A 57,671-nucleotide genomic window follows, 5' to 3' on the forward strand; every position below is an offset into this window, starting at 1 on the left:
ACCAACTTATTGCTGATGCTAAGAAAACTGGCGATGAAAAAGCTCGTCAAGAAATGATCGCAAAAGCTGAAAAAATTCTTATTGAAGATGACTCTGTAGCAATTCCGTTGTACTACTACACTACTAAGACATTAATTAAACCTAACTTGAAAAACGTTCATATGGACTACAGTGGTGCAGTTGACTTCAGTCGTGCATACTTGGTTGAAGAATAAAATAAGTTAGAAAAGTTCATTCATTCGGGATATATATGTAGTATCCATATATATCCCGTTTTTTTGCATGTTAACTTCATGTTTTTTTCTAATCTTAGAGACAAACATGAAGTTAATATATGGAGAAAGATAAGGAATGGACAAAAGGCATGGATTGACCTACAATCGATTAGTGTCGAAAAAAATTTAAGGAGGTGCAAACGGGCATGACGCGTTATATTTTAAACAAGCTATTTTATACGTTAGTATCACTTTTTATTTTGATTTCAGCGACCTTCTTCTTAATGAAAGCAATCCCTGGTGATCCTTTTACCTCTGAGAAAAAGGTTCCTAAAGCGATACAGGAACGTTTATATGAGCAGTTTGGTTTGGATAAGCCCGTTTATAAGCAGTATATTAATTATTTAGGTAACATCGTCCAAGGTGACTTTGGTGTATCTATGAAAAAAGTAAACCAAGATGTATCTACAATTATTAATAAAACATTTTCAGCTTCTCTGAAGCTTGGTTTGGCTGCAATTGTTGTTTCAGTAATTATTGGGGTTTCACTAGGACTACTAGCGGCCTTGTATCACCGAAGGCTGATTGATAATATAGCTATGGTTGTTGCCGTATTAGGTATTGCAGTTCCAAGCTTTGTCGTCGCCACCTTATTGCAATATTTCTTTGCGTCTAAGCTACATTGGTTGCCTACCTCAGGCTTTAAAGGCATTGAATACTATATTATGCCTGTAGCTGCATTATCTGCTCAACCGATCGCCTTTATTGCTCGTTTGACAAGATCAAGCATGCTTGAAGTGTTACATGCCGATTATATTAAAACAGCGAAAGCAAAAGGATTAACATGGAGAGCCATTTTATCCCGTCACGTTATACGTAATGGTATCATGCCCGTTATTACTTATTTAGGTCCAATGACAGCAAATATCGTAACAGGTTCCGTTGTTATTGAACAAATCTTTGGTATTGGTGGCATCGGGAAACAATTTGTGCAAGCGATTGGTACACGTGACTACCCAATCATTATGGGCATCACGATTTTTTATGGTGCACTCTTGATGATCGCTAGATTAGTTACAGATGTGGCTTATGCATTTATTGATCCTCGTATCAAACTAAGTGGTGGAAAGGAGGGCTAACCAATGGCAGCAAATGACAATTTAGCTGGTGTAAAACCTGAAGATTTTAAATTGATTGGTTCAAATGAAAAGGAAGCAGAAGTCATTCATCGTGAAAGCTTGTCTGCATGGCAAGATGCGATGATGCGTTTGCGTAAAAATAAACTTGCAATGACTGCATTGATTGTTTTGGTTTTTATTGCATTAGCTGCTATTTTTGCTCCGATGTTTTCTGAGTTTAATTATTATAGCAATGATTATCTTGCTACAAATGAAGCGCCTTCCTTAACACATTGGTTTGGCACAGATGATTTGGGTAGAGATATGTTTGTAAGAACATGGTATGGTGCTCGTATTTCATTAATCGTAGGTTTAGTTGCGGCGGCAATTGACTTATTTATCGGCGTAATCTACGGTGGGATTATGGGGTACTTTGGTGGACGTGTAGATTCCATCATGAATAAATTTTCTGAAATTTTGTATGCAATTCCTTATTTGCTCGTTACGATTTTATTGCTAGTCGTTATGGAGCCAAGCTTACCTACTATTATTATCGCCTTAACAATCACAGGTTGGATTAATATGTCTTGGATTGTACGTGGTGAAATTATGCAGCTTAAAAACCGTGAGTTTGTATTAGCCTCACGTTCTATGGGTGCTGATTGGAGACGGTTATTATTCCGTCACTTATTACCAAATGCAATTGGACCAATTATCGTTACGGTTACATTGTCTGTTCCAAATGCTATTTTTGCGGAAGCATTTTTGAGTTTCCTTGGTCTTGGTGTGCAAGCACCAGTAGCGTCACTAGGTTCAATGATCAATGATGCGCTTACAGCTTGGTTAGTGTATCCATGGCGTTTGTTGTTCCCAGCAGGCTTAATCAGTTTAATTATGTTGTCCTTTAACATTTTTGGTGATGGACTTCGTGATGCACTTGATCCAAAATTAAAAAAATAAGGCATAAAGTATATGGCTATAGATATTGGCAGCATTTTTGTAGTTTTAATTATTAGTTTGCTTAAAACAGAAAATACTAGCAGCGTGATGCTCGCTTTAACCAATATCCGTACAAACAAATATTTTTGCAGGAGGTGGAGCTTTTATGAGTAAAAATCTCATTGAAATAGAAGGTTTGAAAAAATATTTTAATGTTGGTGGCGGAAATATTTTAAAGGCTGTAAATGATATCAGCTTCTCCATTGCGGAAGGGGAAACTTTAGGACTTGTTGGTGAGTCTGGCTGCGGAAAGTCAACCGCTGGACGTACTATTTTACGTCTATATGAACCAACGGCAGGTTCAATTAAGTTTAATGGAACTGACATTTGTACGCTATCTCCTAAAAAAATGAAAGAGATGCGCCGCGATATGCAAATGATTTTCCAAGACCCTTATGCTTCTTTGAATCCCCGTTTTACCGTTACTGATATTATTGGTGAAGCGTTAGATATTCATGGAATGGCTGGAACCCGCCAAGAACGTAAAAAACGGGTTGAGGAGCTTCTAGACTTAGTTGGTTTAAACCCTGATCATGCAACTCGTTATCCACATGAGTTTTCAGGTGGTCAACGTCAACGTATTGGGATTGCTCGTGCGTTAGCTGTTAATCCTAAATTTATTATTTGCGATGAGCCTATTTCTGCGTTGGACGTATCGATTCAAGCTCAGGTCGTAAACTTGCTTAAGGATTTACAAAATCGTTTAGGCTTAACCTATTTGTTTATTGCCCATGATCTATCTATGGTTAAACATATTAGTGATCGTGTTGCAGTTATGTATTTGGGACGTATTGTAGAATTGGCTGAAAGTGACGAGCTTTATGCTAATCCATTACATCCATATACTAAGACGTTACTATCAGCAATTCCAATTCCGGATCCAGAAATTGAAGCTAACAAAAAACGTATTTTGTTTGAGCATCAAAATGAAGGACCTATTCATTCTGCAAGTGGTGATGCACCTCAGAAAAAAGGAGCATTTGATCTTGAGAATACGGAGCTTGTGGAAGTGACTCCAGGACATTGGGTTGCTATGCCTAAGTAAAGTTGCTTTAAGCTTCTTCATGATTTGCATATAAAATGCCGCTCTTTTCTACTAGAAATAGAGTGGTATTTTCGTTTTTTTGATACAATCAAATAAGCTGTGACAGCAAAGAACTAGGGGGATTACAAAATGAATGTTATGCAACAGCCCATTCCAAATGGACAACCACTTGCTGAGGCGCTTATACATAAATATGAGAGTGTAGCTCATTTGTATGAAAGCAATGCATTTGAAGAAGCAAGCTGGACGCGGAGGATGGAATGGCTTGATCGTACAGAGCATTTACGTATAGACAGAAAAAAGATTGTAGGTTGTTTAACTCAATTTAACCAAAAATATAATAATTACGAGGCAGTTCATACCTCGCTTTCACTTTTAGAGCAGTCAGGTACGCTTGCCATCTCAGGTGGTCAGCAAAGTGGTTTGTTTACAGGGCCTTTACTGGTTATTTATAAGGCGATCTCGATTATAAAAGCAGCTCAATATGGTAGTGAGCTATTAAATCGACCTGTTGTCCCTGTTTTTTGGATTGCAGGTGAAGACCATGATTGGGATGAAGTGAACCACACGTATGTGTTATCACCAGATTTACAAATTAATCGCATTAGATTAGCACGTGAAGATCAACATCGTTCTCCTGTGAGCAAGGTTAGCATCTCAGAGGAAATGTGGGAAAGCTCCTTAACTGAACTAGAGACATTATTGGCTGGAAGTGAGTTTAAGGAGCATTTATTGGCTGAACTAGGACAACTTTGTCGCGAATCAGATACATTGACCATTGCTTTTGCAAAGCTGTTAGGTAAATGGTTTGGTAAATATGGACTTATTTTGTTGGACTCCGCAGATGAAGGTTTACGTAAGCTTGAAGCTCCTGTATTTGAAGCCATCATTGAACAAAATGATGAGTTGGAGCAAGCCTATTTAGATACAGCGAAGGAAGTTGCTCAATTAGGCTTAACCGCACAAGCGGATGTAGTCGAAGGTGGAGCAAACTTATTTTATATTCATGGTCAGGACCGCTTGTTGTTGTTCAAACAAGAGGGGAAGTTCGCTGACCGCAAGCAACAAGTTTCCTTTACAAAAGATGAACTGTTAGCAGAGCTTCATCAGCATCCTGAACGTTTCAGTAATAACGTATTAACAAGACCATTGATGCAGGATAGCTTATTGCCAGTGCTGGGTGCAGTCCTTGGCGGTGGTGAAATTGCGTATTGGGGACTTACAGGTAAAGCTTTTCAAGTGTTAGGTCTGCAAATGCCAATTTTGCTACCAAGAATGTCATTTACGGTTATCGAAGGTACTTTGCACAAGCATATGGATAAATACGAGTTGAAGTGGGAAGACATCATTTCACCTGAGAAATTTGCAGATAAGCGGAAGACGTGGTTAAGTGAACAAGATCAATGGAAGATTGAAGATCAATTTGCTAATATTAAATCTTCCTTTACAGGAATGTATGAACCTTTAATTGAACAGTTAGGCCACGTTCAAGCTGGACTCTTAAAGCTTGGGAATGCAAATAAGGATAAAATTGTCGATCAAATTGAATACCTTCAAAATCGTGCGATGGATGCGTTAGCTCGTTCTAATGAAGCTGGCATGCGTCACTTTGATCGGATTGAATACTCTCTATATCCACAGCATAAACCACAAGAGCGAGTGTATAATGTGTTTTATTACCTTAATCGCTATGGGGAAGGCTGGATTGATCAGCTCATGGAAATCCCGTATGATGTTACAGGCAGTCATCGTGTGATTTACGTATAAAATAATACAGGTGCGAACCCCAAGCTCACATAAAAACCTGGGGTCCTCCGCACCAATTTTATTACATTTAATGGAATTTTATAAAAATTACTAATTGATTTTAATTGCTAATACCCATTTTATACCTTCTATTTGTCCTTTTACTGGATTAAAATACTGATATTAGTTAAAAAATCGCTGTCACTCCTTATGTAGGAGTGTGGATTGAAATTTGAATGGCAGCAAGACACCAAACACAGGAAGCAAGTCACTCCTTATGTAGGAGTGTGGATTGAAATCTCATTGTGGCAGTCTTGGCACAGATACTCTAGGGTCACTCCTTATGTAGGAGTGTGGATTGAAATACGACTATCTGCTACTAACTGTCCGTTGTGATTGAGTCACTTCTTACTCAGGAGTGACTACTAAGCCCCCTTAAGACGGATACTTACTCCCACGCCTTAAACACGTCACTCCTTGCAAAGGAGCACGGATCCCAACCGCTGCCTTTCAGTCCTTCTATCTTTATGATTTTAAATCCGGTCACTTTATCCACAGGAGTGACCTATTTGTTTCCATCCTGCCTCCTCCCCAAAATCTCTTACCAATTCTTAAAAAACTTTATGCCAGCTTGCAGTAGCGAAGAGACAGAGGGATTTCGGAGAAATGAAATGTTCGCCTTTAAAGCCCGATTCCTACCATAGCTACAACTCAGGGAATCGGGCTTTAACAGCGATCGTAGGAACCCTCTGGAACGAAGCTACCCCCAACTCCCATCATAAAGTTTTTTCACCATTGCTGAGAATTTTGCCCTATCCACAAGAGAAAATAGGCCACAAGCACTAATTACCCACATGTGGATAAAAAAATATGAGCGCTAAGGAGGATTTATAAAAGTAACGTAGAATATAAACTATCTATAAGTGGTGGAAAGTGGAGCAAAGTGGGAGAAAGAGGCGGGGAGTGAGCAAACAATGTTTATGGGCGAATTTCAGCATAACATTGACGATAAAGGCCGCATGATTATCCCGGCTAAATTTCGTGAGCTTCTTGGTACCTCTTTTGTTGTTACCCGTGGGCTTGATAAATGTTTATTTGTTTATCCACTACCTGAATGGGAAGTGTTAGAGCAAAAGCTTAAAACTCTTCCTTTAATGAAATCTGACGCACGGGCATTTACCCGCTTTTTTTTCTCAGGTGCAACTGAATGCGATTGGGACAAACAGGGAAGGGTAAATTTACCGAGCAATTTAAGAGACTATGCGAACCTTGAAAAAGAATGTGTTGTCTTAGGCGTATCTAACCGTGTTGAAATATGGAGTCGTGACATTTGGGAGCAATACTTCCAGCAGTCTGAGGATACGTTTAATGAAATTGCGGAAAAGTTGGTTGATTTTAATTTTGATTTGTAATTCAAAAACTAAGTATGGAGGGCTGCAGCTTGTTTCATCACATCACGGTGCTTAAGGCAGAGGCTACAGAAGGGCTGCGTATTAAGCCTGACGGTATTTACGTAGATTGTACATTAGGAGGGGGAGGGCACAGCTCAGTTATATTATCTAAGCTAAGTCCCAAAGGTCGATTGATTGCTTTTGATCAAGACGATTGGGCTTTAAATAATGCTAAGCAGCTTTTAGCTTCCTACACAGAACAGCTACATCTTATTAAAAGTAATTTTGAAAATTTAGAAGAAAAGTTATCTGAACTTGATTGGGTTCCTAAACGTAACGGTATTCCTCAGGTTGATGGAATATTGTTTGATTTAGGTGTATCATCACCCCAGTTTGATGAAGGAGAACGTGGATTTAGTTATAATGCAGATGCAGTTTTAGATATGCGAATGGATCAAGGTGCGGAATTAACCGCTAGACACATTATAAATGAATGGTCAGAATCAGAAATAGCTAGAATCTTATTCCAATATGGAGAAGAGAAGTTTTCAAGACGTATCGCCAAGGTAATTGTAAAAAGACGTGAGGAAAGTCCCATTAATACAACAGGCGAGCTTGTTGAATTGATTAAAGAGGGCATCCCTGCCGCTGCCAGAAGAACTGGCGGACACCCTGCAAAACGTAGCTTCCAAGCTTTACGAATTGCTGTGAACGATGAATTAGGTGTGCTTGAAAAAGCTTTACATGCTTCTGTACGTTGTTTAGCTCCAGAAGGTAGAGTATCTGTGATTACATTCCATTCACTAGAGGATCGGATTTGTAAACAAATCTTTGCAAGTTATGTGGAGAAATGTACATGTCCTCCAGATTTCCCTCTATGTGTATGTGGAGCAAGCGGAGAGCTAAAACTAATTAATCGCAAACCACTTATTCCTTCTGATGAAGAAATTGCCCAAAATCCCCGAGCACGATCAGCTAAGCTACGTGTGGCGGAGAAATTGCACTTGGTAGCGGAGGACTCTTAAAATGGCGTATACAAGAGGAAATTTAGCAGTAAAAGAAAAACGGAAGCAATCCTATTCACCTGAACGTTATCGTGAAACGACAAAGGTAGTTACACGTCGTACATCCATACCAGCTCGTGAGAAGTTGCTGTATTTGTTCACAATTTTGCTTGGTGTGGCGGTGATGGTAGGACTATTAATTCAAAATAGTACGTTGTATGGCATAAAAAGAGATATGTACAATATGAAAGCATCCATTACAAAGATGAATGTGGAAATTAGTGAGCATGCCACAACAAAAGAAACACTAGAACAAAAAATACCTGAAGAAGCGGCTAAGCTAGGTTATGTGGAGTCGGTTGAAGAAGGCGTTAATATTGCTGTACCTGATACTGCAGCGGTAACATCTGAGCGTACAACAACAGCGAAAAAATAATATTTTAACGAGGACATTTATATGATAAAAAGAATAAAGCTTCGTACACTATTAATAGGGGGATGTATCACCCTCTTTTTTGTTTTATTGTTAGGTAGAGTGTTTTGGCTACAAATTGTAGAGGGGAATTTCTGGCAGGCACATGCAGAAAGTATTTGGTCCCAGAAAAAGGTGATCCCTGCACAACGAGGCCAAATTACAGACCGTAACGGTGATATTTTGGCAATGAATGCACCTGCTTATACTGTGGCTGTGAATCCTCAGATCATTAAGCAGTTAAAGCTAGAGGATGAAATTATAGAAGGACTTTCTAAATTATTAAATAAAGATGCAGGTGAAATAAAGAGCTTAATTGAAGCAATAAACCCTAATACAGGGAAGCTTTATGCACAACGTGAGTTACGGAATGAAGGCTGGCAAATTGACCAAACTTTAAAAAACAAAGTGCAAGCCTTTAAGGAAGGTTTAGAGAAGAAATACAATAAAAGAGACGTTGGCATTGTGTTTATTGCTGAGCAAAAACGCTATTATCCTAAAAATTCATTAGCTTCACATGTGCTTGGGTATATTAGTCGTGAAGGGAAAGCAATTTCAGGCATTGAGTCTTCTCTAAATGATAAGCTTAAAGGAGTCGACGGGTCGTTAGAATATAAAAGTGACGGTAAAGGTATTGAAATTCCAAAGGCAAGTGAAATCTATACCCCACCTAAGGATGGCGAAAATGTAGCACTAACGATTGACTATACCATTCAATATTATATTGAAGAAGCCGTTAAGGAAGCTTACAACGAACTTAATCCAATCAGTATTTCGGTTATTGCAGCCAATCCCAAAACGATGGAAATTTTAGGGATGGCCAATGCACCAACCTTTAATCCTAATACCTACGGGGAAGCTGAAGAAGAAGGCTTTTATAATCATGCTACAAGGTCACAATACGAGCCAGGTTCAACCTTTAAAATTGTAACCTTAGCAGGGGCAATACAAGAAGGCTTTTTTAACCCTGATGCCACCTATATGGCAGGGAAAATTCGTGTGCCAGGTCGAACAATTCGAGATTCAAGCTATAATAAGTTAGGGAGTATTCCTTTAACCTATAGACAAGGTGTAATTCGGTCAAGTAACGTTGCTTTTATTAAAATGGGTTATGAAATGATGGGTCCTGATCTATTAAAACAATATGTAGATAATTTTGGATTTGGTAAGAAAACAGGTATCGAGTTATCTGGTGAAATTCCAGGGATAGTTGCTCCTAAATATGCGGCGGACTTTGCCGCGATGTCTTATGGTCACGGGCAGTTGCTTGTTACACCATTACAGCAAATTGTAGCGATCTCCGCCGTCGCTAACGGTGGGAAGCTGATGAAGCCCCATATCGTGAAGGAAACTACTAATCCACAAACTGAGCAAGTAACTGTTACTAAACCTGAAGTGATAAGCCAGGTCATTACACCTGAAACCGCCAAACAGACGGGGCTTATGCTGGAAGAGGTTGTTTCCGATCAGAAGAATGGAACAGGGCGTCATGCCTATATTGATGGCTACCGTGTAGCAGGTAAAACAGGGACAGCAATCAAGGTTATTAATGGACAATATGACCATACAAAACAGGTAGTTTCGTTTATCGGATATGCGCCTGTGGATGACCCTAAAATTGCGGTCATCGTCGTGATTGACCAACCACAAAACTCTGATTTGGGCGGGGGAACCGCTGCTGCGCCTGTATTTAAAAAGATTGTAAGTCAATCATTGCAATATATGGGCGTTCCTAAGCGGACGGATAAGCAAGCTACAAAGGTAGAAAACACCTTAAAAGTACCTGACTTATCTGGATTAACTTTAAAGGCAGCAAAGGATAAGCTCGTCGCAAGTGGGATTACTTATGCTACCTTAGGAAAAGGAGATAAGCTTGTTTCTCAGTTTCCAAAGGCAGGCACCACTCTACAAGGGGAACAATATATGTATTTGCTCACTGAAGCTGGCGACAAGATTCAAATTCCTGATGTAAAGGGCAGATCACTACGCGATGCAATGGAAATATTGTCTGCTCTGAATGTAACCGTGAAATCTGAGGGCATAGGTTATGTAGTTTCACAAACAACCACTAATGAAAATGGGAAACGAGTTGTGACACTGCGCTTAGAGGCTCCAGATGCGGACAAGGATGATAAGGCAGCTAAAGATAAAGATAAAGATAAAGATAATGAAAACCAAGATCAGGATAATAAAGATAAAAAACAAGGTACCTCTGGGGCTAAAGATGACAATGCAGCCAAGAGGGAAGACAATGATGAAGTGCAGGGTGAATAGAATTTAAAAGGATAGCTTGTTCTATTGCCTCCTTGTCCTGAATAATCATGATACAAAACTATCATGCTCAGGATACGTATTAAAGGAGGTTTATAGAATGAAAAATTCACAAGTCACCATTAGAAAAAGATTGTTATGGTTATTATTGGGGTTAACGCTGATGTTTGGTGCGCTTGTTATTCGTCTTGCCTATGTGCAATTAGGACAAGGTGCCGAGTTATCTCAAAAGGCCGAGGAGTCATGGCGTCGGAATATCCCATTTTCCGCAAAGCGTGGAGAGATTAGCGATCGGAATGGAGTCACATTAGCTTACAATGTAACAACACCTACGATCATGGCTATTCCTGTTCAAATTAAGGACAAGGCGTCAACAGCACGAAGCTTAGCATCTATCATTGATATGAGTGAAGAAAATATATTAAAGCAAATTTCAAAAAAGCAGTCGATTGTTCGGTTACAGCCCGGTGGACGTAAAATTACGATGGAAAAAAGCCAGCAAATTCGTGATTTAGCTCTTCCGGGCATTGTTGTTGCTGAGGATAACAAAAGATATTATCCATTTGAAGGCTTAGCGGCTCATATTTTAGGCTTTACTGGAAGCTACAATCAAGGTTTAGCAGGACTTGAAAGTAAATATGAGAGTGAGCTTAGTGGAATGAATGGGAATGTATCCTATTTATCTGATGCAGGTGGGCGCTTAATGCCAGGGACATCTGAAAAATATGTACAGCCTAAAGATGGCTTGAATTTGCAATTAACGATCGATAAATCAATTCAAAGTATTATAGAAAGAGAATTAGATGATGCGATGAACCGTCTACATGCGAATTCAGCACTAAGTATTGCAATGAACCCCAAAACAGGTGAAATATTAGGGTTGGCCTCAAGGCCGGGCTTTGAGCCGGGACGTTACCAAGATTTTGACGCATCAACCTACAACCGCAACTTACCGATTTGGATGACGTATGAGCCAGGTTCAACTTTTAAAATTATTACACTTGCCGCCGCTTTGGAGGAAAAAAAGGTTAACTTACAGCATGATCATTTTTTTGATCCGGGTTATGTCAAGGTGGGAGGCGCAACGCTACGTTGCTGGAAAAAGGGTGGGCATGGCAGTCAAACCTTTTTGCAGGTCGTTGAGAACTCGTGTAACCCTGGTTTTGTAGCATTAGGCCAACGCTTAGGTAAGGAAACGTTATTTGATTATATTCAAAATTTTGGTTTTGGTACGAAAACAGGGATTGATTTGGCAGGGGAAAGCACTGGTATTTTATTTAAGTTAAGTCAAGTTGGGCCTGTGGAGCTTGCGACGACAGCGTTTGGTCAAGGGGTATCTGTTACACCGATTCAACAAATTACAGCTGTCTCAGCCGCAATAAATGGGGGGAAGCTCTATCAACCTTATGTCGCTAAGTCATGGACCAATCCAGACACAGGCGAAATTGTAGCAAGTAACGAACCTAAGCTGATTCGTCAGGTTGTATCTGAGGAAACATCTAAGCAAGTGCGTGAGGCACTAGAAAGCGTTGTAGCGAATGGCACGGGTGGTAATGCATTTATAGATGGATATCGTGTTGGCGGTAAAACAGGGACAGCACAGAAGGTCGTAAATGGTCGTTACTCCACCAGTGAGCATATCGTGTCTTTTATTGGGTTTGCACCTGCGGATGATCCGCAAATTGTTGTTTATACTGCTGTAGATAATCCACAAGGGATCCAATTTGGGGGCGTAGTTGCAGCGCCTATTGTAAAAAATATTCTTACGGATGCGCTAGAATATATGAAGGTTCCACCTCGGGAAAAACAAATGAACAAAAAATATAAATATGGAGAAATCCCAATCGTTACTGTTCCTGATTTAATAGGCAAAACTGCACAGGATATTTATGAGGATATGAATATGAATTTTAACTTAGCAAGATCAGGCTCTGGAAAAGTTGTGATTAATCAATCTCCAAAAGCAGGAGCTAGAGTGGAAAAAGGAGCAACGATTCGAATTTATATGGGTGAAGAGACGGAACTAGGGGAGCATGACAACGATCACAACCATTAATGAATATGAAATGACATAACTAGTTTCATGTTCATTTTAATAAAATAATAAATTTATTTTTAGAGTGAATAAAATTCCTGAAATTACATCCTTTTGGTGATAATATAGTAAAGGAGTTTTTTGAAATAACATAGCTATGGAAAGTGCTTAAAATGGATGGAGGGTTTATATGCTGCTCGGTGATTTGAGAAAGTTTGTAGCAATTAGTGAAATAAAAGGGGATGAAAATACCCCATTCTCAGGTATTGCCTTTGATTCGCGTAAGGTTCAGGCTGGAGATCTCTTTTTATGCATGGAGGGCTTTACCGTAGATGGACATAACTATGCAGCTAAAGCTGCTTCACAGGGAGCTGTAGCCCTCATCGTGGAGCGATGGTTGGATGATGTTAATCTACCTCAACTTAAAGTAAAAGACAGCCGTCTTGCGATGGCGATAATAAGTAATGTATTTTTTGATTATCCTAGCCATAAAATGGGAGTAATTGGTGTCACTGGTACTAACGGTAAGACAACAACGACTCATCTAATAGAAGCTATTTTGCAAGATCATCATAAAAATGTTGGATTAATTGGTACGATTAGTCGCAGGTTTAATGGACAAAGCTTCACCTCTTCTGGTACTACACCAGAATGTCTTGATTTGCAGCATTATATGCAAGAGATGGTATCTGCGAATGTAGATTATTGTGTGATGGAGGCCTCATCACATGCATTAGAGCAAGGAAGGTTAAAGGGGATCCATTTCCGTACTGCAGTTTTTACGAATATGACTCAAGATCATCTTGATTATCATAAAACGATGGAAGAGTATACACATGCAAAAGGGCTACTATTTTCTAGACTAGGTAATTCCTATTCTGAAAATTTAGCAGAGCGGAGTTATGCGGTGTTAAATAATGATGATCCTGCAAGTGAATATTTTAAAAAAATTACGTCAGCAGAGGTAATCACCTACGCTGTAGAGCAGGATGCAGATGTGAAGGCCTCTAACATTGCAATTACGGCTAAAGGCACCTCCTTCCATGTGGCTTCACCATGGGGTGAAGCAGATATTAGCTTGCAGATGGTAGGCAAGTTTAATGTTTATAATGCTTTAGCAGCGATGACTGCGGCATTGCTTGAAGGCCTGACCATAGCAGAAATTAAACAAAGCTTAGAGCAGGTTCCAGGGGTAGAGGGCCGTGTTGAAGCCGTTAATGAAGGACAGGATTTTGCTGTACTTGTGGATTACGCGCATACACCTGATGGGCTTGAAAATGTACTTCGTACTGTGAAGGAATTTGCAGTAGGAAAAGTCATTACCGTGTTTGGTTGTGGGGGTGACCGTGATCGTACAAAGCGGCCAATTATGGCGAAAATCGCAGCGGAGTATTCTGATTATGTTGTGGTCACTTCAGATAATCCTCGTACAGAGGATCCAAATTTTATTTTACAAGAGGTTGAAGCTGGGCTTATTGAGATGAATGCTGATAAAGAGCATTACGAATTACTTGTAGATCGGCGTGAAGCAATTAACCATGCTATTGAAATGGCAAGCCATAACGATGTAGTATTGATTGCGGGGAAAGGTCATGAGACCTACCAACTAATTGGCACAGCAGTGCTTGATTTTGATGATCGAGTTGTTGCTCGTGAGGCGATAAGGGGACGCTTGGTGTGATAAAAACAAATTTAAAACAAATTGCTGTGATGTGTAATGGTAAGCTACCATCACAGGTTAATGAGGAAATACAAGTAACGGGAGTTGTGACTGACTCCCGTCACATTACAAAGGGATGTCTGTTTGTTCCGCTTGCTGGTGAGCGGTTTGATGCACATGATTTTGCCGCTGCCGCAATAGAGGCAGGGGCAAGTGCAATTTTGTGGTCAAGAGCAGGGGAAGAGCCACCTGGTCCAGCTATTATTGTTGATGACACTTTAGCCGCTTTACAAGCTATGGCTGCCAGTTACTTGGCTAGTAGTTCAGCAAAAGTAATTGGCATTACAGGTAGTAATGGCAAAACGACAACAAAAGATATGGTATATGCAGTATTATCTACCATCTACAAGGTGCATAAAACCCAAGGCAATTTTAACAATCATATCGGGATGCCTTTAACGATTTTGTCGATGCCTGTGGATAGTGATTTTATTGTGCTTGAGATGGGGATGAGCGATAGAGGTGAAATTAAGCTGCTTTCAGAGCTAGCTAGACCTGAAACCGTAATTATCACTAATATTGGAGAGTCGCATTTATTGCAGCTTGGTTCACGTCTAGAAATTGCAAGAGCTAAGCTTGAAATTATGACGGGTCTACAAAGTGATGGCTTACTTATTTGTAATGGGGATGAGCCCTTAATACAGCAAGTGCTAGAGGAAACAGACACACACAAACCACAACAATTTAATAAAATGACATTTGGGCTAGGCCAACATAATGATGAGTTTCCTTCTGAAATGAACTTTACCCAAGATTCTGTCAGCTTCATGACACATCAAGGTGTTAATAGAACTTACACCCTTCCACTATTAGGTGAGCATAACGTCGTTAATAGCTTAGCGGCCTTGATCGTGGCAAGACACTACAAGGTGCCAGAGGAAAAAATCGTACAAGGTTTACAGCGTCTTGCTTTAACAGGCATGAGAATTGAATTTATTGCTTGTGAAAATGGAATTACGGTTCTAAATGATGCTTATAATGCTAGCCCAACCTCGATGAAAGCTGCCATTCATGTACTTGAAAATATGAAAGGCTATCAAAGAAAAATTGCTGTGCTCGGAGATATGCTTGAATTAGGTGCTTCTGAAGGGAAATATCATGAGGAAATTGGAAATTTACTTGATGCAAGTAAACTTGATTACCTATTTACTTTAGGAGAGTTAGGGAAAAGAATTGCTGAAGGAGCAAAGAAACGCCTAGACGAAAAAAAGATATATGCATATACTGATAAAGCTGAGTTAATTGCGAAGCTTGAGACAATGTTGTCCCCAGATGATGTTGTTCTAGTAAAAGCCTCTAGAGGAATGGCACTAGAAAAAGTAGTAGAACAGATTAAGCAATTCAAACATCAAAATATTTAGATTAGGGAGGTGAAAATCCCATGGATTTTGGACTTATATTTATTTCAATGGGTGTATCATTTATTTTATCCGTCATCTTAGCGCCACTTTGTATTCCAATCTTGCGTCGAATGAAATTTGGTCAGCAGATTAGGGGAGAGGGACCAGAGAGTCATCAGAAAAAAGCAGGCACACCTACAATGGGTGGAATTATTATTATATTAGCCTTTGCTTTATCTTTTCTAAAATTTTCAGTGGTGAATACTGATTTTTATATTTTATTAGTTGCAACACTAGGTTTTGGATTAGTTGGTTTTTTAGATGATTATATTAAAATCGTATTTAAACGTTCCTTGGGATTAACACCAAAGCAAAAACTAATTGGGCAGCTTCTTTTTGCGGGCATAGTTGTGGCATTGCTAATATCTGAACAGCATAGCACTGCAATTGGTATACCAGGGCTTAGCTTTAGCTTTGACTTTGGACCATGGTTTTATTATCCATTTATCGTTGTGATGATGCTAGCTATTACCAATGCCGTAAACTTTACAGATGGTTTGGATGGATTGTTATCAGGTGTCAGTGCAGTTTGCTTTGGGGCCTATGCCATTCTTGCTATTCAAGCTACATCAATCCCTGCCGCTGTATGTGCAGCAGCCATGGTTGGTGCAGTTTTAGGTTTTCTAGTCTTTAATGCACATCCCGCCAAAGTATTTATGGGAGATACAGGATCACTTGGAATTGGTGGAGCGATTTCTGCAATTGCCATTATTACGAAAAGTGAATTACTGTTTTTAATCATTGGTGGTGTTTTTGTAATCGAAATGTTGTCAGTGGTCATTCAAGTTGCTGTATTCAAAAAGACAGGTAAACGTGTCTTTAAGATGAGTCCGATTCATCACCATTTTGAATTATCAGGTTGGTCAGAATGGCGTGTCGTTACGAGCTTTTGGAGTGTAGCGTTAATACTTGCAATCGTTGGACTTTATTTGAGCAAGGGGTTGTAATTTATGAGGCATCCAGAATCGTACAAAGGTAGTCAAATTGTTGTGCTTGGTTTAGCTCGAAGTGGTGTAGGGGTTGCAAAAACGCTACATGGGCTAGGAGCCAAAGTGGTTGTGAATGATCGAAAATCAAGAGAGGAATGTCCTGAGGCTGCTGAGCTTGAGGTTTTGGGCATTCCTGTAATTTGTGGTGGACACCCAGATGATTTAATTCATGAAGGGATTAAGCTTGTCGTTAAAAACCCTGGAATTCCTTATTCTGCGCCACCGATCGTACAAGCACTTAACATGAACATTGATGTCGTAACGGAAGTGGAAATTGCTTATGAGCTGTGTGAAGCACCAATGATTGGGATTACAGGCTCTAATGGCAAAACGACTACAACGACATGGGTCGGTAAAATGCTAGAAGCCGCAGGGATGAAGCCGATTGTTGCAGGTAACATCGGAACGCCACTTTGTGAGGCTGCTGAATATGCGACTACAGATAATTGGATGGTTGTGGAACTAAGCAGCTTTCAACTTAAAGGTACGGTAAACTATGCACCTAAAGTGGGTGCTTTACTTAATTTAGCAGAGACGCATTTGGATTACCATGGTGGTATGGAGGATTATGTTGCTTCTAAACAAAAATTGTTTGCGAATCAGACCTCGCAGGATATCGCTGTCTTGAATGCGGATGATGAGATTTGTCAAACTATACTTCCTCAGCTTAAGAGCAAGACGATATTATTTTCAATGCTTCAGCAATTGGAGCAAAACGGCGTGTATGTAAAGCCTGCCTTTTTGCCTCAAGAAGACGATGATAAATTACGACATATTATTTATGCAGATGAAGCGGGACAGGAACACGAAATTGTTGCCATACACGAGATTGGACTGCCCGGTCGTTACAATGTGGAGAATGCACTAGCCGCAGTGGCGATCTCAATTGCAGCAGGTGTAAATCCAGTCAGCCTTCGCGAGCCTTTAATGTCGTTTCGTGGGGTGGAGCATCGTCTTGAATATGTTGAAACAAAGCACGGCGTTACTTTTTATAACAATTCCAAAGCAACAAATTCTAAAGCGACGATCATGGCTTTAGATGCGCTTAAGGAGCCAATCATTCTTATCGCAGGGGGCCTTGATCGGGGTTCGGATTACCTCGAACTACTTCCTTACTTACAAAGCAAGGTTAAGGCTGTTGTCGCAATAGGCGAAACAAAGGAGAAAATTGCGGAGGTTGCCTCCAAGGCAGGATTAACAGAGATACACCTTGTCGATACTGAGAGTAGTGCTGCAGAAACTTTGCAAAATGCGACTCGGCAAGCTGCCAAGCTGGCAGGGACAGGAGATATCGTTTTATTATCCCCTGCTTGTGCAAGCTGGGATATGTTTAAGTCTTATGAAGAACGTGGACGCATTTTTAAAGAAGCGGTGCATACCCTTTAAGTAGGGGGGTGGATAAGCCCCTACTTTTATCGAAGAGGTGGCTTCCACGATGAGCAAAAGTGAAACTGCTCCTGATTTTTGGTTAATAGCCAGCATCCTCGGATTGCTGGCTATTGGTATTGTAATGGTATACAGTGCGGGATCTGTTCTTGGATTCCATGATTACGGAGACCCCTTTTATTTTGTGAAGAGACAGGGGTTATTTGCCGTGCTTGGCCTAATAGCCATGTTTATTATGATGAATGTAAATTATCGTATTTTACGAAGATATGCCAAGCCGATTTTAATTACTTGTTTTATTATGCTCATTATCGTCTTAATCCCAGGTATTGGTGTAGTACGTGGGGGAGCTAGAAGTTGGTTAGGTATTAGTTCATTTGGGATTCAACCCTCTGAATTTATGAAGCTTGGTATGGTATTATTTTTGTCCTATTGGCTAAGTCAAAAAGAATATAACATTACCTCGTTTACACGTGGTTTATTACCGCCACTTGGTATTATAGGTTTAGCTTTTGGACTAATTATGCTTCAGCCAGATTTAGGTACAGGTACTGTCATGTTAGGAGCTGCACTTCTTATCGTATTTACAGCGGGCGCAAAAATGAAGCATCTATTAGGCTTAGCTGCTGTAGGGGCTGCTGGGTTTATCGGATTAATAATAGCGGCGCCCTACCGATTACAGCGTATTACTGCCTTTTTAGATCCCTGGTCTGATCCGCTTGGGGCAGGTTACCAAATTATTCAATCTCTTTATGCGATTGGTCCTGGTGGACTTGCTGGGCTTGGCTTAGGTATGAGTCGTCAAAAATATAGCTACGTGCCAGAGCCACAAACGGATTTTATTTTTTCGATTTTGTCTGAGGAGTTAGGTTTTATTGGCGGTTTGTTTGTGTTGTTTTTATTTTTAATTATTGTTTGGCGAGGGATTCGTGTCGCAATGACCATAGATGATCCCTTTGGCAGCCTACTTGCAGTTGGTATCGTAGGTATCGTAGGTATTCAAGTCATTATTAATATCGGTGTAGTTATTGGATTAATGCCTGTAACAGGGATTACATTGCCTTTGATAAGCTATGGTGGCTCTTCCTTAACCTTGATGCTAACGGCGTTTGGTATTTTATTAAATTTATCACGGTATGCGAGGTGATTAGGATGCGAGTCGTATTTACTGGTGGTGGAACAGGAGGACATATTTATCCTGCGTTAGCTGTTGCTCAGCAATGCAAGGATGAGTATCCTGAATCACAGTTTTTATATATCGGTGGACAACATGGATTAGAAAGCACCATCGTACCGTCACAAAACATGGAGTTTAAGGCACTAAATATTACTGGGTTTAAGCGTAAGCTGTCGTTTGAAAATGTAAAAACGGTAATGCGTTTTATGAGCGGTGTGCGTCATTCCAAAAAATGGTTGCGTCAATTTAAGCCTAATGTGGTTATCGGTACAGGGGGATATGTATGTGGACCCGTTGTTTATGCTGCGGCAAAGCTTGGCATTCCAACGATCATTCATGAGCAAAATGCAGTTCCAGGCTTAACCAATCGTTTTTTAAGTAAATATGTATCTACAGTAGCAGTGAGCTTTGAAGAAGGATTAAATGCTTTTCCAGAGGCTAAAAAAATTGTATACACAGGCAATCCTAGAGCAACAACCGTTTACCTTGCTGATAAAAGGAAGGGATATGAGTCGCTTGGCTTACCTCAGCATACTAAAATTGTGCTAGTCGTGGGTGGCAGTCGAGGCGCACAAGCCATTAACAATGCAATGATTGCCATGTCAAAGCAACTATATAAGCTTCTAAACGTTCATTTTGTATATGTAACAGGTGAAAAATATTTTGCTGCAACGCGGGAGGCTATTTCTGAGCAATTAGGTAAAATCCCTAGTAGTTTGAGCGTTGTTCCATATGTACACAATATGCCAGAGGTCCTTGCGGCCACTTCTTTAATTGTAAATCGTGCAGGTGCTTCCTTTTTGGCTGAGATTAATGCGCTTGGTATACCATCCATCTTGATTCCTTCCCCCAATGTAACTAACAATCATCAGGAGAAAAATGCCCGAATGTTAGAAAAAAACAATGCGGCCAAAGTTATTGTTGAAGCCGACCTAACAGGTGAAGTCCTGTTTCAGGAGATTCAACACATTATGAGAAATGATGCTGTTCATCGTAAAATGTCTGCCGCTTCAAAAAAGTTAGGCAAACCAGATTCAGCTCATTTAATTGTGGAAGAAATGAAGAAAATAGCTAAATGAAGCACTCAGATGGGCGATTGTCACACTCTTACGCTAAAGGGCATAATATACCACATACATCGTGACAATCGCACGAAGCCTAGGGCTTCTAGGACAGCACTTCGTAGAACCTTAGCGCGTTGGCATCTTTTTTACAACCCCTCATCACCTTTTGCTAACGGCATGGATTTGATGTGTCACGTATAATTTTAAATTTTCGCTAACGGGAAACTCGGAGGTGATACATTGGACAAATTGGTGATTGAGGGCGGTAGACCCCTATCTGGATCAATTCGTATTCATGGAGCAAAAAATGCCGCATTGCCAATTTTGGCAGCCAGTTTGCTATCAGAAGGCAAGGTGCAGCTATCAAATGTCCCTCATTTGTTAGATATTGAGGTGATGTTGGGCATTCTGAACAGACTTGGCTGTAGGGCTGTACAACAGGGAGATAAGGTGACCATTGATAGTGATCGAACAAATTCTGCTCATGTGCCTGAGGATTTAATGAGACAGATGCGGTCATCTATATTTTTAATGGGACCTCTTCTTGCTAAGTTTGGGGAGGTTTGTATTTATCAGCCTGGAGGATGTGCGATCGGCGAACGAAAAATTGACCTGCATCTTAAAGGACTAGAGGCATTAGGTGCAGTCATTGAAGAAAATGATCAACAAATTTGGTGTAGGGCTACAAAATTAATTGGTAATGATATTCATTTAGAATATCCAAGTGTAGGTGCAACGGAAAATATTATGATGGCCGCATCCCTTGCTCAAGGGACCACCGTAATTACAAATGCAGCCCGCGAACCAGAAATACAAGATTTGCAAAATTTCCTCAATGCGATGGGTGCAAGCATTATGGGGGCAGGCACAGATACGATTACGATTCAAGGTGTTGATAAGCTATACTCTTGTCAATATGAGATTATCCCTGATCGAATTGTTGCTGGCACGATACTGATTGCGGCTGCCGCGACACGAGGAACCGTAACGTTATCTCATTGTAATCCTTCACACCTAGTTTCGTTACTTCATGTACTTAGGCGTGCTGGTGTTCAAATTAGGGCTTGCAATGATATAATAACCGTAAGTAGTGCTTCACGACCTAAACCGATTGATTGTATCGTCACACTACCCTATCCTTCGTTCCCTACCGATTTACAGTCACAAGTTATGGTCTTGTTGTCTTTAGCCGATGGTTTTAGTGTGATGAAGGAGACCGTATTTGAGGGCAGATTTAAGCATGTGGATGAGCTTGTGAGAATGGGGGCTGACATTTCTGTAGACTTGAATACAGCATTTATTCGTGGGGTTCCTAGATTGTATGGGGCTACAGTGGAAGCTACAGACTTAAGAGCAGGTGCGGCTTTGGTGATTGCAGGCTTAGCAGCTCAAGGCAGAACAATCGTAGAGCAAATCCATCACATTGATAGAGGTTACGATCAAATTGAGTTGATGTTTGGACATCTTGGTGGGAAAATGCGACGTGAGACAAAGGTTGCCTTAAAGCAATTAGATTTAGCATAATTTTCGAGATGAAAGCTAACCTTGTGAAAAAACTGTTAGCTTTCATCTTAGAAATATAAGCTTTAAAGATCATGATATCGGAGAAAACTATGGAAAAAGCTAATGTACCTGTCCTTAAACAAAACAAACCTAATAAACGTGGCAATCGAAAAGTAAAATGGATTATTGTAACCTTATTTATTTCTATTTTAACGATTCTATTTTTTCGGTCTTCGCTAAGTGAAGTTTCTGAGATCAATTTTGAAGGAAATAAGTATGTAACAACAGAGCAGTTGATGAAGGCCGTCGAGGTACAGAAGGGAGATGCCTTTTTTGGGACAAGCTCAGGCACAATTGAACAAAGACTAGAGAAGGTGCAGTCCATTCAGTCTGTCACTGTACAAAAGTCTTTTCCTGGCGTCATTAACATTCAGGTTCAGGAATATCCTGTTCTTGCCTATACATTGGATGCTAATGGGGGATTGAAAGGACTTTTAACAAACGGTGTCATGATTCCATTTGAGAATGGGACAGTTGTAATTGATAAGCCAATCCTGTCTCAGTGGAAGGAAAACGATCCTAATCTAAAAAAACTCGGCAGTGCTTTATCTCAAATTGATGCAAACCTAGTTTCAGATATTTCTGAAATCGCTCCTGAGCCTACGCTGTCTTATCCAGATCGGATTAAGATGTATACTAGATCACATTTTGTTGTAATTTCTTCCATTTCCCTTTTGCCACAAAAGGCGGAGTATATGAACAGAATCCTTGAATCTCAGGAGCCAGGCATCTTGAAATTGTTAGATGCTGATTCGTACGTGCCATTTTCAACTAATGTTGACACGGAGAAATAAGAAAATCGTACTACTCATCATTCACAAAAAATGATAAAATATGTTTTATGTAACCATCTATCTCTATCAAACTTTTGTCTTGAATAGATATATCGGTTATTCTGTATATAAACAAGATTTCCTCTTATTTGTGGAGTGAAGGTTAGTAGGGAAAAAACTTCTCCAAAAAAGAGGGATAGATTAAAAGATGTTGAATATTGTAGAGAGTGTTTTTTATGAAAATTAACAGGAGGTGCCAACGGCTTGAGCAGCAATGATATCATTGTTAGTTTGGACATCGGTACATCCAAGGTTCGTGCTATTATTGGGGAAATTAATAATGGATCCTTTAATATTATTGGGGTTGGATCTGCTGACTCGGAAGGTATTCGTAAAGGTGCGATTGTAGATATTGACCAGACAGTTCAATCCATTCGAAATGCTGTGGATCATGCTGAACGTATGGTAGATATTCAAATATCGGAAGTATACGTCGGCATATCGGGGAATCACATTGGACTACAGACGAGCCATGGAGTTGTAGCTGTCCAAAATGAAGATCGTGAAATAGGCGAAGACGATATTGAACGAGTTTTAAAGGCAGCAGAAGTAATTGCTCTTCCTCCTGAACGTGAAATCATCGATATTGTAGCAAAACAATATATAGTTGATGGTCTAGAAGGAATTCAAGATCCAAGAGGAATGATAGGTGTTCGTCTTGAGGTTGAGGCAACGATTATTACTGGAGCAAAAACAGCAGTACATAATCTGCTTCGTTGCGTTGAGAAAGCAGGCTTAAAGGTAGCTGATTTAATTGTATTGTCTCTTGGGTCAGGACAGCTTGCTCTTTCCAAGGATGAGAAAACGATGGGCGCTGCATTAGTTGACATTGGTGCAGGTTCTACAACAATCGCAGTGTTCGAAAGCGGCACAATCGTTGCGACATCTACGCTTCCGATAGGGGGAGAATTTATAACCAATGATATTGCTTATGGGCTGCGGACGTTGCCTGATCAAGCAGAAAAGGTAAAGCTGAAATATGGCTGTGCTTCCATTGAAGATTCAGCACCTGATGTTACTTTTAAAGTGACTAGAATTGGTAGTAATGTAGATAAGGAATTTTCACAAGAAGATTTGTCATCTATTATTGAACCAAGGGTACAGGAAATATTCCAGCTTATCTATCAAGAATTAAAAAGACTAGGATATAATGAACTGCCTGGAGGCTATATTTTAACAGGTGGCACCGTGTCTATGCCAGGACTTTTAAAAATTGCACAAGAGGAATTAGCATCTTCTGTAAGAATTGCTGTTCCTGATTATATCGGTGTGCGTGATCCTGGGTTTGCAGGTGGAGTTGGCATCCTATATCAAGTGATTAGAGATGTGACACTTCGCAATGCTGCACCTAAAAAGTCTACCAATCGCAAGGCGGCTCCGCCTACTGAAAGCTCACGCAAATCAGGATTAGTAGATAGATTGAAAAATTTATTTAAGGAATTTATATAAACTTTTTAGGTTAATGAATGGACAAGCCATCCATGCATAATTAAGGGGGAGATGGAACAGTATGTTGGAGTTTGATTTTGAGATGGAGAGCTTGGCTCAAATTAAAGTAATTGGTGTAGGTGGCGGCGGTAGTAACGCTGTGAACCGTATGATTGAAAATGGAGTGCAGAGTGTTGAATTTATTACAGTAAATACAGATGCTCAAGCGCTACATTTAGCTAAATCCGAGCATAAGCTCCAAATTGGAGACAAATTAACTCGTGGTTTGGGTGCAGGTGCAAATCCTGACGTAGGTAAAAAAGCGGCTGAAGAATCTCGTGATTTAATAGCGAGTACCCTTAAAGGCGCAGATATGGTTTTTGTTACGGCTGGAATGGGTGGTGGAACAGGAACAGGTGCAGCGCCAGTTATTGCGGAAATTGCGCGTGAATGTGGTGCTTTAACCGTTGGTGTTGTTACACGTCCCTTTACATTTGAAGGTCGTAAGCGTTCTAATCAAGCAGAGCTTGGTATTGAAGGCCTCAAAGAAAAGGTGGATACCTTAATTGTAATCCCTAACGATCGTTTGTTAGAGATTGTTGATAAGAAAACTCCTATGGTAGAGGCATTCCGTGAGGCGGATAATGTATTACGTCAAGCCGTTCAAGGTATTTCTGATTTAATCCAGGTTCCCGGTTTAATTAACCTTGACTTTGCCGATGTAAAAACAATTATGACAGAGCGTGGCTCAGCCCTAATGGGAATAGGCGAAGCTTCTGGTGAGAATCGTGCCGCAGAAGCAGCACGTAAAGCAATTATGAGTCCGTTACTTGAAACTTCGATTGAAGGTGCACGTGGCGTTATTATGAATATTACAGGTGGGTCTAACCTATCTCTATATGAAGTAAACGAAGCAGCAGAAATTGTCATTGAAGCTTCTGATCCAGAAGTAAATATGATTTTTGGTGCAATTATTGATGAAAACATGAAGGAAGATATCAAAGTCACTGTGATTGCAACTGGCTTTGAACATAAGCCTGCTGTTGCTCCAAGTCGTAAACCAGCTAGTAATCCAGTAGCTACACCTGAGCAACGTCAGCAATCCTCACTAAGACCATTTGGAAACCATAATACAAATAGCGATCAGCTTGATATTCCAACTTTCCTCCGTAATCGCTCACGCAACAATAACGAATAATTCTTTTCATTCTCCTCTCTTAAAATCTCCAGTCCATCATGGACTTGGAGATTTTTTTCTTGTCTTCTTTTTTAGCTTTCCTCGACAAAATTAGTGAATAATGTTCATTCAATTTTAGACAGACTTTACATTCTGTCCTCTATATACTGGTAATAGTCTATTGAAATGAAGAGCTTGATTTATCCTTGTAGGATTTAGGTGATAGGATTGATTGTTTATATTGATCTTATTTTTTTCGTGAATCTATTGATTGACGCTAGTCTTCTGTTAACAACCGCATGGCTAAGGAAGCTTTCATTTAAATGGTGGCGTATTATTTTTTCTGCCTCAATTGGTGCCATGTATGTCTTGATGATGTTTTTACCAGCATTGTCGTTTATGTTTACATTTTTAGTAAAGTTTTTATTTTCGGTTGTGATGTTATGGACCGCCTTCGGATTCCCAAGTCTTCAAGCCTATTCACGTAATTTAGGTGCGTTTTACATCGTGAATTTTGTAGCAGCAGGAGGGATTTTAGGGTTCCATTATATGCTACAGGATGCTGGAGAGGTATGGAATGGAATATGGTACATGGCCTCTGGTGGAATGACATTTACATTAAGCATAAGCATGGTTTTTATTTTAGTTTCTTTTGGTATTGTCCTTTTTTGGTTTAGATCGATGATGAACAATAGAAAAAATGTGGAACGAGTGGCTGCATCTCTAGCGGAGGTTGAAGTCCAAATCGAAGGGATCAAGGTAGCGTGTATAGGTCTAATAGATACAGGGAATCAGCTCACAGATCCTTTATCAAGACTTCCGGTGATGGTGATGGAAGCAAATATGTGGAGTGACTTCCTCCCAGATAGCTGGAAGGGTAAGCTTGGTGGAGAGCATGCGGACAACCTTATTATGGAGTGGATGGAGGTGGAGTCTTTTTCGTGGAGAGACCGGTTACGACTTGTCCCTTATCGTGGCTTCAATCGCGGGACACAATTTATGATTGCGATAAAGCCAGATCAATGTGTAATACAGGTGGGTGAGCAGCAGATTGTTTCTACAAAGGTACTTATTGGTTTGGATGGGGGAACGTTATCCTCTGAGGGAAAATACCAAGCTATTATTCATCCATCATTAACTGAGGTGGAAGTGACTGATCATTAATCATTGGTTATTTAAATTATTTAGAAGTGATTAAAAAGACACAAATGTAAATAGGAGGAAAGCAAAGATGCTAGTAAAGTGGAAGCTGATGCTGCAATTGCAGTACTACCGATTTTTATTTTTGTTTGGTTTGAAAAGTGAAGAGATTTATTATATTGGTGGTAGTGAGGCATTGCCCCCTCCACTAACAAGAGAAGAGGAGGAATACTTGCTTACTAAGCTCTCCTCTGGTGATGCTGCGATACGTTCGATGCTTATTGAACGTAATTTAAGGCTAGTTGTTTATATTGCTCGAAAGTTTGAGAATACAGGGATTAATATTGAGGACTTGGTATCTATTGGTGCTATTGGTTTAATCAAAGCGGTAAATACATTTGATCCTGAGAAAAAAATTAAGTTAGCGACGTATGCATCACGTTGTATTGAAAATGAAATTTTAATGTATTTACGACGCAACAGCAAAATTAGAACAGAGGTTTCCTTTGATGAACCATTAAATATAGATTGGGATGGCAATGAACTGCTTTTGTCCGATGTGCTTGGGACAGAAAATGATACAATATACCGCAACATTGAAGAACAGGTTGACCGTAGATTACTGCATAAAGCATTAGATAAGCTTAGTGATCGCGAGCGATTAATTATGGAGCTCAGATTTGGACTTGTTGATGGAGATGAAAAAACACAAAAGGATGTTGCTGATCTTTTAGGTATTTCTCAATCTTATATTTCAAGGCTAGAGAAGCGTATAATTAAGCGTCTGCGTAAGGAATTTAACAAAATGGTGTAGCTCATTGACCCATTTTCTTTAATGAAATTCATTATGAACAGGAATAAAAATACAGCCCAAGGAGATAATGATCATTAATGTTTCACCTTGGGAGGTAAAGACACGATGACACGTAATAAAGTCGAAATTTGTGGTGTGGATACAGCGAAGTTGCCTGTACTAACCAATGTAGAAATGCGGGAATTGTTTCATTCCCTACAAGAACACAATGTAAGGTCAGCGAGAGAAAAACTGGTAAATGGTAACCTTAGACTGGTACTAAGTGTAATCCAACGTTTCAATAATCGAGGGGAATATGTAGATGATCTGTTCCAGGTTGGCTGCATTGGACTCATGAAGGCGATCGACAATTTTGATTTATCGCAAAATGTGAAGTTTTCAACCTACGCAGTGCCTATGATTATTGGGGAGATTCGCCGATATTTGCGGGATAACAATCCAATCCGTGTTTCGCGAAGCCTTAGAGATATCGCCTATAAGGCACTCCAAATGAGAGACAATCTGACGAACAAAAATTCAAGGGAACCAACAATTTTAGAAATTGCACAAGCGTTAGATATTCCGAAGGAAGATGTCGTGTTTGCACTCGATGCTATTCAAGATCCGGTATCCTTATTTGAACCCATTTACCATGACGGAGGCGACCCGATATATGTGATGGATCAAATTGGGGATGAGAAAAATAAAGATGTGTCCTGGATCGAGGAGATCGCTTTAAAAGAAGCGATGCAACGCTTGGGTGGACGTGAAAAAATGATATTATCTATGCGTTTTTTTGAAGGGAAAACACAAATGGAGGTGGCCGACGAAATAGGGATTTCTCAGGCACAGGTATCAAGGCTAGAGAAATCGGCAATTACGCAAATGCAAAAGCATGTAAAATAGAGAAGGAAAGCTAAAGCGGCTCAACAAAATGGACAGTGCTTGACAAAAATATGCGAAGAGGAGGTTACGATGCAGAGAGTGGCTTCAACCGCTGTTAAGGTCTCATTTTTCTTTTATAATGTATATTTTAAGTGAAGAAAATGTGACCTTAAAGTGATTATGCTTTCGAAGTATCTTTCTTCCAGAAAGATTGTAACACTACCTCTTTTCCACCATCTCCCTGCCCCTTCGCGAAAGTAAGCTTATTGTCAATTACTATATATTTTAAGGTTGAGCCGTGAAAGCTAAATAAGTCCTTAAATGTCTGGAAATAATTTTCGCAGATGTTTGAGGACTTTTTTATTGGCTCAATCTTGAAATCAGTGCTTGACCGCTACCCCAAACTAGCGAAGAGACAGAGAGATTCTGAAGGTTCTTAAAATCTATTTCCATCCATAAATATACTTCAATAAAAAGGGCTCCAATTAGAAATTAGTGGTGGAGAGGAAGCAAAAATAGCGAAGGGGTAGAGGGATGGTGGAGAAGTGAACACGTCCGCCTTTACAGACTGTTTTTCAACCGATAAAAATGTAATACAAGAAAATCAGGCTGTAACAGGGGTCGAAGCCACCCTCTGCACCGTAGCTGCTTTCCTCAGAAGTTAACAACCACTAATTTTTGTTTTAAGCCATTAAAAGGAATATGATAGCTACCAGCCTCCAGTCGTTGTCAAGTACTGATTTATAAATAGAGCCTATTATAAAGGGAATTTGAGCGGATGACCCAATCGTTAATTATTTTCCGTTTTGTCTCATATATATGAGTGAATAACCTATTGCAAAGTAAGCATATAAAGGTGGGGTACTCTAATGACAGATCGTGTGGTGAGGGCAAGTATGAAAATTTCTGATTTTCAAACGAAGGATGTTATCAATGTCGTTGATGGTAAGCGCTTAGGACATATTAGTGACCTAGAACTGGATTTAAGACAAGGTATTATCGAAGCGATTGTTGTACCAATAAATAATAAGTTTATGGGCTTGTTTGGTAGTGGAAGTGACATGATTATTCCTTGGAAAAATATAGTGAAAATTGGTTCGGATGTTGTATTAGTTCGTATGGATGAATTGACCCAAGTACAACCACAGCAATATGATAAAACAGTATATATAGATCGGGATGGACGAGCAACAAAAGGTTAGATAGCGCAGTAGAGTGTGTTTTATGATAAACTGTAACATATATTATTTTCAGAAGATGGCTTAAAGGGGTGGGGAAGTGGAACCATTTGTTAGAAAATATGAAGAGAATACTCCAGCACTTTATTTTCTTAAGAAATGGATGGAAGATGAGCCACATTTACAGGTTGGTTTTACAGGCAGACAAGGTGGATGCTCCCATGCTCCTTATTCTAGCTTGAATTTAGCTTATCATGTCGATGACAACGCAGTAGATGTACTGCAAAATCGAATTACATTAGCAAGGGCAATTGGTTTTGAGCCAAGTACATGGACCTGCGGAGAGCAGGTTCATGGTACACAGATTGCAGTTGTAGAGGCCTCAGATGTGGGAAAAGGTTATAGTGACCGAGAGTCTGCTTTTCAAAATACAGATGGGTTGGTAACCAATGTTCCTAATATTTTATTAACGTCCTTTTATGCGGATTGCGTACCTCTTTATTTTTTTGATAAAGTGAAGGGAGTTATTGGGCTTGCTCATGCGGGGTGGAAAGGAACTGTGGGGCAAATTTCCAAAGTAATGATAACTACAATGACCGAGACCTACGGGTGTGCTCCGCATCATATTTATGCAGCTATAGGTCCTTCTATTGGGGATTGCTGTTATGAAGTTGATGAATATGTGATGTCCAGAGTTAGGGAGACATTAGCAGATATTGGTGGAGACATAGACATCAATGTAATTGCTTCACCGTCGTCTAACGAGGGGAAAAGTATGCTGAACTTGAAAGAACTGAATCGAATGATTATGATAAAAGCAGGAATATTGCCAGAGTTTATCGAATGTACTACATGGTGTACAAGTTGTCATCCTGATCAATTTTTTTCTTACCGTAAGGAAGAAGGTACAACAGGAAGAATGGCTAGCTGGATTGGTATGAAGGAGAGGTGAGTCCGCCCTTGTCACTTCAGGATCGGATGAAAGAAGTTAATAACAGAATTGAAGCCGCTTGCGCGCGTAGTGGTCGTAACCGTAATGAGGTTCATATTATAGCAGTAACAAAATATGTTTCTGTAGAGGCTACACAAGAGGTATTGGATCAAGGATTATTTCATATTGGAGAAAATCGAGCGCAAAATGCTTTGCCTAAAATAGAGGCGCTTGGAGATACAGCAGTATGGCATTATATTGGACATTTACAAAGTAATAAGGTGAAGGATGTAGTAGGTAAATTTTCTTACATTCACTCTGTTGATCGCTTATCCTTAGCGAAGGAGATTAATAAAAAAGCAGAAGCGATAGGTGAAAAGGTGAATGTATTTGTACAAGTGAATGTGTCAGGAGAGGCATCGAAGCAAGGTGTCCAGCCAAGTGAAGCAAAATCTTTGCTGGCAGAAATCAATAAGCTATCCCACCTTAAGGTGATTGGCTTAATGACGATGGCTCCAATTGTGGACAAGCCTGAGCAAGCTAGACCTGTATTTCGAGGGCTGAGATTGTTGCGTGATGAATTAAATCTTGAACACGTCACAGATGAACCTATCACAGAGTTATCGATGGGAATGTCAGATGATTTTGAAATTGCAATTGAAGAAGGCGCAACTTGGGTAAGATTGGGTACTATTTTAGTGGGGAAAGGGGAGACAATGTAATGGGAGTAATGAATCGGTTTATGAGTTTCTTGGGAGTTCAGGAAGAGGAAGAAGTTGTTGAACGCGAAAAGATTAGTGAACCTGATGATACGGAGATTGGACCGCCAAGCTTTGATGCGCGTAAAAATCAACGTAATAATAATGTTGTGAGTATTCATTCACAAAAAAATGTGAAGGTTATTTTATATGAGCCACGTTCTTATGATGAGGCCCAAGAGATTGCTGACCATCTCAGATCACATCGTGCTGTTGTAGTTAATTTACAGCGAGTAAGAAATGATCAGGCGATGCGAATTATCGATTTCCTTAGTGGTACCATCTATGCACTCAGTGGCAGTATTTCAAAAATTGGTGGAAATATATTTTTATGCACACCAGATACTGTTGAAATCCAAGGCTCAATTACAGAGATTTTAGCAGAAGATTCGGATTACAACAAAATGGGGTGAAACTAGCTTGAATATCCAAACAATTTTAGATTTGGTTTATTGGTTGTCTCAAATTTATTTTTATATGATCATGGCCTATGTTTTAATGTCGTGGTTACCTAACGTACGAGAAAGCTTTGTTGGTCAATTACTTGGTAAATTAGTTGAACCTTATTTAACTCCATTTCGTCGCTTTATTCCACCATTGATGGGTGTTATTGATTTTTCACCAATCGTCGCTATCTTTGTGTTGCAATTAGCTGTATATGGATTACAAAGTATAATTATCTTTTTGGTATCGTAATGTCACATCAGGATATTTATCATCATTTTCGTGCTGATGAACGTCATTTTGTGGATCGAGCCTCAGAATGGGTGGAGAATGCGGCTAAATACCATGAGGTGAAGTTAACGGATTTTCTTGATCCAAGACAATGCTTTATTTTGGAGAGCATAGCCCATCGGGAGCAGGATGCAAAAGTGTCTTTTTTTGGTGGATATGCTACAGCTGAACGTAAACGAGCGATTGTGGCACCCGATTATCATGAAGCTGAGGAAAATGATTTTCAGATACAGGTGCTTCATGTTTACTCGGTCGATAACAAGCTAGGGACTTTACAACACAGTGATTACTTAGGATCTGTTCTTGGGTTAGGACTAAAACGCGATAAAATTGGTGATATGCATGTGAGACAAGAAGGCTGTCATGTATTAATTGCTGAAGAGATTGCTTCTTACTTAGCCATGAACTTAATACAAGTGCATCGTGTAGGAGTTGTGACTGACATTGAACCATTGTCAAGGTTGCAAACTGTTGAGCCTAAGCTTGAGCCGCTGGATTTAACGGTGGCTTCTTTACGTTTAGATGGAATTAGTAGTGACGTTTTTCGCCTGAGTCGCAGTAAGATTTTAATCCCGATCAAGGCAGGACGATGTAAGGTGAATTGGAGAATAGAGGAAGATCCTTCTAAAGTATTAGCAGAAGGTGACATTGTTGCCTTAAAGGGTTTTGGAAGATTTAAGGTGTTAGAGGTAGAGGGGATTACAAAAAAAGGAAGAACTCGTATTAAAGTCGGCAAATTTGTTTAATTGTTTTGCAGGAGTTGGGCTGTTATTGTCGAATTAAAGTTTAACATTAATAATTTGATGAAGAAGCAGTTGGAGCAGTCTAAACGAAGCAGTCAAAATCTTAGGAGGTGCAGATTAGTCTATGCCATTAACACCACTTGATATACACAACAAAGAATTTTCCCGACGTCTGCGTGGCTATGATGAGGATCAAGTTAATGAATTCCTAGATCAAGTAATTAAAGATTATGAGGGACTTATTCGTGAGAATAAGGAATATCAGAATCAATTACTTGCCTTGCAGGAGAAGCTTGATCACTTCGCTAATATCGAAGAAACGTTAAGTAAAACGATTATCGTTGCGCAGGAAGCAGCAGATGAAGTGAAAAATAATGCAAAAAAAGAAGCGCAATTGATTGTGAAGGAAGCAGAAAAAAATGCGGATCGGATCATTAACGAATCGTTGACAAAATCCCGCAAGGTTTCATTAGAGGTAGACGAGCTGAAAAAACAAGCTTCGATCTATAGAGCACGCTTCCGCACATTAATTGAGGCACAACTGGATATGCTTAAGTCTGAGCATTGGGATAGCTTAGAACAAGCGGAGTCTGACGTGCGTGTAAGCTTAGAGAATAGTGAAGTGTATTAAACGCCTTTCTCACGTTATCTAGCTTGACATCTGGATCAAATTTACGTTATAAATAATATAATGTAAATGAGCTTTGATAATGTGCTTTTTATGATCTGCAGTTTGACATGAATGATTAATTTGAATTTAATATGAATTTGATGATGGGATCAGTATGATACGATTTTGTTCCTCAGAGAGTTGGTGTTTTGCTGAAAGCCAATGTACAAAAAGTATTCAGAATATCCTCCCGGAGAAGTAGTGCTGAATTTTGAATTTTCTAATTAGTAAGCCCTACCGTTTTGTCGGACGTTATACCGACCCTATATGAATAACGTATAGGACTTGAGGTGTCTTTATTCATGTCATTATGTACATAATAACTGAATGAAGGAACAAGGGTGGTAACGCGAGTTTTAGTCTCGTCCCTTTTATAGGGATGGGGCTTTTTTGTATTTATATTGCTGAAAAGGAAGAGATGAATATGCAAAAAGTAGATGTTAAAGAACCTGCTCGTGCAAGAGAACTCCGCATTTTGAATAAGTGGAGTAAAGAAGATACTTTTAAACGTAGTGTTGAAAAACGTGCTGGCTTTCCAAACTATGTGTTTTATGAAGGGCCCCCTACGGCAAATGGTGTTCCACATATCGGACACGTGCTTGGCCGTGTAATAAAAGATTTTATTGGTCGCTACCAGACAATGAATGGTCATCGTGTAGTTCGTAAGGCAGGCTGGGATACACATGGTCTCCCTGTTGAACTAGGCGTTGAAAAGCAACTTGGTATTTCAGGTAAGCACGAAATTGAAACGTATGGCGTCGAAAAGTTTATACAGAAATGTAAGGACAGCGTATTTGTTTATGAGAAGCAATGGCGTGATCTAACTGAAGCTATCGGATATTGGACGGATATGGATGATCCGTACATCACAATGAAAAATAGCTATATCGAAAGTGTGTGGCACTTACTCGCTAACATCCATGAGAAAGGCTTGTTGTATCGCGGTCATCGTGTAAGCCCTTATTGTCCTAGCTGCCAGACGACATTAAGCTCGCATGAGGTTGCTCAAGGCTATGAGGATGTGAAGGATTTAAGTGCAACTGCCAAATTTAAGCTAAAGGATAGTGGGGACTATGTGCTAGCTTGGACGACAACACCTTGGACGTTACCTGCCCATAGTGCACTTGCTATGAATCCAAAGCTTACTTATGCTCGTGTAAAGCAGGAGGATGGCATTTACATCGTAGCAGAGGGGTTAATCGAAAGTGCGATCAAGGGTGAGCATGAAGTATTAAGCACGCATTCAGGCTCTGAATTTATCGGTCAAGCGTACGAAGCACCATTTAAATATATTTCTCCTAAAAATGGCTTAGTCATTTTGGGTGCTGATTTTGTTACAGAGGCTAGTGGTACAGGGATTGTACACTTGGCGCCTGCACACGGGGAAGATGACTATAAAACTTGTCGTGAAAATGATGTTGAGTTCATTAATGTTGTCGATTTACAAGGACGTTATCGTGATGAGGTTTCTGATCTTGCAGGTCGCTTCGTAAAGGATTGCGATATCGATATTGTGAAGATGTTAGCTGAACAAGGCTTGTTATATGATAAGCATAAATATGAGCATAGCTATCCATTCTGCTGGCGTTGCAAAACCCCGTTGCTTTATTACGCAACAGATAGCTGGTTCATTAAAACAACGGCTGTAAAAGAGCAATTAATTAAAAATAACAATGAGATCGATTGGTATCCTGGTCATATTCGTGAAGGACGTTTTGGGAAATTCCTTGAGGATCTAGTGGATTGGAATATTAGCCGTAATCGTTATTGGGGAACACCACTTAACGTTTGGGTTTGTGATAAAACAGGCAAAGAATATGCGCCAAAAAGTATCGCGGACTTACGTGCACGTGCGATCGGTGACGTTCCAGAGGATATTGAGCTACACAAGCCATTTGTAGATCCAATTAAGTTAAAATCGCCGTTTTGTGAGGATGGCGTCATGACACGTACACCTGAAGTGATTGACGTATGGTTTGATAGTGGTTCAATGCCATTTGCACAGCAGCATTATCCATTTGGCGAAACATCTCAATTTGAAGATCAATACCCAGCCGATATGATTTGTGAAGGGATTGACCAGACAAGAGGTTGGTTTTATAGCTTACTTGCTATTTCAACGTTGTACAATGGTAAAGCACCGTATAAAGCAGTCATGTCACATGGTCATATTTTAGATGAAAATGGACAAAAGATGTCGAAGTCCAAAGGGAATGTAATCAGCCCATGGGAAGTGATTGAGGAGTTTGGTGCAGATGCCTTCCGTTGGCCACTGTTAGCAGATAGTGCACCTTGGAACAGTAAACGTTTCTCCAAAACGATCGTGGCAGAAGCAAAATCTAAGGTTATAGACACACTTGTTAACACACATGCATTTTTGACCTTGTATGCTTCGATTGATGGCTATAAACCAGAGGAGCATGAGTATAAGGGTTCCACGAATAAGCTGGATCGCTGGATTTTATCTAGACTAAATAGCCTCATTGCTGTTGCTAAAAAGGGCCTTGATGCAAACGACTTTATGAATCCTGCCAAAGCGATTGAAGTATTTATCGATGAATTAAGTAATTGGTATATCCGTCGTTCCCGTGATCGCTTCTGGGGAAGTGGCTTAGGTGAAGATAAGCTAGCGGCATATGGCACATTAACTTCTGTATTAGTTACGTTATCGAAGCTAATGGCACCATTTACACCGATGTTATCTGAGGAGATTTATACGAATTTGACTGGTGAGGAAAGTGTTCACTTTGCAGATTACCCTGTTGCAGATGAAGCTTTGATTGACTTAGAGCTTGAGCGTGACATGGAAAGTGCACGTCAAATCGTGGAGCTAGCGCGTAATGTGCGTAATGAGACAGGAATCAAAACACGTCAGCCATTATCTAGCCTAGTGGTATCCATGAGTCGTGACTTTGCGGTGTCAGAATATGAGGATATCATCAAGGACGAAATCAATATCAAAGAAATTCACATTGAAAGAAGTGATAATGGTTTTGTAAACTTCTCCTTGAAGCTAAATCTTAAGGTTGCAGGTAAAAAATACGGTAAAAATGTAGGTTTCCTTCAAAATGCACTAAAAAATCTACAGCCAGAGGCTGCTTCAGATGTAGTTACAAAAGGGGAGTTCCACATTACATCTCCTGAAGATGAGGAGCTGGTAATTACTGCGGATGAGTTGCTCGTTGAAAAGCAAGCAAAAGCAGGTTTTGCTTCCGCTTCAGGTTACGGACTAACCGTTGCGCTTAATAATGAAATTACGCCAGAGCTTGAACAAGAGGGCTGGGTGCGCGAGGTTGTGCGTGCGGTACAAGATACACGTAAGAAATTGGATTTACCAATTGAAAAACGGATTTCTCTGACGCTTGATGTGGATGACGAGCTACAGGCGGCAATTACTGCATTTGAACATGTACTACGCGATAATGTACTTGTGCAGGAGTTAGCTTTTGGTAAACCTTCTGAGCAAGGGGAAATCGTGGATTTAGGTAGCAAAACGATTGGTGTTTACATCCAAAAATAGAAATTCACCTGAGGAATCAGGTGAATGGTAGAGGCAAAAGCAGGTCATACTACCAATAATTAAAAAGCAAGCGAGCTTTAGGTCTTCCTTCAAAAAATGAAGTGAGTACCTTAAGCTCGTTTAGCTTTTAAAATTATAGTAGACAGGGTGCCTGCAATGAAATTTTTAAGACGTTCAAAGAAGCGTTCAACCATTCATTTGAAAAAGGATCCAGTAGGAGATCAGAGACATCAGAGCAAGCTTTCAGACCAAATTTTAGCCTCACATGCTAGTGATCCAAATGAGCTAACTGAGAAAGCAACCTTAACAGGGACAGTGGATGAAAAAATAAATTATTTGTACCGGTTATTAATGCATATTTCTCATATGCTTGAGCAATCAAGAATTATGGAATATACAGAGCTATTGCACCGCCCCTGGCGTTTAATTTGGTTAAATTTATTATCAGGTACATCTAGAGGTGTAGGAATTGCCATTGGCTTTACTTTTTTTGCGGCTACAATTGTGTATGTGCTTCAATTGTTAGGTGCCTTAAATTTGCCCATTATAGGTGACTATATCGCTGATATCGTGACAATTGTTCAACATCAGCTACAATATAAGTAAGGCTTCACATATTAGCTTATTTTGATGCTTTAGAGCTCTGATGCATGGCAAATGTCTATAACTATGGCTAATCTTTTGTGAGGCTTATTTTATGACATCATGTTCTGTTCGAAGATGTTTGGTTTCCTTCATATGCTCTGTATATTGCTGATTACGGAAAAAATAACGATCATTGCCATAAATATCGGTAGCGACGTAGCTCTCAAACGGTTCTACAAATCCATCGAATTCTTCGTTTTCTTCGATGGTCAAATCGTCATAGCTTGTGACGTCAGACTGCTCTGCATATGCAGGTGATGTAGAGGTACCATAGCTTTCAACAATTTGCCAAGCGTCTTCACCATCAAAGCCAGAATATTCATGCTCATCCATGCTTGTTCTGCCAAAGGGAGGATCAAGTAACGTTTCTTCGATTGGTCGATTTAATGATAAATGGGCTTGGGGACTATGTTCTTTACAGTAAGCTGTTTCTGGAATCGCTTCAAGACGTTCGAAATTAATCTGAGCGCCACAGGTTGCACATTTACCATATTGTTGGTGTTTAATCCGTTCAAGGGCATCCTCAATACGCATAAGCCGCAATTCTTCATGCTCATTTAGTGCTATGTCTTTCTCACGTTCAAACATCTCACTGCCAATATCAGCAGGATGATTATCGATCGTTGATAGCTCGTTTAAATTGTCTCGCATGGATTCATTAAGCCCCATATGGTCATTTTCATTTAATTTTTCATACAGTAGCTGCTGCTCCGCTTGAAGCTGTTGCTGTAAATATTTGATTTGGGATGAAGTAAGATGAGTCAAATCCAGACACTCCTTTTATACGATAGGCTATTCACTAACGTTGATTTTATTTTTGATTTGTATGAGCCTTATTTTGCGCAACAATTTATTTTTTAATGATCTTTTTGCAATTGAGGAAACCTACATATTTGTGTAAGATTTGGGTTTCTGCATGGACGGCTTAAATCTGGGTGTGCTACAATAAACAGGGTCTAAGGACGCACATAAAAAATGAGGTGACGTGTCTCGTGATATATTATTTAATCGCATTTATTGTATTCGTAATTGATCAGTTAACGAAGTATGTCATTGCTACGAGATTAGAGCTATGGGATCAAATCTCAGTAATTGGTAATTTCTTTTTAATTACATCCCATCGTAATACAGGAGCTGCTTTTGGTATTTTGGAAAACCAACGCTACTTTTTTATTATTATTACGATTGTCGTTGTAATTGGAATTGTATGGTATATACAAAAAATGAAAAATACAGGGAATAAGCTATTGCCCTTTGCATTGTCACTTGTATTAGGTGGAGCGTTAGGAAACTTCCTAGATCGTGCTTTGACAGGTGAAGTGGTTGACTTCCTACAATTTAATTTTGGCAGCTATACCTTCCCTATTTTTAATATTGCGGATAGTTGTATTGTGATTGGAGTTGCTTTAATTATTATTGATTCGTTTCGCGAAATGTCGCTGGAGAAAAAACAAGCGAAGCAAGTAGAGGAGTTAGCCGATCAGGAGCAAGTGCAAAAAGAAGAGAAGTAAAAGGAGTTATTATGAACGACAATAAAAATAACGCTCAGGTTGAGGCTGAGGCTGATATGATGGAGTGGACAATCGAAGCTGCTTCTGTGAAGCAACGGATTGATAAGTTTGTTACAGAAAATATAGGAAATGATGTATCGCGAACCCAAGTTCAGCTATGGATACAAAATGGAGATATTACTGTTAATGGTGAATCTGTTAAAGGTAACTACAAGCTTGCATTAGGCGATGTTATAGCCTTAATTATGCCTGAGCCTGAATTTGTAGAAATCGTAGCTGAGAATATTCCATTAGATGTTTATTATGAAGATCAAGACGTCATTGTGGTCAATAAGCAACGTGGCATGGTCGTTCACCCAGCCCCAGGTCATAGCTCAGGTACATTAGTAAATGCACTGATGTATCACTGTAAGGACTTGTCGGGCATTAATGGTGAGCTGCGTCCCGGTATTGTACACCGGATTGATAAGGATACTTCTGGTCTAATTATGGCTGCCAAAAATGATAAATCACATGCCTCCTTAGCTGCGCAGTTGAAGGAGCACAGTGTGACTCGTAAATATATCGCTTTAGTGCACGGTAATTTGAGTCATGATCAAGGTACAGTAGATGCACCTATTGGACGAGACGCTCAGGATCGTAAAATGTACACTGTAACTGAGCGGAACAGTAAGCACGCAGTGACTCATTTTCAAGTGATGGAACGTTTTGGTGACTATACTTTGGTTGAATTAAAGCTAGAAACAGGACGTACTCATCAAATTAGAGTACATATGAAGTTTATAGGCCATCCTCTTGTAGGTGATCCGATGTATGGTCGTAGTAAAGGGATCAAAATGGAGGGACAAGCACTTCATGCTGCTGTGTTGGGTTTTATTCATCCTACAACGTCGGAGTACATGGAGTTTAGTGCACCTTTACCACAGGATATGGAGGATGTGCTGTTTAGCCTTAGAAACCGCTAACAGAAAAAAAGTACAAACCAAAAGCCAAATAATCCATTCTATAAAGGCTTTATTTCTAGCATATTTAATGATGTGAGGTTTTTGAACTTATGCTAGTGAAGGGATGGATTAAAATGAGTATTGAGAATTATCAAGCTACGTATATTCAGCAACAGTTTGCAGAGCGTATTGGTGGATCAAATTACGGTAAAGATACCGCTATTTATAAATTTGAGAAAATTAAAAGAGCAAAGCAAGCTGCTCGCAAAGCTTTTCCAGACATTGATTTAATTGATATGGGAATTGGTGAGCCTGATGAGATGGCACATGCAGGTATTGTAGCCAAGCTTGCAGAGGAGGCAGCTAAGCCTGAAAATCGTGGTTATGCTGACAATGGAATTGCTGAATTTAAAGAAGCAGCAGTAAAATATTTGCACGATGTGTTTGCGGTTGAAGGGTTAGATCCAGTTACAGAGGTAGTGCATTCCATTGGCTCAAAGCCAGCATTAGCGATGTTACCTTCTTGTTTTATCAATCCGGGGGACGTTACAATAATGACTGTACCTGGATATCCAATTGTAGGTACACATACGAAATATTTAGGTGGAGAAGTTTACACCGTACAATTAACAAAAGAAAATAACTTCCTGCCAGATTTAAATGCAATCCCAGACGATATTGCAGATCGTGCGAAGTTACTTTATTTAAATTATCCAAACAATCCAACAGGTGCGAGTGCAACAAAGGCGTTTTTTGCTGAGGTTGTCGCTTGGGCTAAAAAACATGAAGTGATCGTAATTCATGATGCGCCTTACGCAGCGTTAACGTATGATGGTGAAAAACCACTTAGCTTTTTGTCCGTTGAGGGGGCAAAGGATGTTGGGGTTGAACTACATTCCTTATCCAAATCCTATAACATGACAGGCTGGAGAATTGGGTTCGTGGCAGGGAATCCGCTTATTGTTAAAGCATTTAGTGATGTGAAGGACAATAATGATTCAGGACAATTTATTGCGATTCAAAAGGCAGCAGCTTATGGGCTAGCTCATCCTGAAATTACAGAGCAAATTGCGGCTAAATATTCTCGCCGTCATCAATTGCTTGTCGATGCGCTTAACGAGCTAGGCTTTGAAGCTACCAAACCAAAAGGATCGTTTTTCCTATATGTGCAGGCTCCTAATGGTGTGGAGGGTGGACCAAGCTTTGCCACTGCCGAAGAATTTTCTCAGTATTTAATTCGTGAAAAACTAATTTCGACAGTGCCTTGGGATGATGCAGGTCATTTCATTCGTTTCTCTGTTACGTTTGAAGCGGCAACGGAGGAAGAGGAAAAGGCTGTAATTTCTGAAATTAAATCAAGATTAGGCAATTTGAAATTTATATTTTAAGAGACGAATAGGCTCCCTTGCAGGAACAGGTAAGATTTTGCCTGATTTCCCGAGGGAGTTTTTTTATTCTTCAATGAAATGAATAATTAACTACTTGACACATTTCATTATATCGTAATAATATAATATACAGATATTAAGATATAAAGTGAATCAATAGTTAATTAGACAGGAATAAGGTGGAGGAGAGTGTATTGTGGATAACAATTTCAAAGCTTATACCGAAACAGCAGAAATTTTGAAGGCTTTAGCACATCCTGTTCGTCTTTGTATTGTGCGAGGGCTAATAAAAAAAGGAAGCTGTAATGTGAGTTATATGCAGGAGTGTTTGGATTTACCACAATCGACGGTGTCTCAGCATCTGCAAAAGCTTAGAACGCTTGGCATTTTAGAAGCTGATCGTAATGGTTTAGAAATTTCATATTCAATTAAGGATGAGCGAGTGAAGGCAGTTATAGATATATTTTTGGCAGAAGTGGAGGAAATGTAATGAAGAAAAAAGTACTTATTGTTGGTGGTGTGGCAGGTGGAGCATCTGCGGCAGCTAGGCTACGTAGATTAGATGAGAATGCCGAAATCGTCATGTTTGAGCGGGGCCCTTATATCTCATTTGCAAATTGTGGGTTACCTTATTATGTGGGCGGCTCTATCGCTGAGAGATCAAAGTTAGTCGTGCAAACGCCAGAAGCGATGAACAGTCGCTTTAATATTGATATCCGCACAGAAAGTGATGTGGTGTCAATTGATGAAGTGAAGAAAAAGGTGGTTGTGCACAGTAAAGAGCGTGGTCAATATGAGGAAAGCTATGATGCCCTTATTTTATCTCCAGGGGCTAAACCAATAGTGCCTCCCTTGCCAGGCATTACAAGCTCTAAAATATATAGTCTTCGTAATATTCCAGATGTAGACAAAATTAAAGCAAAGGTTACTGAGCAAAATACTTCTTCCGCAGTTGTTATTGGTGGTGGATTTATTGGAATAGAGATGGCTGAAAACTTACGTGAGGCTGGCATTGCAGTTACTTTAATCGAAGCTGGACCACAAATACTAGCGCCGTTTGATCAAGAAATGTCCAATATACTTGCTAAAGAGTTAGAGGAGCAGCAAATTCAATTGATCTTCTCGGACCGTGTGGAGGGGTTTGAGGAAACAGAGCGGGGGATAACTGTAAAGCTTGGTAGTGGGAAACAGCTACACGCAGACATGGTATTACTGGCAATTGGTGTTACGCCTGATACTGGCTTTGTGAAAAATACAAGCATTGAATTAGGGCCTAGAGGTCATATTGTTGTGAATGATCATATGAGAACCAATGTACCTGATGTATATGCAGTTGGTGATGCTGTAGAGGTTGTTGATTTTGTAAATGGAAGCAAAACGGCAGTGCCATTAGCTGGACCGGCTAATAAGCAAGGAAGAATCGCTGCGGATAACATAGGTGGAATTGCTACGACTTATAAGGGAACACAAGGCACATCGATCATTAAAGTTTTTGGCTTAACAGGTGCAGCTACGGGTAATAATGAGAAGACATTACAACGTTTAAATATTCCGTACAAGGTTGCTTATGTTCATCCTAATTCTCGTGCTTCTTATTACCCTGGTGCTACGCCTATGACAATGAAGTTATTGTTTAACTCTGACGGAAAAGTGCTTGGTGCTCAAGCGATTGGTTATGATGGTGTAGATAAACGAATAGACAGTATTGCTACAGTCATCCGCTTTGGAGGTACAGTTACAGATCTAACTGAACTAGAGCTTGCATATGCACCACCGTATTCTTCTGCAAAAGATCCTGTGAACATGGTGGGGTATGTCGCTGAAAATATTGTGACTGGATTAAGTGATGTATTTGTAGTTAATGATCTTGCTAACCGAGACAAACATAACAGCATATTGGTGGATGTTAGATCACCAATAGAATATAGCAATGGCTACATTGAGGGAGCAATCAATATTCCTGTTGATGAGCTTCGAGGTAGAGTAGGGGAGCTTGATAAAAACAAGGAAATTTGGGTGTATTGTCAGGTAGGACTAAGAGGATATACCGCTTCACGTATTTTAGGTCAGCTTGGTTACAAGGTGAAAAATCTGAGTGGCGGCTATAAATCTTATGTTATAAATAATTTCAAGCCACAGCAATATAAAGCAAATACACCTAGTACACCAAGCTCATCTAGTAGCTCGACCACACCTAGCACAGAAATAGTTACATTGGATGCTTGTGGACTTAGCTGTCCTGGGCCATTAATGCAGGTCAAGCAGCAGATGGATACGCTAGAGAATGGGCAAATGCTTAAGGTCACTGCATCAGATCCAGGATTTTATGAGGATATTAAAGCATGGGCTACGATGACTTCTAACAGCTTAGTTGAACGTACAAAACGCTCCGATGGAGTGATTGAAGCGACATTAACGAAAGGGAATGATGCCGCTGACTTAGATCCAAGTGGCACAACGAATCAACCTATTATTTCCGATAAAAATGATACAACAATGGTTGTATTTAGTGGTGAGCTTGATAAGGCGATAGCTTCCTTTATAATTGCAAATGGTGCTGCATCTAGCGGGAAAAAAGTAACTATGTTTTTCACCTTCTGGGGTCTGAATATCATTCGTAAGCCTAATAAAATTAAGGTTGAGAAGGGTTTTATGGGGAAAATGTTTGAAAAGGTGATGCCAAGAGGAAGTGGGAAATTACCCTTATCTAATCTAAATATGATGGGGATGGGACCTAAAATGATTCGTTCCCTTATGAAAAGCAATAATGTCTTGTCACTTGAGCAACTGATTCAAGCAGCTCAGAAGCAAGGTGTTGAAATGATTGCGTGCCAGATGTCGATGGACTTAATGGGGATCCATCGTGATGAATTGATTGATGGTATTGATGTTGCGGGTGTTGGCTATTATTTAGGGCAAACAGAAAAAGCTAATCATAATTTGTTTATTTAAACATTACATTATATTTATAATCCCTCCAAACTACAAAAGAGTATTTTGGAGGGATTAATTATTGTCGAACTGCATCATTTAAATATTTTTGTATTTGACTGGAGGGAAAAGCAGTTAATTTATAATATTCTTTTTTAATTTCATGATTTGCTGTATATGTTATTTTTAGATAGACCTCTTTATATATTTTGAGCATATCATTATCAACTTTCTCTTTGTCTAAAATGAAACCTCTACCCAAACTAGTGCCATTATAATTCCCATCAGTTGTTACTTTAATTGGTGCATCATTAAAAGCATTGCTTTGGAACACATTACTCGTGTTTAACTTATTAAACATAACTGGATTTAACGAAAAACTTAATATTATATTTTCCATATTTTGTTTGGAGTTTTTGATGAATATCTCATATGAAATTAGTTCTGTACCATCAGCATCCTTATGATAATCAATCGTCGCAGTTAAATCATATTCTGTAGGAAGCTTAGTGGAAAAATCCAAAAGATTTTTTTTCATACGAGTTTCAATATCATTTTGCTCATTGTTATAGTTTTGTAAATTTGTATTTGTTCCTTTTTGAGCATTGTGTACTTGATCATTATTCTGACACCCAAATAATAATAATAAAATTAGACAAGAAAGGATTTTTATTTTCTTCATTGAAACGACTCCTTCTTTAGCTAGACATGCTACCTTTTTAAATACATTAGAATTAGTACTCTCGAAATAAGTCCAAGTTCTAGTTGAAGGAGAATATACTTGACCTTGTTTAGTTGGGTAAGTATAGGATATCATAGTTCTAGCTGTTGCAATCTCGGTTGTGGATACGCTAGAGATAAGTAAATCTGCCACACTTATGACAATGCCACCAAATGTATCTGTTATCGTTCCATACCAACCATAAGTGCTGTGAAGGGTATACTTACTGTTAGTAATTTATTTGCAAATCCTCCGTAAAATGATAGTAAAAAATAACCCTCGAGGCATGGTAAATGTACTATATATTCCCTTTTATGTAAACCTTATTTTTCCTAATAAATTATAATATACTTTTCAAATAACTATTTCTCTCAATTTATCTAGATTAGAAGGAGTAATTATGACAAAAAACATAATCCATATGGACTTAAGTCAGCCCAATCATTTTGTTTTTGATTTTATGAATGCTAAGGGTATTGTCGAAAAATTGCTTTTTAAAGATCCCCTTAAAATCATTGCGGTTAAATCACACACTCAGATTAAACAGGCTTTAGATGAAATTGAAATCTATACAAAGCAAGGTAAATATGCGGCAGGTTATATTAGCTATGAGGCTGCACCTGCTTTTGACCCCAAAATGAAAGTACATGCACATTCTATGATGCCGTTATTGTATTTTGGTATTTTTGATAAGCCTGTGAGACTACTGACTATGACAGAGGAAGAAAAAAGCAATGCCCCAGCTTTGCAATGGCAAAGTAATACTTCTCAGCTAGAATACGAAGCAAGCATTAATAAAATAAAGGAAGCCATCGCAAAAGGAGATACGTATCAAGTAAATTATACGTTACGCTTACAAGCCAACTATGATGGTTTTACAAATGATATTGACGGTTATCATTATTATGAACAACTTAAGCAAGCTCAACAAGCAAATTATAGTGCCTATTTAAATCTTGGCAGATACAAAATATGTTCCCTTTCACCAGAGCTGTTTTTTGAATTAACTGCGGGAAAAATGATGAAGACGATGCCTATGAAAGGAACGATTGGGCGTGGTTTAACGCTGGAAGATGATCTTTATAAAAAGGACAAGCTGATGCAATCTACAAAAGATCAGGCAGAAAATGTAATGATTGTGGATTTGCTTCGTAATGATCTTTCTAAAATATCTAAGCCCAATTCAGTAAAGGTCCCGAGCAAGTTTGCAATTGAGAAATATCCAACCGTATATCAAATGACCTCTACAGTTACTTCTGAACTGCAAGAGGGAATAGACCTACAACAAATTTTTGCTGCTCTATTTCCTTGTGGTTCTATTACAGGTGCACCAAAGCTAAAAACAATGGAGATCATTACGGAACTGGAAAAGGAGCCACGTGAGGTATATTGTGGAACGATTGGATTTATTACACCAGAGGGTGATGCTACCTTTAACGTCGCAATTCGTACTGTGATTTTAGATGAAGAAAACAAGACAGCGATATATGGTGTAGGTGGTGGCATCACTTGGGGATCAAACACTGGGGATGAATATCAAGAGGCATTTGATAAAGCAGCCGTTTTGTCCCAACCTGTTATTCGTTATGAGCTTATGGAAACGATACGTGTGGAAGGTGGACAGCGATATAATCTACATGCTGAACGATTTAATAGACATATGGAGCGACTAGAAACTTCTGCTCAATATTTTGAGTTTCCTTTCAATAAAAAAGAGATCGTAGAAGCTTTTAGAAATTATATAACGCCATTAGAGGAAAATACTAATGAAATATATCGTTTGAATCTCTTTTTAGATGAACAGGGACAATATCGCTTTAAACACCAACCTTTTGTGGATGAAAATCAGTCACAGGTTAAACAGGTTGCTCTAGCTAAGCGATCACTGTTTTCTTCTAATCGATTTTTGTATCACAAAACCACTTACAGAGAAGTATATAATGAGCATCGAATGGGGATGGCAGAGCATGTATTTGACGTATTGTTATGGAATGAACGTGGTGAGCTTACAGAGTTTACAATTGGAAATGTAGTAGTTAAGCAGGAAGGGATATATTGGACACCTCCAGTAACCTCAGGCCTGTTAGCAGGTACTTTTCGTGCTTCACTGCTCCAGCAAGGAATCATTCAAGAAAAGGTGTTATACGTAGAAGATGTACGGAGTTTTGAAGAAATATGGCTTATTAATAGCTTGAGAGGTTGGGTAAGGGTTTTACTTTGCTGAAATTTCGGCTCTATTTAGAAATTAGTACTTGCCAACATAGGAGTCTGGTAGCTACGCTCCAGAGCGTTCTTGCGATTGTTGTTAAAATCATGTTCCTTTTAATGGTTTAAAACAAAAATTAGTGGTTGTTAACTTCTGAGGAAAGCAGCTACGGTGCAGAGGGTGGCTTCGACCCCTGTTACAGCCTGATTTTCTTGAATTAGATTTTTATCGGTTGAAAAACAGTCTGTAAAGGCGGACGTGTTCACTTCTCCACCATCCCTCTACCCCTTCGCTAGCATGAGTTAGCGGTCAAGAACTAAATTTCAAGATTGAGCCTAAATTACACTAATTTAATATAGGAGAGATTACATTGACCAATAAGCATAACAAGATAAACAATCACCAACATCAACAAGACTGCAACCATGACGATGAGCATGGGCAACAACATCATAGTCACCATGAACATGACGAAGAACACGGACATCATCACCATAGTCATCACGAACATGATCATTCTCATCATGATTGGGAGGAGCCAGGATTTGTTTCCTTGTGGTTAGCTAACATCAGTACACCTCATATTGACGATACCTTAATTGAGTACTTGCAAATTGAGTATGATCAGGATGGGGAGGTTATTAATCCACCCTTTTGCGCTGATTTTAAAATAGAGGAATTTGATGAGGATTTTCGAGAAGCTGGAATTTTAGACGAGCCTAGGCATACCCTTGAGACATTGCTAGATGGTTGCTCATATGCTGAAGAGGTAATCCCTTTATTCAAAAAGGTAATCGATCCGACATTAGATTTGACTCAATTTAATACCGTTATTTTATTGTATAACTATAATTACAAAGGGACAATCAAGCAAGTTAATAAAGCGCATATGAACGTTGTATTTATTGGATCTGTACAGATGAAAGACGAACAATAAATTAGTTTTTTATATTAAACGTTGACAAATACGATTATTCTACACTATAATTTAACTTATCGTTCGGGTTTTAGTTGAAAATAAATGCTTTAAGAGGTGGTTTTGTGACCTTATCAGACTCAAATGCAGATAAAAAGCAAATCTGTAGTATTTACAATGAGATCTCTAAGGAATTGTTTGGTTTTGGTACAACCCTTCTCAAAGCAGGTATCGATCTTGATCAACGCATAATTACAATTTATGCGAAGCATCGCAGATCACCTCGTTCTACTGTTTTGGAGGGTGAGGCTCCAATATTAAAGCATGAAGTTGACTTTCATATGTCAGCCATCTATAAGAAGAGGTTGCGTGAACGGTTTGAAGCTGAAATGGAGTTAAATATTGAGGCAGTATTACGTGATTATGATCCCGCCACCCAATGGGCGATTACGAATGTCATTTTAAACGTATAATTTAATATTAACAAGCGTCCACATTCGGATCTATCTGAGCGAGGAACTTGTACCAATAGAAACATAGATGCTCTTGACATTGTTTACAATGAAAAGTGTTCTTGTTAGGAATTATTCTACCAAGGGCCTTTTCTTTTTTTTTGGATTGTAAGCTAGTCGTATAATCGTGGAGTTACAGATTAACAATATAAATTACAATTTACTATCTAGAAATGGGGAGATGTAAGTGTTGAAGAAGAAATGGTTAATTGGGTTACTAACTGTAGTTGTAGCAGGGTTAACATTAACTGGCTGTGGAGCTAGCAATACAGGAAAAGAAGGATCTAATTCTGGTGCAACAGGGAATAAAACCTCAGGAGCGCCAACAGAGCTTGTCATCTCCACTTGGGGTTTTTCAGAGGATTTCTTTAAGGAAAATGTGTATGCACCTTTTGAAAAAGAACATAATGTCAAAATTGTACTTGAAATCGGGAATAATGCAGAGCGCCTAAACAAAATTCGTCAGGGTAGTTCAAATGTGGATCTTATTTATTTATCTGACTATTATGCGCAACAAGGAATTGAAGCAGGGCTGTTTGAAAAAATAGATCGCAGTCAAATTCCTAACTTGTCACAAATATATGATCTTGCTAAAGCACCACTTGGTGAGGACTATGGTCCAGCTTATACAATCGGTCGCCTTGGGATTGCATATAATGCTGCCGATACCAAAGTAGAGATTAAGAAATGGGCAGATTTATGGAATCCAGCACTTTCTAAAAAAATTACGTTGCCTAATATTACTTCAACCACAGGCCCAATGCTACTGGATGCAGCATCTACTGTAGCAGGAAATCAAAGCTTTAGTGAAGATGATGCGTTCGCAAAATTAAAAGAGTTGAACAGCGGTGTAGTGAAATATTATAGCAAGACGTCTGAGTTCGTAAATATGTTTGCACAAGGTGAAATTGTAGCAGGTCCAATTATGGAAATGTATGTCGGAGAGCTTAAGAAAAGCGTGCCTGATACAACGTTTGTATCACCGGAAGAAGGCGCTTATGCCATTATGAATACAGTGAACATTGTGAAAGGCAGTAAAAACAAACAATTAGCAGAGGAATTTATTAACTGGCATTTGAGTAAGGAAGTACAAGAGAAATCTGCAATTGCTAAAGTGGATTCCCCTGTCAACACGACCCTTGAATTAAGTGACGAGCAAGCAAGTGGGATCACATATGGTGCAGATGTTGTCAACAATTTGCGTAAATTAGATATGAAGTTTGTAAATGAAAACCTTGATAAATGGATTGATCGGTTTAATCGTGAAATTACTGAATAATTAGTAACCAAAATTAAGATGCGTGTTTTAATAGCTATAGTGGGGGAGCTACAGTCCAGAGGGTGCCTTCGACCGCTGTTAAATCTTGATTTCCTTGAATTTAAATTTATTAGAATGAAATCACGCTTTAAAGGCGGGCGCTGTCGCTTCTCCACCATCCCTCTGTCCTTTCGCTACGACTCTGTAGGTGGTTAAACTAAATCTTAAAAATGATTCCTAATTATTTACTCGCAGTATATAGAGGGAGAGGGTAGCAAATGCCTCTCCCCCTTTATTTTTATGATCATGATGAGGGGGCTTGGCGTTATGCGAAAAAAAGTAATTCTTGATGTAGATACAGGCGTTGATGATGCACTTGGAATTATTTTAGCAGTAGGCTCTGAACAGCTTGATATTGTTGGCATCACAACGGTGAACGGGAATGTATCCTGTGAACAAGCGACGATAAATACTTGCAAAATATTGCAATTACTTCATCTGGGGGAGTTTATCCCCGTGATCGCTGGTTCAACTCAACCATTAATTCGTAAGCCACATTTTGAGCATCGAGTACACGGTAATGATGGTATCGGAGGCGCATTGGCAGATATGGATGTGCATGTGGGGGATACAGCAGGATTTGGTCCTGACTATATCATCGATCAGGTGATGAAAAACAAAGGTGAGATCACTTTAATCATGACAGGACCATTAACGAATTTGGCGCTTGCCATTATGAAATGTCCTGAGCTTGTCCAGCATGTAAAAGAGGTTATTGTGATGGGAGGCGTCGTTCAGGGCTATGGTAACGTGACTCCTACTGCTGAATACAACATGTACGTCGATCCAGAAGCAGCCAAGCTTGTCTTACATGCTGGATTTACCTCATTAACATTAGTGGGTCTTGATGTGACAAGAAGAGCTTTATTAACTCAGGAGCATATTGCACAGCTTAATGAAAGCCCGATTAAAGACTATATTGTGCAGAGCACAGCAGCGTATACTCAGCGTTATTATGAACGAAATGCAGTTTTTGCATGTGTACTTCATGATCCTTTAGCGGTAGGTGTAGCAATTTCTAAAGGGGTAGTGAGTACTGCCCATTATTATGTTGATGTAGAAACAAAAAGTGAGCTATGCGATGGACAAACCGTATGCGATTTCCAAAATCGCTTGCAAGCCTCTCCTAATGCTTATGTATGCACAGATATAAATGAAGAAGCCTTTTTACAGCTTTTTATACAAGCTATAGCGCTAGCTGGTGAAAAATATGCTTAATAAGGAACGGAGTTAACAATCATGAAAAAGAAAGTTATTTATTTGTTATTGCTACCGGGGCTATTGTTTTTAACCGCATTTATGTTAGTTCCGTTATTGTTTACGGTAGTCGGTACATTTTTTCAAGAAGGACAGTTTACGATAAGCGGCTATAGTTATTTTTTTAAGGACCCTTATTTTTTGAAAATACTGTGGACCACACTTCGTGTAAGCCTACTTACTACTCTTATTTGTATTGTGCTTGGTTTTCCAGTAGCCTACTACATTTCAAAGCAAAGTCCAAGAAAAAAAGGATTATTACTCGCACTAGCTATTTTCCCACTGCTTACTAGCTCTGTTGTTCGCTCGTTTAGCTGGATGATTATATTAGGTAAAAAAGGCTTGTTTAATAATGCTTTAATTTCCCTCGGAATTATTTCTGAACCGCTTGAAATTTTATATACACCTACAGCAATGATGATCGGTTTAGTTCATTTATTTTTGCCATTAATTATTATGACTCTTGTAGGCGTATTAGAAAATATTGATCCAGATTTAATTAAAGCGGCGGAAAGCTTAGGGGCAAAACGATTTACAGCGTTTTATAAGGTTATTGTTCCTTTAAGTGTACCCGGCCTAATTATGGGTAGCATTCTTGTGTTTGTAGGGAGCTTAACGGCATATACAACGCCAGCTTTACTTGGTGGCAAGCAACGTGTGTTATCTACCTTCTTATATCAAAATGCAATGACCTTAAACGATTGGCAGCGTGCTTCTGTGTTAGCGGTCATTATGATGGTCATTACCTTTGCTGTCATTACAGTGATGAGTAAACTAGCGACTAGATTAAATCCGAAGGGGTGAGGAAATGTCCGAAAAAAATAGAGGTCTTCAAATTTTCACAATTTTAATTTACGCCTTTTTGTTAGGCCCATTACTTATCATCGCGATTGCTTCCTTTGAACCCGGAAGTATTATGAAGTTTCCACCACAAGGCTTTTCTTTAAAGTGGTATCGGAATATTTTTGAAGTCAATATGTTTATGGAAACCTTCAAAATTTCCGTAATTGTTTCCATGCTAGGTAATCTTCTCGCTTTATTATTAGGTCTACCAGCGGCGTATGCGCTTAGTCGATTCCAGTTTAAAGGGAAAAGCGCATTAAATTCCCTATTTGTATCGCCTATTTTGATTCCGGGTATTGTGCTTGGTTTTACAATGCTGAAGTACTTAATTATTTCATACAATTTACCCATTTATCTCTCATTATTGATTGGACATACCGTAATTATGCTGCCATTTATAATTCGCATCATTGCATCAAGCTTGTCTAATTTTGATTTTGCGATTGAAGAAGCTTCGTTAAGTCTTGGAGCAGGGTGGCTCAAAACCTTTTTTACTGTGGTATTGCCAAATATTAAGTCAGGCATTATTGCCGCGGTATTAATCGCTTTTCTAGAATCCTTTAATAATGTGGATATTTCCGTTTTTATGACGGGTCCTGGAATAAGCACGTTACCTATTCAAATGTTAACGTATGTTGAAAATAATTTTGATCCTACCATAGCAGCAATCTCTGTTGTACTGATGATTTTTACAGGTGTATTTATGTTTGTGATTGAACGCTTAATGGGGTTATCCTACTTTACCAAACGATAATGGAGGCATTTGCTCATGGCATTGTTGAGTTTAGAAAACATCTCGGTTGCATACGACCAACAATATATTTTAAAGGATTTTAACCTGAATATTGAAAAAGGAAATCTTATTTCTCTGTTAGGCCCAAGTGGTTGCGGTAAAACAACAACCTTACGTTTAATTGCTGGCTTCTTAGAAGCAAAGGAAGGCAAATTCTCACTTGGAGGAAAGGACTATACCCGTATCCCTGTGAACAAGCGTAACTTTGGATTTGTATTTCAGAGCTATGCCTTATTCCCACATCTATCTATTTATGAAAATGTAGCCTTTGGGTTACGTCTACGCAAAATAACTGGCAAAGAGCTAGACCTCAAGGTACGTGAAATTTTAGAGGTTGTTAATTTGACCGGTTTTGAGAAGCGTTATCCTAAAGAATTGTCTGGTGGGCAACGCCAACGTGTAGCGATTGCTCGTGCGCTTGTTATTGAGCCTGAACTGTTGTTGTTTGATGAACCTTTAAGTAATCTTGATGCGAATCTAAGAGTGAATATGCGTACTGAAATTCGCCGAATACAGCAGCAGCTTGGAATTACGACGGTTTATGTGTCACATGATCAGGAGGAATGCTTCTCCATTTCAGATCAGGTTGCGATTATGAATAAAGGCGTGATTGAGCAATTAGGTGATCCTTCTACAATTTTTAAATATCCTCAGACAGAATTCGTAGCTAGATTTATTGGATTTAACAATTTTATTGAATTTGAAACAAGAAATGATGTAGCTGATGCCATCTCATTGTCTGTCAAGGATTATAATTTCAATGTTGTAAAGGAAACCGCAAGAGGATTACAGCAAGGGAAAAAGGGGGCTATTCGTCCAGACGATATTATGTTGTTTTTACCAGGAGAACAGCAGGAAGCTACTAATACCCTCTCTGCGACCATCAAGGTAAGCACCTTCCTTGGACGTAGTTATCAATATGTCGTCGATACAGAGCTAGGGGAATTTACGGTGAATCATGAGAGTATTATGCCATATTTAGCAGGACAACAGGTGCTTGTTTATTTTCCTCCTGAAAAGCTTGTGCTTGTAGATTAGATTTGTCAGAAGTTGAAGGATGGTTGAGTACAGCTGAAATACAGCACAAGGGATGGAGGTGCTTGCAATTATGCAGGTTGATTTAGTAGTCAGTGACGTTAAGGTTTTTAATAGTTATCTCAAAAAATTTATTACAGGTAATGTTGCTATATTAAATGGTCATTTTTTATATATTAGTGATTGTGCCAAAGGGGCACACGAAGCCATAGAGGGCATCAAAGTGATTGATGGGCGCGGGCAATATATGATTCCAGGCCTAATAGATATTCATCTTCATATTGAGAGTACAATGGTTACGCCTCAAAGCTTTTCTTATGGCTTAATTCGTAATGGTGTCACTACGATTGTGCCAGAGCCCCATGAGATGGCCAATGTGTTTGGTGTCGAGGGTGTTAAAGAAATGATTAAGGTAAGCCAAGACTGTATTGTAGATATGATGTACGCAATTCCAAGCTCTGTACCCGCTACTGCGATGGAAACAACCGGTGGAAGTATAGAAATACAAGATATTGATGAATTACTTCGTGATGAGGATATGAAATGCCTTGGCGAAATTATGAACTATGTGGATATAATTAATGATCCTAATTGTAAAACGAATCAAATTTTAAATCATGTACGTAAACATTATCCTGACCTCATTATTGAAGGACATTGTCCTAAGGTGATGGATCTTGATTTGCACCGTATTATTTATAGTGGTGTTGGTTCAGATCATACGCATCAAAGTATAGAAGGTATGGAAGCAAGAATTTCTGCAGGGATGTTTATTGAATTGCAGGAAAAATCAATGACCCAAGATATTATCGATTATTTATTACAACACGATGTAGCAGAGCATTTTTGCTTTGTCACTGACGATGTTATGGCAGACTCCTTTGTGGATCAGGGTCATTTGAATCATATTGTTACTAAAGCGATTCAGATGGGGATGTCTCCTGAGCAAGCCATTTATGCCGCAACCTTTACGCCTGCGAAACGGATGAATATGTATGATCGTGGGGTGATTGCTCCAGGTAAGTTAGCAGATTTTGTGTTGCTCTCTGATTTAAATCGCTTTGAGATTAATCAAGTATTCAAATCAGGACAAGCTGTATATGATAAGTCACAAGCATATCATCAGCCTCAGACTGAACGGAATTTTCCAGATCATTTCTATCAAAGTGTGAAGCTAGGTTTACTAGATATAGATGATTTTAGTGTGAAAACGATGAGCATGGAAAGCGAGCTAGTCTGTAGGGTGATGATGGTGAAGGATGGTTCTACGTTTACAGAGGAGCATCATGCTTCATTTTCAGTAGAAAAAGGAATGATAGCCTGGGAGCAGAGCGAATATGGAATGATTGCGACCTTTGAGCGTTATGGTAAAAACGGGAATCGTGCGTATGGCTTTATAGGTGGGGATACGATTAAACGTGGTGCAATTGCCACTACCTATTCTCATGACAATCATAACTTACTTGTGGTAGGTAGAAATGCAGAAGATATGGTATTAGCCGCAAATGAAGTGATTCAAGGTCAAGGTGGCTTTTGTGTCGTGGAGGATGGAAAAGTGCTTGCGCATGTTGCCTTGCCTGTTGGCGGTATTTTAACGGAAGCTCCATTAGATGAAGCTGCAAAACAAGTTAAGCAATTGCGAGAAGCGATGGAATCTTTAGGTTATCAGCATTATAATCCGATCATGTCGATTAGTACACATTCATTACCTGTCAGTCCAGCGTTAAAAATTACAGATTATGGTCTTATTGATGTCAATAAAGGTATAGTAGTTCCGTTAGTTGTAGAATAATGCGAATAATATCACGTCTCTTCTCATCATGGATTATGCATTCATTTGCTTCATTGGTTAGTTAAATAGATAATTAACATTATAAAGCTTTGTTGAGAGGGGAAACCTAATGGAAATTCAGACGAAATCTATTGAACAATTAGTTGTAAGTCAACAAGATGACGCTTGGGAAGAGTGTAGAGCAATAATCATAAATGGCAGTAACAGGTTAACCTTATTAGATGTCCCTACTTCCATTGGAGAGCAGACCTTATTAAATATACAGGTTTCTACTCGTTCTTATCTAGGTGTCATTGCTTATCATACAGGCGGGATACTTGTTGATCATGGTTGGATTAAGCTACTTGGTAGTCCACATGAAGATATTTTTGGCGACCTTGCTAGCTGGAATGGTCTAGACACCAATCAACAATCTCCTCTGCAAAAGAAAATACAATTACCAATATTAGAAGGCATTTTTGTAATAGCTTACGATGTTTCAGGAGGATTTTTTGCATTAAATGGTGGGAAGCTTGGTCAATCAAAGACTGTATTTTATTTCGCGCCAGATTGTCTGGAGTGGGAAGATACAGAGCTAACTTATTCAGAGTTTATACAGTGGCTTGCAGATGGGGATTTAGCACTTTTTTATGAAACATGTCGCTTTGATGGTTGGCAAGAGAGGGTTCAACAGCTACAACCTGATGAAGTATTATCTTATTATCCGCCTCTCTGGACAAAAGAAGGCTCTGGGGCTAAAAGTGATAAAAAAAGCATTTCCATTGAAGAAGCATGGAAAAATGTAATAGATCACATTTAACATATTGTAGCCCAGTGTTGTTAATAATAAAAATAAACTTATTTGCTTAAATCAATGCAAGTTAGCACTCCCTTATATAAGTGGAAGTTCTCTCTGTGCATTGATTTTTTATTTTTACTGATTCTTTCTTGATTCAAATGATCATATTGATTATTGTATTGCATAATTATAAGTGTATATGTATAATTATTAACTATAATGATCACTCGGTTTTTGACTCGAATATACAGGTTTGTTGTCTTGACAAGTCACTGTAACTCTGTCATAATCTATGTCAGCAAAGGCGTAATCTACGTCTTGACATATGAACCTTTAATTCGGTCCCGTGAGGCTGGCAAGGTAACGTGAATGTAGCGATAGGAGCATACTGTCTATTTGGGCAGGTCATCTCCTGTTGCTCATGAGGACATAAGTGAAATCACTATGTCCGGGACTCCTTGTCTGAATCAGGCAAGGAGTCTTTTTTTGTAACCAGAAGGCATTTGATGACTTCACGTTATATCGCTGGCGAGGGATACACACACTTTCGAGGAGGCAAAACGAGTGAGCGGTGAAAATCACATCATTATGGACGAAATAGCAATTAAGCGGGCGTTGACGAGAATAGCACATGAAATTTTGGAGCGTAACAAAGGGATAGACAATTGTGTATTAGCAGGAATTAAGACTAGAGGGATTTATCTTGCTGAGCGCTTGGCTCATCGACTTGAGAGCATTGAAGGAAAAGAAATTCCATGGGCAGAGCTAGATGTAACAGCTTATCGTGATGATCGCACAGATGATGATCAGGCTAGAAAAGAAGTTTCCTTTGCGGTTCCGGTTCAAGGCAAGAAAGTCATTTTACTTGATGATGTGCTTTACACAGGGCGCACCATTCGTTCCGCAATGGATGCCATCATGCATTGCGGTCGACCAGAAAGCATCCAGCTTGCAGTATTAGCAGACCGCGGACACCGTGAGCTTCCAATCCGCCCTGATTATGTTGGTAAAAACGTACCCACCTCTAAGTCAGAGGAAATTGAAGTACTGCTAATCGAAGCAGATGGACTTGATGAAGTACGAATTGTGCAAAACCGCGGAGGTGAAGCATAATGAGTATTTTATCCTCGACCTTAAAAGAACACAGCTTGCTTGGACTTAAGGAGCTAAGCGCCTCTGAAATTACGTCAATCCTAGATCGTGCTGATTATTGGGATCGACAGGAGCAAAAGCTTGTTCCAGCGCTAGCGAATAAATTTGTTGCCAACATGTTTTTTGAAAGCAGTACACGTACAAGATTTTCGTTTGAAATGGCTGAGAAGCGTTTAGGAGCTCAGGTGCTTAACTTCGCTGCTGCGAACTCTAGTCTGGAAAAAGGCGAATCGATTTTGGATACGGTAAGAACGTTGGAAGCGATGGGGATGGACGCTGGAGTTATCCGACTAAAACCAGTAGGCATGTTACAGGAGCTTGCAGAGCGAGTATCGATGCCATTGATCAATGCAGGGGATGGGAATAACGAGCATCCGACACAAGCTTTATTAGACCTGTATACGATGAAAAAACACTTTGGCGAAATTAAAGGCTTAAAGGTATCCATCATCGGGGACATCAAGCATAGCCGAGTGGCGCGCTCCAATCTATGGGCACTACAAAAATTAGGAGCAGAGGTCAAATTTACAGCACCTGATGTTT

Annotated in this window: 51 protein-coding genes and 1 other annotated feature (2 of these 52 only partly in view); of the genes, 49 read left to right on the forward strand and 2 right to left on the reverse strand. The window is 39.4% G+C overall.

Annotated features, from left to right (window positions below; translation table 11 throughout):
• The 32 genes from J2Z32_RS04810 to J2Z32_RS04965 form a co-directional block, all read left to right on the forward strand.
• Positions 1 to 215: the 3' end of a peptide ABC transporter substrate-binding protein gene (locus J2Z32_RS04810; RefSeq protein ID WP_210088039.1), read on the forward strand. 1,486 nt of this gene lie to the left of the window's left edge; the window shows 215 of its 1,701 coding nt (coding positions 1,487-1,701); the start codon falls outside the window, past its left edge; it ends in the stop codon at positions 213 to 215.
• Positions 216 to 421: 206 nt separating this feature from the next.
• Positions 422 to 1,354, forward strand: a complete 933-nt coding sequence (locus J2Z32_RS04815) for an ABC transporter permease (RefSeq protein WP_210088040.1) — start codon at positions 422 to 424, stop codon at positions 1,352 to 1,354.
• Positions 1,355 to 1,357: 3 nt separating this feature from the next.
• Positions 1,358 to 2,293, forward strand: a complete 936-nt coding sequence (locus tag J2Z32_RS04820; RefSeq protein ID WP_210088041.1) for an ABC transporter permease — start codon at positions 1,358 to 1,360, stop codon at positions 2,291 to 2,293.
• Positions 2,294 to 2,438: 145 nt separating this feature from the next.
• The gene (locus J2Z32_RS04825; RefSeq protein ID WP_210088042.1) at positions 2,439 to 3,377 is read left to right on the forward strand and encodes an ABC transporter ATP-binding protein; all 939 of its coding nucleotides are present in this window, start codon (positions 2,439 to 2,441) and stop codon (positions 3,375 to 3,377) included.
• Positions 3,378 to 3,506: 129 nt separating this feature from the next.
• Positions 3,507 to 5,144 (forward strand): bacillithiol biosynthesis cysteine-adding enzyme BshC, encoded by a 1,638-nt coding sequence (bshC, locus tag J2Z32_RS04830; RefSeq protein ID WP_210088043.1) that lies wholly within the window; start codon positions 3,507 to 3,509, stop codon positions 5,142 to 5,144.
• A gap of 953 nt (positions 5,145 to 6,097) precedes the next feature.
• The gene (mraZ, locus tag J2Z32_RS04835; RefSeq protein ID WP_210088044.1) at positions 6,098 to 6,535 is read left to right on the forward strand and encodes a division/cell wall cluster transcriptional repressor MraZ; all 438 of its coding nucleotides are present in this window, start codon (positions 6,098 to 6,100) and stop codon (positions 6,533 to 6,535) included.
• A 29-nt stretch (positions 6,536 to 6,564) separates the two neighbouring features.
• A complete protein-coding gene (gene rsmH / locus J2Z32_RS04840; protein WP_210088045.1) occupies positions 6,565 to 7,539 on the forward strand; it encodes a 16S rRNA (cytosine(1402)-N(4))-methyltransferase RsmH in 975 nt (324 codons plus the stop codon).
• Between the two features lies 1 nt (position 7,540).
• A complete protein-coding gene (locus tag J2Z32_RS04845) occupies positions 7,541 to 7,954 on the forward strand; it encodes a hypothetical protein (protein WP_210088046.1) in 414 nt (137 codons plus the stop codon).
• A 21-nt stretch (positions 7,955 to 7,975) separates the two neighbouring features.
• Positions 7,976 to 10,264 (forward strand): penicillin-binding transpeptidase domain-containing protein, encoded by a 2,289-nt coding sequence (locus J2Z32_RS04850; RefSeq protein ID WP_210088047.1) that lies wholly within the window; start codon positions 7,976 to 7,978, stop codon positions 10,262 to 10,264.
• 97 nt (positions 10,265 to 10,361) lie between these two features.
• Positions 10,362 to 12,317, forward strand: coding sequence for a stage V sporulation protein D (locus J2Z32_RS04855; protein ID WP_210088048.1), 1,956 nt, complete (start codon positions 10,362 to 10,364; stop codon positions 12,315 to 12,317).
• A gap of 169 nt (positions 12,318 to 12,486) precedes the next feature.
• Complete coding sequence (locus J2Z32_RS04860) at positions 12,487 to 13,977, forward strand: UDP-N-acetylmuramoyl-L-alanyl-D-glutamate--2,6-diaminopimelate ligase (protein WP_210088049.1); 1,491 nt, start codon at positions 12,487 to 12,489, stop codon at positions 13,975 to 13,977.
• Entirely contained in the window at positions 13,977 to 15,377 is a 1,401-nt protein-coding gene (locus J2Z32_RS04865) for a UDP-N-acetylmuramoyl-tripeptide--D-alanyl-D-alanine ligase (protein ID WP_210088183.1), read from the forward strand. Before J2Z32_RS04860 ends, J2Z32_RS04865 begins: the two co-directional genes overlap by 1 nt.
• Positions 15,378 to 15,397: 20 nt before the next feature.
• The gene (mraY, locus tag J2Z32_RS04870; protein WP_210088050.1) at positions 15,398 to 16,363 is read left to right on the forward strand and encodes a phospho-N-acetylmuramoyl-pentapeptide-transferase; all 966 of its coding nucleotides are present in this window, start codon (positions 15,398 to 15,400) and stop codon (positions 16,361 to 16,363) included.
• A 3-nt stretch (positions 16,364 to 16,366) separates the two neighbouring features.
• Positions 16,367 to 17,791, forward strand: coding sequence for a UDP-N-acetylmuramoyl-L-alanine--D-glutamate ligase (gene murD, locus J2Z32_RS04875; RefSeq protein ID WP_210088051.1), 1,425 nt, complete (start codon positions 16,367 to 16,369; stop codon positions 17,789 to 17,791).
• 49 nt (positions 17,792 to 17,840) lie between these two features.
• Positions 17,841 to 18,938: a stage V sporulation protein E gene (gene spoVE, locus J2Z32_RS04880; protein ID WP_210088052.1), complete on the forward strand. Its 1,098-nt coding sequence runs from the start codon at positions 17,841 to 17,843 to the stop codon at positions 18,936 to 18,938.
• Between the two features lie 5 nt (positions 18,939 to 18,943).
• A complete protein-coding gene (murG, locus tag J2Z32_RS04885; RefSeq protein WP_210088053.1) occupies positions 18,944 to 20,047 on the forward strand; it encodes an undecaprenyldiphospho-muramoylpentapeptide beta-N-acetylglucosaminyltransferase in 1,104 nt (367 codons plus the stop codon).
• Between the two features lie 225 nt (positions 20,048 to 20,272).
• Positions 20,273 to 21,556: a UDP-N-acetylglucosamine 1-carboxyvinyltransferase gene (murA, locus tag J2Z32_RS04890; RefSeq protein ID WP_210088054.1), complete on the forward strand. Its 1,284-nt coding sequence runs from the start codon at positions 20,273 to 20,275 to the stop codon at positions 21,554 to 21,556.
• Positions 21,557 to 21,645: 89 nt separating this feature from the next.
• A complete protein-coding gene (locus J2Z32_RS04895) occupies positions 21,646 to 22,389 on the forward strand; it encodes a cell division protein FtsQ/DivIB (RefSeq protein ID WP_210088055.1) in 744 nt (247 codons plus the stop codon).
• A 243-nt stretch (positions 22,390 to 22,632) separates the two neighbouring features.
• The gene (ftsA, locus tag J2Z32_RS04900) at positions 22,633 to 23,877 is read left to right on the forward strand and encodes a cell division protein FtsA (protein ID WP_210088056.1); all 1,245 of its coding nucleotides are present in this window, start codon (positions 22,633 to 22,635) and stop codon (positions 23,875 to 23,877) included.
• 61 nt (positions 23,878 to 23,938) lie between these two features.
• The gene (gene ftsZ, locus J2Z32_RS04905) at positions 23,939 to 25,054 is read left to right on the forward strand and encodes a cell division protein FtsZ (RefSeq protein ID WP_210088057.1); all 1,116 of its coding nucleotides are present in this window, start codon (positions 23,939 to 23,941) and stop codon (positions 25,052 to 25,054) included.
• 198 nt (positions 25,055 to 25,252) lie between these two features.
• Positions 25,253 to 26,197 carry a sigma-E processing peptidase SpoIIGA gene (spoIIGA, locus tag J2Z32_RS04910; protein ID WP_342453915.1) on the forward strand — a complete coding sequence of 315 codons (945 nt, stop codon included), beginning with the start codon at positions 25,253 to 25,255 and terminating at the stop codon, positions 26,195 to 26,197.
• A gap of 67 nt (positions 26,198 to 26,264) precedes the next feature.
• Positions 26,265 to 26,987, forward strand: coding sequence for an RNA polymerase sporulation sigma factor SigE (gene sigE, locus J2Z32_RS04915; RefSeq protein WP_210088058.1), 723 nt, complete (start codon positions 26,265 to 26,267; stop codon positions 26,985 to 26,987).
• 105 nt (positions 26,988 to 27,092) lie between these two features.
• Entirely contained in the window at positions 27,093 to 27,872 is a 780-nt protein-coding gene (gene sigG, locus J2Z32_RS04920; protein WP_210088059.1) for an RNA polymerase sporulation sigma factor SigG, read from the forward strand.
• An 848-nt stretch (positions 27,873 to 28,720) separates the two neighbouring features.
• Positions 28,721 to 29,053, forward strand: a complete 333-nt coding sequence (locus J2Z32_RS04925; protein WP_245251193.1) for a YlmC/YmxH family sporulation protein — start codon at positions 28,721 to 28,723, stop codon at positions 29,051 to 29,053.
• A gap of 76 nt (positions 29,054 to 29,129) precedes the next feature.
• Positions 29,130 to 29,981 (forward strand): peptidoglycan editing factor PgeF, encoded by an 852-nt coding sequence (gene pgeF / locus J2Z32_RS04930; RefSeq protein WP_342453916.1) that lies wholly within the window; start codon positions 29,130 to 29,132, stop codon positions 29,979 to 29,981.
• An 8-nt stretch (positions 29,982 to 29,989) separates the two neighbouring features.
• Positions 29,990 to 30,682 (forward strand): YggS family pyridoxal phosphate-dependent enzyme, encoded by a 693-nt coding sequence (locus J2Z32_RS04935; RefSeq protein ID WP_210088060.1) that lies wholly within the window; start codon positions 29,990 to 29,992, stop codon positions 30,680 to 30,682.
• Complete coding sequence (locus J2Z32_RS04940; RefSeq protein WP_210088061.1) at positions 30,682 to 31,131, forward strand: cell division protein SepF; 450 nt, start codon at positions 30,682 to 30,684, stop codon at positions 31,129 to 31,131. Before J2Z32_RS04935 ends, J2Z32_RS04940 begins: the two co-directional genes overlap by 1 nt.
• 22 nt (positions 31,132 to 31,153) lie before the next feature.
• On the forward strand, positions 31,154 to 31,414 hold the full coding sequence (locus J2Z32_RS04945) for a YggT family protein (RefSeq protein ID WP_210088187.1): 261 nt from the start codon (positions 31,154 to 31,156) through the stop codon (positions 31,412 to 31,414).
• A complete protein-coding gene (locus J2Z32_RS04950) occupies positions 31,414 to 32,199 on the forward strand; it encodes a YlmH family RNA-binding protein (RefSeq protein WP_210088062.1) in 786 nt (261 codons plus the stop codon). Before J2Z32_RS04945 ends, J2Z32_RS04950 begins: the two co-directional genes overlap by 1 nt.
• Positions 32,200 to 32,320: 121 nt before the next feature.
• Positions 32,321 to 32,827 carry a DivIVA domain-containing protein gene (locus J2Z32_RS04955; protein ID WP_210088063.1) on the forward strand — a complete coding sequence of 169 codons (507 nt, stop codon included), beginning with the start codon at positions 32,321 to 32,323 and terminating at the stop codon, positions 32,825 to 32,827.
• A gap of 131 nt (positions 32,828 to 32,958) precedes the next feature.
• Positions 32,959 to 33,239: a binding site (T-box leader), on the forward strand.
• A gap of 51 nt (positions 33,240 to 33,290) precedes the next feature.
• On the forward strand, positions 33,291 to 36,386 hold the full coding sequence (ileS, locus tag J2Z32_RS04960) for an isoleucine--tRNA ligase (RefSeq protein WP_210088064.1): 3,096 nt from the start codon (positions 33,291 to 33,293) through the stop codon (positions 36,384 to 36,386).
• Positions 36,387 to 36,701: 315 nt separating this feature from the next.
• Positions 36,702 to 36,992 (forward strand): DUF5665 domain-containing protein, encoded by a 291-nt coding sequence (locus tag J2Z32_RS04965; protein ID WP_210088188.1) that lies wholly within the window; start codon positions 36,702 to 36,704, stop codon positions 36,990 to 36,992.
• An 84-nt stretch (positions 36,993 to 37,076) separates the two neighbouring features.
• Here J2Z32_RS04965 and J2Z32_RS04970 read toward each other — a convergent pair whose 3' ends face one another.
• Positions 37,077 to 37,796 (reverse strand): TraR/DksA C4-type zinc finger protein, encoded by a 720-nt coding sequence (locus J2Z32_RS04970; RefSeq protein ID WP_210088065.1) that lies wholly within the window; start codon positions 37,794 to 37,796, stop codon positions 37,077 to 37,079.
• 227 nt (positions 37,797 to 38,023) lie between these two features.
• Between J2Z32_RS04970 and lspA the strand changes: the two genes are divergently transcribed.
• From lspA to J2Z32_RS04995, 5 genes are all read left to right on the forward strand, one after another.
• A complete protein-coding gene (gene lspA / locus J2Z32_RS04975) occupies positions 38,024 to 38,542 on the forward strand; it encodes a signal peptidase II (protein ID WP_210088066.1) in 519 nt (172 codons plus the stop codon).
• A gap of 11 nt (positions 38,543 to 38,553) precedes the next feature.
• Positions 38,554 to 39,507, forward strand: a complete 954-nt coding sequence (locus tag J2Z32_RS04980) for an RluA family pseudouridine synthase (RefSeq protein ID WP_210088067.1) — start codon at positions 38,554 to 38,556, stop codon at positions 39,505 to 39,507.
• A gap of 113 nt (positions 39,508 to 39,620) precedes the next feature.
• Complete coding sequence (locus J2Z32_RS04985) at positions 39,621 to 40,874, forward strand: LL-diaminopimelate aminotransferase (protein ID WP_210088068.1); 1,254 nt, start codon at positions 39,621 to 39,623, stop codon at positions 40,872 to 40,874.
• 196 nt (positions 40,875 to 41,070) lie between these two features.
• Positions 41,071 to 41,364, forward strand: a complete 294-nt coding sequence (locus J2Z32_RS04990; RefSeq protein ID WP_210088069.1) for an ArsR/SmtB family transcription factor — start codon at positions 41,071 to 41,073, stop codon at positions 41,362 to 41,364.
• A complete protein-coding gene (locus tag J2Z32_RS04995) occupies positions 41,364 to 43,826 on the forward strand; it encodes an FAD-dependent oxidoreductase (RefSeq protein WP_210088070.1) in 2,463 nt (820 codons plus the stop codon). Before J2Z32_RS04990 ends, J2Z32_RS04995 begins: the two co-directional genes overlap by 1 nt.
• 58 nt (positions 43,827 to 43,884) lie before the next feature.
• Here J2Z32_RS04995 and J2Z32_RS05000 read toward each other — a convergent pair whose 3' ends face one another.
• Entirely contained in the window at positions 43,885 to 44,679 is a 795-nt protein-coding gene (locus J2Z32_RS05000; protein WP_210088071.1) for a hypothetical protein, read from the reverse strand.
• Between the two features lie 247 nt (positions 44,680 to 44,926).
• On the opposite strand from J2Z32_RS05000, the gene pabB reads away from it, so the two are divergent.
• The 12 genes from pabB to J2Z32_RS05060 all read left to right on the forward strand — a co-directional run.
• Positions 44,927 to 46,750 (forward strand): aminodeoxychorismate synthase component I, encoded by a 1,824-nt coding sequence (pabB, locus tag J2Z32_RS05005; protein ID WP_245251195.1) that lies wholly within the window; start codon positions 44,927 to 44,929, stop codon positions 46,748 to 46,750.
• Positions 46,751 to 47,102: 352 nt separating this feature from the next.
• The gene (locus J2Z32_RS05010; protein ID WP_210088072.1) at positions 47,103 to 47,669 is read left to right on the forward strand and encodes an immunity 22 family protein; all 567 of its coding nucleotides are present in this window, start codon (positions 47,103 to 47,105) and stop codon (positions 47,667 to 47,669) included.
• A gap of 104 nt (positions 47,670 to 47,773) precedes the next feature.
• The gene (locus J2Z32_RS05015) at positions 47,774 to 48,121 is read left to right on the forward strand and encodes a DUF2294 domain-containing protein (RefSeq protein ID WP_210088073.1); all 348 of its coding nucleotides are present in this window, start codon (positions 47,774 to 47,776) and stop codon (positions 48,119 to 48,121) included.
• Positions 48,122 to 48,347: 226 nt separating this feature from the next.
• Positions 48,348 to 49,439 (forward strand): ABC transporter substrate-binding protein, encoded by a 1,092-nt coding sequence (locus tag J2Z32_RS05020; protein ID WP_210088074.1) that lies wholly within the window; start codon positions 48,348 to 48,350, stop codon positions 49,437 to 49,439.
• A gap of 306 nt (positions 49,440 to 49,745) precedes the next feature.
• Positions 49,746 to 50,696, forward strand: coding sequence for a nucleoside hydrolase (locus J2Z32_RS05025; protein WP_210088075.1), 951 nt, complete (start codon positions 49,746 to 49,748; stop codon positions 50,694 to 50,696).
• Between the two features lie 21 nt (positions 50,697 to 50,717).
• Positions 50,718 to 51,539: an ABC transporter permease gene (locus J2Z32_RS05030; RefSeq protein ID WP_210088076.1), complete on the forward strand. Its 822-nt coding sequence runs from the start codon at positions 50,718 to 50,720 to the stop codon at positions 51,537 to 51,539.
• 4 nt (positions 51,540 to 51,543) lie between these two features.
• Entirely contained in the window at positions 51,544 to 52,332 is a 789-nt protein-coding gene (locus tag J2Z32_RS05035; RefSeq protein ID WP_210088077.1) for an ABC transporter permease, read from the forward strand.
• A gap of 15 nt (positions 52,333 to 52,347) precedes the next feature.
• A complete protein-coding gene (locus tag J2Z32_RS05040) occupies positions 52,348 to 53,409 on the forward strand; it encodes an ABC transporter ATP-binding protein (protein WP_210088078.1) in 1,062 nt (353 codons plus the stop codon).
• A gap of 70 nt (positions 53,410 to 53,479) precedes the next feature.
• The gene (locus J2Z32_RS05045; RefSeq protein ID WP_210088079.1) at positions 53,480 to 55,198 is read left to right on the forward strand and encodes an adenine deaminase C-terminal domain-containing protein; all 1,719 of its coding nucleotides are present in this window, start codon (positions 53,480 to 53,482) and stop codon (positions 55,196 to 55,198) included.
• Between the two features lie 109 nt (positions 55,199 to 55,307).
• Complete coding sequence (locus J2Z32_RS05050; protein WP_245251200.1) at positions 55,308 to 55,997, forward strand: DUF2625 family protein; 690 nt, start codon at positions 55,308 to 55,310, stop codon at positions 55,995 to 55,997.
• Positions 55,998 to 56,540: 543 nt separating this feature from the next.
• The gene (pyrR, locus tag J2Z32_RS05055) at positions 56,541 to 57,089 is read left to right on the forward strand and encodes a bifunctional pyr operon transcriptional regulator/uracil phosphoribosyltransferase PyrR (protein WP_342453917.1); all 549 of its coding nucleotides are present in this window, start codon (positions 56,541 to 56,543) and stop codon (positions 57,087 to 57,089) included.
• A protein-coding gene (locus J2Z32_RS05060; protein ID WP_210088080.1) for an aspartate carbamoyltransferase catalytic subunit crosses the window boundary here: on the forward strand, positions 57,089 to 57,671 show its 5' portion. The gene runs 329 nt beyond the window's last position; 583 of the gene's 912 nt are visible here — the first part of the coding sequence; it begins with the start codon at positions 57,089 to 57,091; its stop codon lies off the right edge, out of view. The genes pyrR and J2Z32_RS05060 overlap by 1 nt, the downstream gene beginning before the upstream one ends.

The organism is Paenibacillus turicensis, assembly GCF_017873435.1.
GTDB lineage: Bacteria > Bacillota > Bacilli > Paenibacillales > Paenibacillaceae > Fontibacillus > Fontibacillus turicensis.

Coding starts and splice junctions, on each gene's coding strand:
- mraZ (WP_210088044.1), top strand. CDS start 6,098: ATGTTTATGGGCGAATTTCAGCATAACATTGACGATAAAGGCCGCATG.
- sigE (WP_210088058.1), top strand. CDS start 26,265: ATGCTAGTAAAGTGGAAGCTGATGCTGCAATTGCAGTACTACCGATTT.
- murG (WP_210088053.1), top strand. CDS start 18,944: ATGCGAGTCGTATTTACTGGTGGTGGAACAGGAGGACATATTTATCCT.
- J2Z32_RS04955 (WP_210088063.1), top strand. CDS start 32,321: ATGCCATTAACACCACTTGATATACACAACAAAGAATTTTCCCGACGT.
- J2Z32_RS04995 (WP_210088070.1), top strand. CDS start 41,364: ATGAAGAAAAAAGTACTTATTGTTGGTGGTGTGGCAGGTGGAGCATCT.
- mraY (WP_210088050.1), top strand. CDS start 15,398: ATGGATTTTGGACTTATATTTATTTCAATGGGTGTATCATTTATTTTA.
- ftsZ (WP_210088057.1), top strand. CDS start 23,939: ATGTTGGAGTTTGATTTTGAGATGGAGAGCTTGGCTCAAATTAAAGTA.
- J2Z32_RS04815 (WP_210088040.1), top strand. CDS start 422: ATGACGCGTTATATTTTAAACAAGCTATTTTATACGTTAGTATCACTT.
- pabB (WP_245251195.1), top strand. CDS start 44,927: ATGACAAAAAACATAATCCATATGGACTTAAGTCAGCCCAATCATTTT.
- J2Z32_RS04940 (WP_210088061.1), top strand. CDS start 30,682: ATGGGAGTAATGAATCGGTTTATGAGTTTCTTGGGAGTTCAGGAAGAG.
- J2Z32_RS05035 (WP_210088077.1), top strand. CDS start 51,544: ATGTCCGAAAAAAATAGAGGTCTTCAAATTTTCACAATTTTAATTTAC.
- J2Z32_RS04895 (WP_210088055.1), top strand. CDS start 21,646: ATGGAAAAAGCTAATGTACCTGTCCTTAAACAAAACAAACCTAATAAA.
- J2Z32_RS04845 (WP_210088046.1), top strand. CDS start 7,541: ATGGCGTATACAAGAGGAAATTTAGCAGTAAAAGAAAAACGGAAGCAA.
- bshC (WP_210088043.1), top strand. CDS start 3,507: ATGAATGTTATGCAACAGCCCATTCCAAATGGACAACCACTTGCTGAG.
- sigG (WP_210088059.1), top strand. CDS start 27,093: ATGACACGTAATAAAGTCGAAATTTGTGGTGTGGATACAGCGAAGTTG.
- J2Z32_RS04850 (WP_210088047.1), top strand. CDS start 7,976: ATGATAAAAAGAATAAAGCTTCGTACACTATTAATAGGGGGATGTATC.
- J2Z32_RS04825 (WP_210088042.1), top strand. CDS start 2,439: ATGAGTAAAAATCTCATTGAAATAGAAGGTTTGAAAAAATATTTTAAT.
- J2Z32_RS04855 (WP_210088048.1), top strand. CDS start 10,362: ATGAAAAATTCACAAGTCACCATTAGAAAAAGATTGTTATGGTTATTA.
- spoVE (WP_210088052.1), top strand. CDS start 17,841: ATGAGCAAAAGTGAAACTGCTCCTGATTTTTGGTTAATAGCCAGCATC.
- J2Z32_RS04860 (WP_210088049.1), top strand. CDS start 12,487: ATGCTGCTCGGTGATTTGAGAAAGTTTGTAGCAATTAGTGAAATAAAA.
- J2Z32_RS05025 (WP_210088075.1), top strand. CDS start 49,746: ATGCGAAAAAAAGTAATTCTTGATGTAGATACAGGCGTTGATGATGCA.
- J2Z32_RS04925 (WP_245251193.1), top strand. CDS start 28,721: ATGACAGATCGTGTGGTGAGGGCAAGTATGAAAATTTCTGATTTTCAA.
- J2Z32_RS05050 (WP_245251200.1), top strand. CDS start 55,308: ATGGAAATTCAGACGAAATCTATTGAACAATTAGTTGTAAGTCAACAA.
- J2Z32_RS05030 (WP_210088076.1), top strand. CDS start 50,718: ATGAAAAAGAAAGTTATTTATTTGTTATTGCTACCGGGGCTATTGTTT.
- J2Z32_RS04950 (WP_210088062.1), top strand. CDS start 31,414: ATGTCACATCAGGATATTTATCATCATTTTCGTGCTGATGAACGTCAT.
- J2Z32_RS04980 (WP_210088067.1), top strand. CDS start 38,554: ATGAACGACAATAAAAATAACGCTCAGGTTGAGGCTGAGGCTGATATG.
- J2Z32_RS05045 (WP_210088079.1), top strand. CDS start 53,480: ATGCAGGTTGATTTAGTAGTCAGTGACGTTAAGGTTTTTAATAGTTAT.
- J2Z32_RS04820 (WP_210088041.1), top strand. CDS start 1,358: ATGGCAGCAAATGACAATTTAGCTGGTGTAAAACCTGAAGATTTTAAA.
- ileS (WP_210088064.1), top strand. CDS start 33,291: ATGCAAAAAGTAGATGTTAAAGAACCTGCTCGTGCAAGAGAACTCCGC.
- J2Z32_RS05040 (WP_210088078.1), top strand. CDS start 52,348: ATGGCATTGTTGAGTTTAGAAAACATCTCGGTTGCATACGACCAACAA.
- J2Z32_RS04985 (WP_210088068.1), top strand. CDS start 39,621: ATGAGTATTGAGAATTATCAAGCTACGTATATTCAGCAACAGTTTGCA.
- murD (WP_210088051.1), top strand. CDS start 16,367: ATGAGGCATCCAGAATCGTACAAAGGTAGTCAAATTGTTGTGCTTGGT.